Raw genomic sequence first — 55,408 nt, 5'->3', positions numbered from 1 at the left:
GTCCCGACCGACGAGGCGTGGGCGCGCATCCGGGCGACGGACCGGGGGCGGGTCGTGAGTCGCATCGGGTGCCTTCCTTCCGTGTCTCGTCTGGGGTTGGTCGGTCCAGCAGGGTGGGCGTGGTGCCCGCCGCAGGGGGGACTCGCGGGCACCACGCGTCTGGGGTCAGTGGGCGGTCGCTGCCCGCTGAGTACCGGCGAAGGAGAAGCTGATGGTGCTGGTCTTGCCCTGGAAGGTGTCGCCCGCGGCGCTGGGGAAGGTGAGCGTGACGCGGAGGCTGTCGCTGCCGCCAGATGCCAGGGCGCCCAGGGAACCCAACGGCAGGTTGCTGCCGATGACGGCGCGCTGCGCGACCACGCTGGTCACGGTGCCCGTGCAGCTGTAGGTGAACGCCGGGCTGGACCCCGCCTCCACCCAGCCGGTCGAGCACTTGTCCACCGCCATCTGGAGGCCGTTGGTGGCGTCGGTGTCCAGGAGGCTGGAGGTGGTCGCCGTGGTGGTCAGGGCGAGGGACGCCAGGGCCTGCGACCCGGTGTTCGACAGGGTGACGCTGCGCTGCACCGTGTCACCGGGCACCAGCCCGGTCGCGTTGATGTTCAGGCGGTTGGTCGAGCCGCCCGTTGCGCCCAGGGCGATGGTGACCGTGCCCGAGTCGGCCTGGGTGCTGGCGCTGGTCGTCGAGGTGAAGGAGCCGAACGTGCCGAGGCCGGCGATCGTGGCGGCCGCCCCGAGGACGACGGTGGAGGCGAGGACCTTCCCGCCGGTGCTGTTGAGGCTGAGTCGCATTGCTGTCTCCGACCTGGCTCGATGAGGGCGCTGCCCTCCGGGACCGTGTTGTCCCGACACCGAGAACACTGGCGACCGGATCTCAAGCGCCTAGCCGGCAAACCCGCAAGGACCCCCCAAGACCCGCCGTTATCCCTCAAGGAACCCTCAACGAAGCCGTATGCCGTGCGACGTCGCCGCGGGCGACGCCCCCGAACCGGGGAGCCCGGGACATGCGAAAGGCCCTCCTCGAAGGGCCTTTCGTGGGGTGTGAGCGGGGTTCAGCGCGACTGGGACCGGATCCGGTTGGTCAGCTCGGTGACCTGGTTGTAGATCGAGCGCCGCTCGGCCATCAGCTCGCGGATCTTCTTGTCCGCGTGCATCACCGTGGTGTGGTCCCGGCCGCCGAACTGCTGGCCGATCTTGGGCAGGGACAACTCGGTGAGCTCGCGGCACAGGTACATCGCGATCTGCCGGGCGTTGACCAGCACCCGGGAGCGCGAGGTGCTGCACAGATCCTCGATGGTCAGCCCGAAGTAGGCGGCCGTCTGGGCCATGATCGTGGCCGACGTGATCTGGCTTCCCTGGTCGTTGGGGATCAGGTCCTTGAGCACGATCTCGGCCAGCCCGAGGTCGACCATCTGCCGGTTGAGGCTGGCGAACGCGGTGACCCGGATGAGGGCGCCCTCGAGCTCGCGGATGTTGGTCGAGATCTTGCTGGCGATGAACTCGAGCACGTCGTCCGGGGCGTTCATCCGCTCCTGGATGGCCTTCTTGCGCAGGATGGCGATGCGGGTCTCGAGGTCGGGCGGCTGCACGTCGGTGAGCAGGCCCCACTCGAACCGGCTGCGCATGCGCTCCTCGAAGCCGGCGAGCAGCTTCGGGGGCAGGTCGCTGGTGATGACGACCTGCTTGTTGGCGTTGTGCAGGGTGTTGAACGTGTGGAAGAACTCCTCCTGGGTCTGGACCTTGCCCTGGAGGAACTGGATGTCGTCGATCAGCAGCACGTCGACCTCGCGGTAGCGGCTCTGGAACGCCGAGGCCTTGTCGTCGCGGATGCTGTTGATGAAGTCGTTGGTGAACTCCTCGGAGTTCACGTAGCGCACCCGCACGTGCGGGTAGAGGTTGCGGGCGTAGTGCCCGATGGCGTGCAGCAGGTGGGTCTTGCCCAGCCCGGACTCGCCATAGACGAACAGCGGGTTGTACGCCTTGGCCGGGGCCTCGGCCACCGCGACGGCGGCCGCGTGGGCGAATCGGTTGCTCGCACCGATGACGAAGGTGTCGAAGGTGTACTTCGGGTTCAGCCGGGCCGCGTCGATCTCGGCCTGCTCGCGCTCCTGGGCGGTGCGCTGGCGGCCCGGCCCGGACGCGCCACCGGGCGGGGCGAAGGGCAGGGCCACGCCTCCGGAGGGCAGCTCGTCGACCACGTCGTCGTCGTGCTCGTCCTCGAGCGAGGCGTCCGCGGGGACCTCCGCGAGCTGCGGGTCGACCGTGACCGCGATACGGATCTCACGACCGAGCTGGTCGGACAGTGCATGGGAGACCTGCTCGCGGGCCTTGGTCTCGACGATGTCCTTGGTGAAGTCGTTGGGCACGGCCAGCAGGGCGGTCTGGTCGAGCAGGCCGACGAACTTGGCCAGGCGCAGGAACGCACGCTGCTGGGCGGTGATCCCGGCGGCATCCAGGGCGATGAGGGTGTCCTGCCAGACGTGTCCGAAGTCGACATGCGCGTCGGTCACGTGAGCCCGTCCCTGTGGTGAGATGCCTGATTCGTCCCGGTTGGGAGTCCCCCGATGATAGTCCGTCCACACCTTTGTCCACAGTCTGTGAATATCGGTACGGGGCCGGCGCGAGGCGCGACGCTAACAAGGCGGCGGAGCCACCAGCAAGCCGAATGGGAAAATCGTAGTGCGATCTTCGCCTGCCTGTGGTTGTGTCCCGGCGTGTCGGCTTGTCGGGGCGGTGGGCATGCCGATCATGGCCGGTTCTTGTGCTGACTCGACCCAGGTGGCGTACGCTCTGCCGGTTTGACCCTCGGCGGACCGCTCCCGTACCGTGGACGCGGCCGTGTATGTCGGCCGTTTTCGCATGCCCGTGACCCTGATCAGGACCGCGCGGGCTTCCGATTGCGGCTGATCACCGCAGTCATCCACCCGATCAGACCATCGTCTGTGCAGCAACGGAGAGTCTCGTGAGCAAGCGCACCTTCCAGCCGAACAACCGCCGCCGGGCCAAGACCCACGGCTTCCGCCTGCGGATGCGCACCCGCGCGGGCCGCGCCATCCTGGCCGCCCGTCGCCGCAAGGGCCGTTCCGAGCTGTCCGCCTGAGGCCCGGGGCGTGCTGCCGGCGCGTCATCGGCTGCGTGAGAGCGCCGATTTCAGCGTCGCGGTGCGCGGGCCCCGAGCGGGCACCCGACTCATCGTGGTGCATGCCAACACAACCGACGCGCGAGCGGGTCTCCCGCCGCGGGTCGGTTTTGTTGTGTCCAAGGCGGTCGGTGGAGCGGTCGTGCGCAACCGCACCAAGCGCGTGCTGCGCCACCTCATGACCGCCCGTACCGCCCTGCTGCCGGAGGGTGCCGACGTCGTGGTCCGGGCCAACCCGGCAGCGGCCGGCGCCGACGCGGCCACGCTGGCCGCCGATCTGGACCGCGCGCTGCCCACGGTGCTGCGCCGACTGAAGGCACGGGCCTGAGATGGGCCCCGTGGGCCGTGCCGTCGCCCGCCCTGCGATCTGGCTGATCCGGGGATACCAGCTCGTGCTCTCCCCGATGCACCCGCCCAGCTGCCGCTTCTACCCCTCCTGCTCGGCGTACGCCGTGACCGCGATCGAGCGTTTCGGTCTCTTCCGCGGCGGCTGGCTCGCGGTGCGGCGGCTGCTGCGCTGCCACCCGTGGAACCCCGGCGGGGTCGACCACGTTCCGCAGGACGTGCGGTCCGGCACGCCCCGGCCGCGACACCCTTGACCACCTGCGCGTGGTGACCGGCCCGGATACGGCCGACTCCCACCGCCACCCGTGCGAGCCGAGGCTCGCTGCACACAGAGGAACTCATGGACACCTTGCTCGCCCCGCTCGAGATCGCCGTCGCATGGATCATGTACGGCTTCCACCAGGGACTGAGCGCCATCGGGCTGCCCCCTGACTCCGGGTGGACCTGGGCACTGTCGATCGTCGGGCTGACCGTCGTCATCCGCATCATCCTGATCCCGCTGTTCGTCAAGCAGATCCACGCCTCGCGCCGGATGCAGCTCATCCAGCCCGAGATGCAGAAGATCCAGAAGAAGTACAAGGGCAAGACCGACCCTGAGTCCCGCCAGGCGATGACCCAGGAGACGATGGAGCTCTACAAGCGCACGGGCACCAACCCGTTCAGCTCCTGCCTGCCGATCCTGCTGCAGTCGCCGATCTTCTTCGCCCTGTTCCGCGTGCTCAACAACCTCAGCGCCATCGCGCACGGCACCCACGCGCCGATCGGGCCGATCACCCGGCCGGTGGCCGCCCAGGCGGAGGCGTCCACGATCCTCGGCGCGTCGCTGTCGGACAAGTTCGTCGGCGCGCAGACCACCAGCACCCAGATCATCACCGTGGTGCTCATCGTGCTGATGTCCCTCACCACCTTCACCACGCAGCGCCAGCTGATGATGAAGAACATGCCGGCCACGGCGATGGACAACCCCTTCGCCAAGCAGCAGAAGGTCCTGCTCTACCTGATGCCGCTGTTCTTCGCGATCTCCGGCGTCAACTTCCCGATCGGTGTCCTGCTCTACTGGCTCACCACCAACCTGTGGTCGATGGGACAGCAGTTCTACGTCATCCGCCGCATGCCGGCGCCGGGCTCGCCCGCCGAGAAGGCGCTCGAGGAGCGTCGGCTCAAGAAGGGCCAGGAGCACAAGAGGTTCACCATCCCCGGCCTGCACTCCGAGACTCCTGCGGCCGAGCCCGCGGCGGAGCCGGAAAAGCCCCGGACCGGCCAGCGTCAGCAGCCCAAGCGCAAGAGCCGCCAGAAGCCGAGCACGGCGCCCCAGGGCGACGCCAAGGCTCCGGAGGCCTCGGTCGCTGAGCGGGACGCCTGACCTCCCGAGGCCCCGGGCCTCGACCCGCGAGGCCGGCTCCGAGCCGACCTCGTCGCCTTGATCTGACCCACCCGGGGCCATGACCCCCGATGCAGCGCAGGAGCACACACGATGACCGAGCAGCAGGAAGCCCAGGCGACCACCGACGTCGCTGCGCCCGCCACGGAGACCGACCGCGTCAAGCAGCTCGAGCGGGAGGGGGAGGTCGCGGCCGACTTCCTCGAGCGCCTGCTCGACATCGCCGACCTCGACGGTGACATCGACGTGGACGTCGATGGTGACCGCGCCGCGGTGGCGATCGTCGACTCGGACGAGGGGCGCGTCCCCCGCCGGCTCGTGGGCCAGGACGGCAAGGTCCTCGACGCCCTGCAGGAGCTGACCCGGCTCGCGGTTCAGGCCCAGACGGGGGAGCGCAGCCGGCTCATGCTCGACGTTGCCGGTTTCCGCGCCGACCGGCGGGCAGCTCTGGTGTCGCTCGCCCGCGAAGCCATCGACGAGGTCCGCGACTCCGGTGAGCGCAAGGCGCTCGAGGCCATGACCGCGTTCGAGCGCAAGGTCGTGCACGACGAGGTCGTGGCCGCCGGGCTGACCTCCGAGTCCGAGGGCGCAGAGCCCAACCGGCACGTCGTGATCCTGCCGGCCTGACCGGAGCGATGCGGCCCAGGCCGACCAGCCCCGGTGCCCCGTTTCACGTGAAACGGGGCACCATGCTTTCCAGAGAGGTTCGTTCGTGAGCACCGCGCCCCCGCCCGCGACCCCGGCCGTTGCAGCCCAGGTCTTCGGAGACCGGCTGCCGCAGGCGGAGGTATTCACCGCCCTCCTGTCCGACAGCGGGGTCTCGCACGGTCTGGTCGGGCCCCGCGAGGTGCCGCGGCTGTGGGAGCGGCACGTGCTCAACTGCGCCGTGGTCCAGGAGGCGATCCCCGCAGGGGTGCAACTGATCGACGTCGGGTCCGGCGCCGGGCTGCCCGGACTCGCCCTGGCCATCGCCCGGCCCGACCTGGACGTGCACCTCATCGAGCCGATGCTGCGCCGGACCACCTGGCTCACTGACGCGGTGCAGGCCATCGGCCTGGACAACGTCACCGTCCACCGCGGCAGGGCCGAGCAGTTCTGGGGTGACCTCGCGGCCCCCGTGGTGACGGCGCGTGCCGTGGCCCGGCTCGCGGAGCTTGCTCGCTGGTGTCTCCCCCTGCTGGAGCCCGAGGGCACCTTGCTGGCCCTCAAGGGCGAGAGCGCGCCCGAGGAGCTCGCCGAGGACGAGGCGGCCGTCCGTGCTGCCGGCGCCGTCTCGGAGGAGGTGCGCTACTACGGCGGGGGGGTGCTGGATCCCCTGACGACCGTGGTCCACGTCCGGATCGGCGCCACGGTGCCGCGAGGAGTATCTGGCGCCAACCCCAAGGCCGGTGGCCGGCGCAAGAACCGACGCCGCCGGTAACCGTGTCGCGGTGGCTGCGTGACGGCGGCATGCGGTTGGATGGGGTCAGCGGCTGCCACTGGGCGGCCGTTGACGAGGAAGCGGTGACAGGTGAGCACGTCGGAGATGACCCGGTCCGGTCTGGGGTGGCCCGACGGGGAGCGCAAGCCCGACGACAGCCACGGCTTGGGGTGGCCTTCCTCCCACCCCGTTTCACGTGAAACAGAACCTGAGAGCCCGGTGACCACTGCCATGCCTGCCCCTTCTGACGCGCGCGTCCCCGTTTCACGTGAAACGGACGCTGAGACTGACGAGCGCGCCGCCCTCGCTGAGGCCATCCCGATGGTCGACGAGGACACGCCGCTGGCCCATCAGGTCGCGATCGACGCGCGGCGGCGGATCTCGCTGGCGGGGAAGAAGTTCCCCAAGCCGTCCACCACGCGGGTGATGACGGTGTCCAACCAGAAGGGTGGCGTCGGCAAGACGACCACCACGGTCAACATCGCGGCCGCCCTGGCCCAGGCCGGGCTGCGGGTTCTGGTCATCGACATCGACCCGCAGGGCAACGCGAGCACGGCCCTGGGCATCGACCACCACGCTGAGGTCCTCAGCGTCTACGACGCCCTCGTCGACAGCACGCCGCTGGCGGAGGTCGTCCAGCCGTGCCCCGACGTCAAGAACCTTTTCTGTGCCCCGGCCACCATCGACCTCGCCGGTGCGGAGATCGAGCTCGTCTCCCTCGTCGCCCGTGAGACCCGGCTGCAGAAGTCGATCCGCGCCTACATCGACTCCGCCGAGGAGCGGGGGGAGGAGCGGCTCGACTACGTGCTCATCGACTGCCCGCCGAGCCTGGGCCTGCTGACCGTCAACGCGTTCGTCGCGGCGGACGAGGTCTTCATCCCCATCCAGTGCGAGTACTACGCGCTGGAGGGTCTGTCCCAGCTCCTGAAGAACATCGAGCTGATCAAGAGCCACCTCAACCCGGGCCTGCACGTGTCGACCATCCTGCTCACCATGTATGACGGCCGGACCCGGCTGTCCGCGCAGGTCGCCGACGAGGTGCGCGAGCACTTCCCGCTGCAGACCCTCAAGACCACGGTGCCCCGCTCGGTGCGCATCTCCGAGGCCCCCAGCCATGGAGAGACGGTCATGACCTATGACCCGACCAGCAGCGGAGCACTGTCCTACCTCGAGGCCGCCGGCGAGCTGGCAGACCGCGGGGTCGCCGCCGCCCACTAGGGTGTCCCGGCAGCGTCACCGGAGCGGCGCCGCCGCTTCGTCTATGTGTTGTGGAGAGAGGGCTTGGTTCGATGAGTGAGAAGAGGCGCGCGTTGGGCCGTGGGCTGGGCGCGTTGATTCCCAGCACGCCGGCCGGCGACGGCAACCGCCCGGTGGACGTGTTCTTCAAGGAGAACTCCGCCACGGCGACGATCACCATCGACGCCCCCCGGGACCCGGCCGCCGAGAGCGACGAAGGGTTCACGGGAGACACTGACGCCCCGGCTGCCGGCGAGGAGGCCGCTGCCACAGGTGAGGCGGCCACCGATGGTTTCACGGGAAACATCGAGCCCCAGCCCTCGGTGGCCGACGACCTCGCTCCCGTGCCCGGCGCCCGCTTTGCCGAGCTGCCGGTCCGCTCGATTCGCCCCAACCCCAAGCAGCCGCGCCAGGTCTTCGACGAGGAGGACATGGCCGAGCTGGTGCACAGCATCCGCGAGATCGGCGTGCTGCAGCCGGTGGTCGTGCGGGCCATCCCGGCGGAGGAGCAGGCGCTCGACGCCGAGACGGCGCCCGAGGGCAGCATCGCTCCGCAGTTCGAGCTCATCATGGGCGAGCGTCGCTGGAGGGCAACCCAGGAGGCCGGCCTCGAGACGATTCCGGCCATCGTCAAGGACACCAAGGATGACGACCTTCTCCGGGACGCGCTCCTGGAGAACCTGCACCGCAGCCAGCTGAACGCCCTGGAGGAGGCGGCGGCCTACCAGCAGCTGCTCGACGACTTCGGCTGCACGCACGACCAGCTGGCCGGTCGGATAGGCCGCTCCCGCCCGCAGATCTCGAACACGCTGCGCCTGCTCAAGCTCCCGCCCCTGGTAGCCCGTCGCGTTGCCGCGGGGGTGCTGAGCGCCGGTCACGCCAGGGCGCTCCTGGCCCTGTCGGACGCGGCGGCCATGGAGCGGCTGGCCCAGCGCATCGTGGCGGAGGGCCTGTCGGTCCGCAACGTCGAGGAGATCGTGGCCCTCGGTGGCGACGAGGCCCCGCGTCCGGCTCGCCGTCCCCGGGCCGGTAACCGACACCCCCAGCTCGACGACCTTGCGGCTCGGCTCTCCGACCGCTTCGACACCCGCGTGTCTATCGCGCTCGGCCAGCGCAAGGGCAAGCTGACCGTCGAGTTCGCGTCCATGGACGACCTCAACCGGATCATCGACCTGCTCGGGACGCCCGGGGAGGACGTCAGCGAGGGCTGACCCACGCTCAGTAACGCCGGAGGGCGGTCCCGATCAGCGGGACCGTCCTCCGGCGTTTCACGTGGAACCAGGTCTGGCCTCAGTCGGACTGGGCACGCCGCACCAGCGCGGCATAGGTGGCGGCCGCGTCGAGTCCGGCCGCCTCGAGCGCCATCGGCAGGAGCGAGGTCTCGGTCATCCCCGGCGAGCTGTTGGCCTCCAGGAACCACGGTCGGCCGGACTCGTCGACGATGAGGTCGACGCGGGAGAGGTGACGGTGGCCGAGCACCGCGTAGACGGTCAGCGCCGCCTCGGCGGCCGCAGCGGAGGCCTCGGGGGACAGGCGCGCCGGGGTGAAGAACTCGGTCTCGCCCGCGGTGTAGCGCGCGTCGTAGGAGTAGACACCGCTGTCCGGCACGATCTCCACGGCCGGAAGGGCCTGGGGCAGCCCGTCGTGGTCCTCCACGATCGACACCGCCACCTCGATCCCTGCCACGTAACGCTCGATGAGCGCGATATCACCGTAGGCATAGGCAGCCACCATTGCCGAGGGAAGCTCCGCCGCCGAGCGGACGATGGTCAGGCCCAGGGCCGACCCGCCGCGGGCGGGCTTCACGGCGAGCGGCAGCCCGAGCGACCCCACCACCGCGTCCAGCACGCCGGTGCTGCCCAGTTCGCGGAACGTGGCATGGGAGAGGGCGACGCCAGCCGGGGTGGCGACCCTGGCCTGTTCGACCAGCGCCTTGGCCACGGGCTTGTCCCACGTGAGCCGGCACGAGGCGGGACGTGCGCCGACGTAGCGAACGCCTAGCGTCTCCAGCACATCGCGCAGGGCACCATCCTCACCGGTCGCGCCGTGCAGGACAGGCCAGACAACGTCGGGCGCCTGGCTGCGCAGGGTCTCCAGCAGCCCGGAGTCCACGTCGCGGACCTGGGCCTCGCACCCGGCGCGACCGAGCGCCTCGGCCACCCGGCGGCCCGAGCGCAGGGAGACATCGCGTTCGTGGCTCAGGCCACCGGCCAGGACGAGCACGTGGCTCATGCAGGAGTCCTCACAGTCGACAGAGCGGGATGGGGCATCGACGGTTGGCGATGCCGAGACAGCGGACGTATATCACCGGGTGCATCAGGACAGGTCGGGCGAGGGGAACTGCACCCGGGCCGCGGAGGTGTCCGAGGTGACTGACGCGTCATACGGGCCGAAGGTCTCGAGGAGCTCGAGCTCGGCCTGGACGACCCCGGCGAAGCGGCGTACACCCTCCCGGATCCGATCCGGGTCGGGGTAGCAGTAGGAGAGCCGGACGTGCTGGTGCCCGGTGCCGTCAGCGAAGAACGCGGTGCCCGGGACGTAGGCGACCCGCTCGGTGACCGCACGCGGCAGCATCGCCTTGGCGTTGACCCCCTCGGGCAGGGTGAGCCAGACGTAGAACCCGCCGTCGGGGTGGGTCCAGTCGGCCTGGGGGAGCTGGGCGGTGAGGGCCTCGACCATCGCGTCACGACGCTCCCGGTAGAGCTCGCGGTAGACCTTGATCTGCGCGCGCCAGTCGCTGGTGGCCAGGTAGGTCGAGACCGTCATCTGCGCGTAGGCGGAGGGGCAGAGGATGGCCGACTCGCTGGCGAGGACGAGCTTCTCACGCACCGCGTGCGGGGCCAGCGCCCAGCCGACGCGCAGGCCGGGGGCGAAGGTCTTGGAGAAGGAGCCAAGGTAGACCACGCCCTCCTCGGACGCGGCCCGCATCGCCGGGTAGGGCTCCCGGTCGAACCCGAGCAGCCCATAGGGGTTGTCCTCGAGCACGAGGATGCCGTGGCGCTGGCAGATGTCGAGCACCTGCGGGCGGCGCTCCAGGGACAGAGTGACGCCCGCGGGGTTGTGGAAGTTCGGCACGGAGTAGAGGAACTTGATCCGCCGACCCTGCGCCTGCAGCGCCTGGATCGTCTCCTCGAGGGCGTGGGGGACCAGCCCGTCCTTGTCGCTGGCGACGTGGACCACGTCCGCCTGGTAGGCGGAGAACACGCCCAGGGCACCGACGTAGCTGGGGGCCTCGGCGAGGACGACGTCGCCGGGGTCGATGAAGATGCGCGTCACGAGGTCCAGGGCCTGCTGGGAGCCCGTCGTGACGACGATGTCGTCGGGGTGGGCGGAGATGCCCTCCAGGGCCATGACCTCCAGGATCTGCTCGCGCAGCCGGGGGTCGCCCTGGCCCGAGCCGTACTGCAGCGCGGTCAGGCCCTCGGTGGCCAGCATCCGTTGCACCGTCTCGGCGACGGTGTCCATCGGCAGCGCCGACAGGTACGGCATGCCACCGGCGAGGGAGACGACCTCGGGCCGGGACGCGACCGCAAACAGGGCGCGGATTTCGGAGGCGGTCATCCCGGCGGTGCGCTGGGCGTACGACTGCTTCCAGGGGTCAAGGCGCGAGCCCTGCTCGGTCACGTGCGGCCTCCTCACCGTGCGCGCGGAATGTGATCCTCGGGGAAGGACCAGACGGTATTCCGCGCCGTCCGGTCGCGTGGTAGGGAGTCTCCCATGCAGATCGCCGCAGGCGAGCGACCGTCTCGCGAACGGGACATGTTTCACATGAAACCCCTGGTGGGCCCATGCCCTCGCGTCCCACGGCCCGGCCGACCATGAGCGGCCGGGAGGTCCTCTCGCTCACCCTGGACCGGGTGGGTGACCTGCCGGAGCCGTGTGCGACGTGCATCTTCTGGGAGCTCGACCCCGTGCTGGCCGCGCGCGCGATGCGCGAAGGTGACCCCGAGTTGGACAAGGAGGCGTGGCTGTCGGCCGCACTGCTCGAGTGGGGCAGCGTCGGGCGGATCGCCTACGTCGATGACCAGCCGGCGGGCTACCTGACCTACGCCCCGCCCCGCCTGGTGCCCCGCGCCGCGGCGTTCCCCACCGCGCCCGTGGGCGCCGACGCGATCCTGCTGATGACGGCGCGGGTGCTCCCGGAGTTCCAGGGCCAGGGCCTGGGCCGGATGCTGGTCCAGGGGGCGGCCAAGGACGTGATGCGCCGGGGCATCCGCGCGATGGAGGCCTTCGGCCAGCGCCGGGTGGGCACCGAGGAGGGTGCCCAGATGCGGTCGTGCATCGTGCCCGCGGACTACCTGAGCGCGGTCGGGTTCAAGACCGTTCGGGACCACAAGCAGTTCCCCCGCATGCGCCTGGACCTGCGCACGGCGCTGTCGTGGCGCGAGGACATGGAGCAGGTGGTCGAACGGCTGATCGCGCAGGTGCGGGCGCCGGTGCTCACGACCGGGCAGCGCGCGTGAGGGTCCGCTAGTCGGTTCCGGCGCCGGAGGCCATGTACCGGCGCAGGTCGCCCAGCCGCAGCACGCCCGTGGCGTTGGTGTCGTCCTCGCCGAGGTACATGCGCTGCAGTGCCACCACCACGGCCTCGGCCAGGGTGTCGCGGAACGCCGGGTCCGCCAGCCGCGCCGCGTCCGAGGGGTGGGTCAGGTAGCCGGCCTCCAGGCGGATGCTCGGCATGCTGGAGCGTTGCAGGATCGTCCAGGAGCGGGCATGGGATCGGCAGTCGGCCAGTCCGGTCCGTGCCACGACCTCACGCTGGACCAGGTCGGCGAGGTGCTCGCCCACGGCTGACCAGGCGCCGAAGCGATCCTGGCCGTAGAAGAAGGTCGCGACTCCGCTGGCCTCCGGGTGGTCCGTGGAGTCGCAGTGCAGGCTCAGGAGCACGTCCGCCCCGGCCCGGTTGGCCACGTCGGCGCGCTCGAGCTCGTCGGGGCAGGTGCCGGCGGCACGGGTGAACACCACGGTGACCCCGATGGCACTGAGCCGGCCCTCGATGCGGCGGGCGAGGTCCAGGGTCACGTCAGCCTCGGACAGGCCGTTGGCGCGCGCCCCGTGCTCCTCGCCGCCGTGCCCGGGATCGAGCACGATGGTGCGGCCCGTGAGGCTGTGCCCGCTGCGGCGGACGAGCTCCCGCTCGCGCAGGGCGTGCGGGGACCCACCGGAGACGCTGCGGCTGAGGTCGGCGAACGCCCGCAGGGTCTCGGGACCGACGGTGCCATCGGCGGGGAGTCCGACGCCGCGCTGGAACTGGCGCACCGCGTGCTCGGTGTCCGCACCGAACACGCCGTCGACGCGGCCCGGGCTGAAGCCGAGCGCCAGCACCCGCTGCTGCAGCTCGGAGACGTCGTCACCCTGGAGCATGTGGCCGGGCGTGTGGGACAGCACCCGGTCACCCAGGCGCCACCGGGCCCCGTCGAGCGCCACCCACGTGTGGGGGCCGACCACGCCGTCGGCGATCAGGCCCCGTCGCTGCTGGAAGGAGCGGACCGCCGTGCGCACGGACTCGTCGTAGACATCGATGCCGGCGTCGTCGCGCAGGTCACCGGTCGCGAGCAGGCGCTCCCTGATGTCGCGTACACCGGCCCCCTCGTCCCCCAGGCGATACAACGCGAACGGTTGATCCGACATACCTGCCTCTCGGGGGGATGGGGGATGCGGCAGCGCCGCGAGGACGGGCAGGAGTCGAGACTAGCCCGTCATGCAAGCGGCGACGCACCCGCTGCTCATGCGGAACAGCAGGTGCGTCGCCGGGATGCGGTGGAGCTGGCTCAGCCGATGAAGTCGGCGAGCTCGCGCACCAGCTTGGGCTTGGGAAGGGCGCCCACCAGGGTCTTGACGACCTCACCCTTGACGTAGACGTTCATCGTCGGGATGCCCGTGATGCCGTAGCGCGAGGCGATCTCGGGGTTCTCGTCGGTGTTGAGCTTGACCACGCTGATCTTGTCGGCGTGCTCGGTCGCGATCTCCTCGATGATCGGGGCGACCGCACGGCACGGGCCGCACCAGGGCGCCCAGAAGTCGACGAGCACAGGCTTGTCGTTCATCAGGACATCGGCGTCGAAGGTCGCGTCCGTGGTCTCCTTGGTAGCTCCCACGTCGGGGGCTCCTTCCTTCGGTGTCTGCTGTGGTGACAGCGGTGGTCGTGCAGGGACGAGTGGTGCTGGTGCGGCGGGCCTCAGCCCACGGTAGCCGCGGACTCCGACAGCTCGGCCGCGCCACCCCGGGCGCGCTCCGCATCGTGATCCAGGTCTGCGAGGTAGCGCTCAGCGTCGAGGGCCGCGGCGCAGCCCGAGCCGGCGGCGGTGATGGCCTGGCGGTAGGTGTGGTCGACCAGGTCACCCGCGGCGAAGACGCCGGGCACGTTGGTCAGCGTGGTGCGGCCCTGGACGAGGACGTAGCCCTCGTCGTCGAGCTCGACGACGCCCTTGACCAGCTCGTTGCGCGGGTCGTGGCCGATCGCGACGAACAGGCCGGTGGCCTCGATCTCGCGGGTCTCGCCGGTGACCGTGTCGCGCAGGGTCAGGCCGGTGACCTTGTCCTCGCCGTGGATGGCGGCGACCTCGGAGTTCCAGGCAAAGCGGATCTTGTCGTTGCTGAGGGCCCGCTCGGCCATGATCTTGCTGGCGCGCAGCTCGTCGCGGCGGTGCACGATGGTCACCGACCGGGCGAACTTGGTCAGGAAGGTGGCCTCCTCGACTGCGGAGTCGCCGCCGCCGACGACCACGATGTCCTGGTCGCGGAAGAAGAAGCCGTCGCAGGTGGCGCACCAGGAGACGCCGTGACCGGAGAGACGCTTCTCGTCCGGCAGGCCGAGCTCGCGGTAGGCCGAGCCCATGGACAGGATCACCGCGTGGGCCGAGTAGGTGTTGCCCTCGCCGTCGGTGACCGTCTTGACCGGGCCGGTCAGGTCGACCGCGGTGACGTCGTCGGTGATGATCTCGGCACCGAAGCGGTCGGCCTGCGCCCGCATGTTCTCCATGAGCTCGGGGCCCATGATGCCGTCGCGGAAGCCGGGGAAGTTCTCGACCTCGGTGGTGTTCATCAGCGCGCCGCCGGCGGTGACGGCGCCCTCGAACAGCAGCGGCTTGAGGTTGGCCCGCGCAGCGTAGACGGCGGCGGTGTATCCGGCGGGGCCGGAACCGATGATGATGACGTTGCGGACGTCAGTGCTCACGCGGGAGACCTCTCGATGTGTCGGGGTGGTACGGCGGCACGGCCGCGGTGGCAGGCGTGCCACCTGCTCCAACAGATCCTACGGTGAGGTTGTTCCACGGCCGCAGACGCGGCGGTGGCAGGTCGTCAAGGCAGCGGGGTGGCGCCGTGGAGCACGTGCGGGTCGGTGGCCGAGCAGTTGCGGCCGACGGCGTATGCCGTGCGCGCACCCCGCGCGAGGACGACCAGGATCACGGCGGGCTGGGCGTCGTAGAAGGCGATGTCCGCCGTGACCGACGTGACCGGCCCGACACCGAGGCCAGCGAGGCAGTCGGCCAGGCCGCGAGGCGTGGCGATCGGGCCGACCGCGGGAGCCTCGCCGGTCAGCGGGGCCACCCCGGGGGCCGGCACCGTGTCGAGGTGCCCAGCCTGGGTTGCGAACTCCCGGGCGGTGTAGCGCATGCTCGACACCTGGATGTGCTGCCCGGCGCCTGCCCCGGACGCCGCCTTACGGCTCGGGTCGTCGGTGGCTGCGAGCTGGGCGCCGGCGGAGGCCGCCGAGCCGGAGCTGGTGCTGGAACCAGAAGCCAGGTGCAGGACGCCGGTTCCCGCCAGGGCGACCGCGGCGATACCAGCGGCCGCGGCGGCAACGGGGAACAGCACCCGGCGGGCGCGACGGCGTGTGGGCAGCAACGGCGTCACGGAGACGTCTGCGGGCGGGCGGGCCGACTGCTCGGCGGCGAGGCTCGCGCTGATACGGCGTACGAGGTCCTCGGGCATGGGCTCAGGCTCGGGCAGCGCGGACAGCAGGGCCCGCACGCCGGTCGGGTCGTCATCCTGGTCGCCTGAGGGGTGGCGGGGCAGGATCACGGCGGGTCACCTCCAGGGCGGGTCGGTGCGGGTGCGGGGGGTCACTCGGTGGGGCCGACGAGGGTAGGACGTCAGGGCGAGGCCGAAGGTTCCGGGCGGGCGCGCGGGGGGCCGGTTGCCGGGGGTGGCGTCCGTTTGAGGCCGAGCAGCTCGGCCATGGCCGCCCTGCCCCGGGCGCAGCGGGACTTGATCGTGCCCTCGGCCACGTCGAGGACGGCGGCAGCCTCGGCGACGCTCAGCCCCTGCATGTCGACCAGCACCAGCGCGAGGCGCTGACCCTCGGGCAGCTGTTCGAGGGCCTTGCGCACGTCCAGGCGGGTCTCCACGCTGGCATGCTCGTCCCGCGAGTCCGGCAGGTCGTGCTCCGGGAGCTCGGAGGTGGGCCGCCGGCGGCGCAACCGGTCGAGGCACGCGTTGACCACGATCCGGTGCAACCAGGTGGTCACGGCGGCGTCGCCGCGGAAGGAGTCGGCGCGGCGGAAGGCCGAGATGAAGGCGTCCTGCACGGCGTCGGCAGCCAGCTCCCGGTCGCTCGTCGTGCGCAGCGCCACCGCCCACATCCGGTCGCGGTGACGGCGGAACAGCTCACCGAAGGCCTCCGGGTCGCCGGCGCAGTGCGCGGCGAGCAGCTCGGCGTCGGGCAGGGACGCGAGCTCCTCCGGGCCAAGGCGGCGCGGGACCGGGTGCGACGGCGGGGTCATGGTCAGCTCAGCTTGATGTCGGCCAGGGAAGCGCGGTAGCGACCACCGTCCTGGGGGATGAGGGTGAACCAGACGATGACGAACCGGGCAGGCGGCAGGTCCGTCGGGGCGGTGACGGTCGCGGTGTCGCTCGCCCCCTGGACCTCGCCGATGGTCGAGGCCCCGTCCAGGGACCGCGACGGCGCCGCGTAGACGGTGACGTCGGCCGGCCCGTTGCCCAGGGTGAGCCGGGCCGAGTGGACGGTCCTGGGGCTGCCGAGGTCGAGGATGACCCCGACGCCCTTCTTCAGGCCGCCGAACGAGGGGGAGTTGTAGCCCTCGGACTGCCAGACCGTGCTGGGGTCGCCGTCCAGGACCCGGCTCGCGGCGGAGTCCTTCTCGCTCTGGTCGCCCTCGGGGTCGAAGCCAGAGGCGTCGACGACCGCGATGGGCGCCGAGCTCGTGGGGGCGCTCGACCTGGGAGGAGCGCTGCTCGGGCTGGTCGCCGGCGGTGTCGTGGCACTGGAGGTGTGGCGCGGCGCGCTCCCGCCCAGGGGCAGGCTGCTGCCGGAGCCGATGCTCGAGATACCGCAGTAGCCCAACAGGAGCACGACGACGAGGAAGCCGACCAGGATCGTGACCACGATCCTGGTCTGGTTGCCCGACGGGGGCTCCGAACCGGTGTGCAGCAGGGGCAGCGGCGGTTCCTCGGGCTCCTCTGCGGTCTGGAACACCTCCGGCAGGCTGATCGTCTCGGTGTCGTCCGCGCCGTGCATGCCGGTGGCGTGGGCGGCGCGGTCGGCGGCGGCCCGGGCGAAGGAGCCGACCTTGGCGACCTTCGGGGCCTTCGCCGCTGTCGTGGGCGTGGCTTGCACGGCCCCAGCCGCCGTCTGCGAGGCGCCCGCGGCCGGGGCCATGGCTGCGGTTGACCCTCCGCGTGCGGGGGCTGGGGCCACCCCGGGCTGCGACGTCGCGGGGGCCGGTTGCGCGGGCGCGCTGCCGGCCCGACCGGCAGCGACAGCGGCGGCCGGGGCGGCGGTCGACGGGACCGGCGCGGACTGGGCGGGCAGCTCGGTGGTCTGCTCCGCGATGGCCTCGGGGTTGACCTGTTCCCTCGACCAGGGGGCGATCTGCGCAGCGAGGTCGCCCGGGTCCAGCGGCCCGGCTCCCTCGTTGAGGGTCAGGCGGCAGATGGCGTCGAGGTCACCGGGCACGCCGGCGGCGATCTCGGACGGGGCGGGGACGCCGTTGGCGAGGCGCGGGGCCGCTTCGAGGCCTTCCACCGGGGTGTCGACCGGCCAGCGGCTGGTGAGCGCGGCGTAGGCCAGGGCCACCAGCGCGACGGCGTCGGCCCGTGAGGCCTCCACGGGGTCGACCTCGTCGACGCCGTCGAGCGCGGCCGCGATGGCCAGCCCGGACACCTTGACCGTGCCGTCGGAGGCGCGCATGACCTCGTGCGGGGTGAGGCGCTGGTGGTGCAGGCCGCGCGAGCGACCCGTCTCCAGCCCGGCGGCGGCTTCGCCTGTGACCCGGCGAACCTCCTCGGCAGGCAGTCCTCCCTGCCCCAGCAGGGAGGCGACGGAGCGGGCCCCGGGCAAAGACTCCTCGACGATCCACGCGAACTCGTCCTGGACCCCGACGTCGAGGACGCGCACGAGCCGGGAGTCCTCGACGCCGGCCGCCCGGCGCGCCGCGTCCATGGCCGCGTCGGCGTTGGGGTGGTCGCTCGGGAAGACGGTCAGGTTGACGTCACGCTCGAGCGTGGTGTCGTGGGCGGTCCACCGGGCACGGTCCCGCGACCGGGACAGCCGTCGCTGCACGGTGTAGCGGTCCCCCACGATCGTCCCCGGGCCCAGGCCGTGCACTCGGCAGCTCCCCTCGTCGTGTCCATCGGTCTGGCCACATCCTAGGTGGGCGTCAGGCTCCAGGGACGAGGCGACGCACCTTCGACACGACCGGTCCGAGCAGCTCCTCCACCTCGCGCACGCGCAGCGCCCGCGCGAGCACCAGGTAGACGACACCGAACACCAGGCCGGCCAGGACGAGGGTGACGAGGTTCTCGACCCGCCCGGAGACCACGGACTCCACCCCGAGGCGGACCAGGTATGCCGCGCCGCCGGCCACGACGGCGGCGACACCCAGACGCGTGTAGGTGCGCGCGACGGGGCGCAGGGGCAGCCCGTCCAGGCGCCGACGGGCCCAGACCAGGCCCAGCGAAGCCCCGGCGAGGTTGCTCACCGTCTGGCCGAGGCCCACCGCGATGCCCATCCAGGCGACGGGCAGCGTCAGTGCGACGAGGCTGATCGCGGTGCCGACGCCGCTGGAGACGAGCTGCAGGACGAACGGGGTCCGGGCGTCCTCGAACGCGTAGTAGACGCGCTGCAGCAGGTAGAGCGTGCCGAACGGCACGAGGCCGGCCATCATCGCCACCATCACCACGGTGGTGGCGTGCACATCGGCGGCGGAGTTCTTGAAGAACAGGGTGCCGACGAGCGCGGTGCCGAGCACGAAGCTGGCCACGGTCGCCGGGACGGTGGCCACCGCCGTGAGCCGCATGCCCCGGCTGACGTCCCCGCGCACCTCGGCGAGGTCACCGGTGTTGGCGGCCTTGCTCATCCGGGTGAACAGGGCGGTCACCAGGGAGACGGTGACCAGGGAGTGGGGCAGCATGAACAGCAGGAAGGCGTTGCTGTAGGCGGTCAGCCCCGGCTCGTGCAGGTGCTGCTCCGAGCTGAGGCTCGTCGCCCGAGTGAGCACCTTGGAGGTGACGATGAACGACGCCTGGGAGACTCCGAGCGCGGCGAAGGTCCAGCCGGCCACCGTGGACGACGAACGCAGGCCGACGCCGCGGAAGCCCCAACGCGGACGGAAGCGGAAGCCGCCACGGCGCAACGGGACCAGCAGGACCAGCGCTTGGGCGATGATGCCCAGAGTCGTGGTGCCGGCGAGCAGCCAGATCATCCCGGGGGTCCAGGCCGAGACGTCGGGCTGGCGGGGGTAGCGCGTCAGGAAGATCGCCATGCCGGCGATCGACACCACGTTGGCCACGACAGGGGCCCACATGTATGCCGCGAACTGGGACCGCGCGTTCAGCACCTGCCCGAGCAGCGTGTAGAGGCCGTAGAAGAAGACCTGCGGCAGGCAGATCAGGGCGAACGAGATGCTCAGGCTCATGGTCTCGGGGGAGAAGCCCTGGCTGAAGAGGCGGACCAGCAGGCCGGCGGCCGCGGTCACGACCAGGGTCAGCACGCCCATGGCCACGATGGACAGGGTCAGGAGCCGGTCCACGAAGTCCTGGCCGCCATCGGCGTGCTGGGCCGCCTTGGTCAGCTGTGGCACCAGGACCGCGTTGAGGACGCCACCCGCGAGCAGCAGGAACAGCAGGTTGGGCAGCGTGTTCGCCACCTGGAACGCATCGGCGGACAGCCCGGTCATGCCGATCACGGCCCCGAGCATGGTGGCCCGGACCATGCCCAGGACGCGGGACACGATGGTGCCGGCTGCCATGACCGCGCTGGAGCGCGCGAGGCTGGCGGTGGAGTCGCTCATGGCAGGACATTCTCCTGTGGGGGAAGTGCGGGCCGGGTGCGGCCCCGGCGCAGGGACCGCAGGACGCCCAGGACGAGCACGAGGCCGGCCGCCACGCCGAGGACCCAGTAGACCCAGCCTGAGGTCGGGCTGACCCTGACGTCGACCCTCGCTCCCTGGCCGATCGGGGTCCCGTTGGCCGAGCTCAGGCTCGCCTGGATCGGGACCAGCCCGGCCGCGACGGCGGTGACGTGCACCTTGACCGTGACGCGGCTGCCCCGGTTGATCCGCAGTGGCTCCGGCTGGTCGTCGATGCGCAGCCGCGGGCTGCCCGGCTCGAGGTGCAGGCGCACGTCGTGCACCGACGTCTCGAGGGTGTTGACCACGGTAATCTGCAGGACCCCCTGGTCTGCCAGGAAGTTGACGGTCGCGGGGTTCACCCGAATGCCCGAGCTCACGCCGGACACGGCCCCGTCGACGGCGTCGCGGAGCGTGGCGAACGAGCGGGGCTGCCCGCGCCACCGCGAGGAGAGCTGCTGGGCGTTGGCGTCCTGCCAGAGCGCGGCCGGGAACTGGCTGGGGTCCACCACGCTGGCGACACCCTCGATGCTGGAACGCGTCTGAGGCAGCTCGGCCAGCGTCGACCGGGTCAGCGGGGAACGCCCCGGCGCCAGGGCGTCGGCGTACCGGCGGGGAGCCACGGCCGCGCCGGCCTCGGCCTCGGCGTCCACGGCCTCGTGGACCAGGTCGGTGGTGCTGACCGTGGTCAGCCAGGGTGCCGCGGCGCTCGCCTTGAGCAGCGCGGCCACGCTCGCCGGGTCTCCGGCGAAGGACCGCGACGCCGCCACCAGCGCCGAACGCCGCACCGAGGGCCGCTCCTGCAGCATCGTGATCGTCTCGGCGAGAAAGCGCTCGATGACGGCCGTCGTCTCCTGCGGAGACCGGGTGGCGGCGAGCAACGAGCTGAGCTGGTCGTCGTAGGCCAACAGCGGCAGGCCGTCGGGGGTGCGTCGCCCCGCACTCGGCGTGACGCCGTCGTCGGTGACCGGCAGCGAGGACGCCGACACCACTCCGGCGGTGAGCCCGTTGCCCCGGAACAGGTTGCGCAGCCCGGACTCCCGGGCCGGCGTCATCCGGCCGTCGACCGGCCAGGCGATGTCGTCACGGACGCTGTGGCCCACTGCGGCGCCTAGCTGGTCCGGGGTGGCCATCACAGTGGCAACGCTCGGGTCACCGGGGGAGAGGCCCAGCGTGGCCGCCAGGTCGGGGTCCGAGTAGGGCAGCGCCCACAGGGGATGGGCCGAGCCGGCCGCGGCGAGGCGGTTTCCCAGCGAGGTCGTCAACGTGGTGACGGCATCGGCCGGCGGGGTGACCGGACCGGTCCCGCCCGTGCTCGGCGTCGGCGTGGGGGTGGAGGTGGACGTGGGGGTGGGCGGCGGGGTGGTCGCGCTCGCGCCGGCCGGAGGCCCGAGCACGGCCGGGTCCACGAACCAGGTGACGCGACCGGCCCGGGTACCGGTGATCAGCCGGTCGATCCGCGAGCCGGGGCCGATCGCTTGCTGCCAGGCCCGCGTCCGCGCGCGGCTGGGCGCCCCGAACAGGGCGGGGTCGGGGTCCAGGGTCAGCGGGACCAGCCAGGCGAGGGAGAGGGGGGTGAACTCCTTGCGCTGGTACCACGGCAGGAACGTGTGCGAGGTGCCCGCGGGGGTCTCGGCCCCGGCAGGGGCGGCCTCGATGGCCAGGGGCAGGGCCGCGAAGGCCGAGGGGTTGGACACCGCCCGGGCCGGGATGGTGAGGGAGAACGCCGCCGTCTGGCCGGTGGTCAGGGAACCCTTGAGTGCCTGGTGGGCGACCACCGGACCGGGGGTGACCTCGCGTGAGCCCTGCGCCCACGAGGCCACCTGCTCGCGGTTGCCGAGGCCGTCGGCGCGCAACCGGGCCACCACGGTGGGGTTGGCCAAGGGGGCGGCACCGGTGTTGCGGATCGTGCCGCGCACCGTCACGGCCTGGCCGGGGCGGGCGATCTGGGGGCTGAAGGCGTCCAGCTGCACCGTCACCCTGGGCCCGGTCGCGGCGGGAGCCGTGAGGGGTGCGGTGGCCTGCGGGACCGCGGCCGCGGTGGCCGCAGCCGGGGCCACCACGGCGGTGGCCACGAGGGCAGCGGTGAGCACCCGACGTACCTGCGTCCACATGTGCGTGTCCTGCCGTCGCGTCACGCGGAGCCCGCCAGCCGCTCCCAGGCGGCCTGGGCGATGCGGCGTTCGTTGGGGAAGGTGAGGTGCTCATGGACCTCGTCCAGGGCGACCCAGGCGACGTCGATGGCCTCGGCGTCGGGGTCCCCGTCGATACTCAGCTCGCCTCCGGTGGCCTCGAGCAGGAAGTGGTGGACCACCTTGTGGATGCGCCGGTCCGGGGTGGAGAACCAGTAGTCGATGGTGCCCAGCGACTCGATCACGCGGCCGATGATGCCTGTCTCCTCCGCGACCTCACGGGCCGCCGTCTCGGGCAGTGACTCACCCGGCTCCATGTGTCCCTTGGGCAGGCACCACTCCACGCGACCGGCCCGGTTGCGCCGCGCGATCACGGCGATGCGGGCCGCGCCGTCCTGGACGTCGATGACCACCCCGCCGGCGGAGGTCTCCTCCACGGCCGGCAACCGGCGTGGCAGCCGGGTCGGCCGAGGGTCCGGGGAAGTCACCCCGTCACTGTAGCCAGCGCCGCGATGACCCTACCTGTCAGCGCAGGCGGTCGCCCGTCACGCGCCGTCACCTACCCTTGAGTCTCGTGTCCTCCACCGCCCGACCCAGCTCCCTCCTGCAGGAGGCCGTGCGCCGCCTCGCCCCCGTCCTGCCGCTGCTCACCGAGCTCGGGGAGCGTTTCGTCGCAGCCGGGCACGAGGTGGCCCTGGTCGGTGGCCCGGTCCGGGACGCGTTCCTCGGCCGCACCTCGCCCGACCTCGACTTCACCACCGACGCCACGCCGGAACAGACCGAGAAGGTCCTGCGGGGCTGGGTCGACGCCCACTGGGACGTCGGGCGGGCGTTCGGCACGATCGGGGCGCGCAAGGGCACCACCACGATCGAGGTGACGACCTACCGCGCCGACGCCTACGACCGCACCACCCGCAAGCCCGAGGTCGCCTTCGGCGACAACCTCGCCGACGACCTGGTGCGCCGCGACTTCACCGTCAACGCCATGGCGCTGCGGCTGCCGACGCTGGAGTTCGTCGACCCGCACGACGGCCTCGCCGACCTGGCCGCGCGGGTCCTGCGCACGCCGGGGACGCCGCAGGAGTCCTTCGCCGACGATCCGCTGCGCATGATGCGGGCGGCCCGGTTCGTGGCCCAGCTCGGCTTCACCCTGGCGCCGGAGGTCGACGCGGCGGTCCGGGACATGGCCGGGCGGCTGGAAATCATCTCGGCCGAGCGGATCAGGGTGGAGCTGGAGAAGCTGCTGCTCTCGCCGGACCCCAAGGCGGGCCTGCGGGTGCTGGTCGACACGGGGCTGGCCGACCAGATGCTCCCCGAGCTGCCCGCCCTGAAGCTCGAGCTCGACGAGCACCACCGGCACAAGGACGTCTACGAGCACTCCCTCATCGTGCTGGAGCAGGCGATCGCGCTCGAGGGGCCGCCGGACGGCCCGGAGGAGTCGGTGCCCGGTCCGGACCTGGTGCTGCGCCTGGCCGCGCTGCTGCACGACATCGGCAAGCCGGCGACCCGCCGGTTCGAGCCCGGCGGCGGCGTCAGCTTCCACCACCACGAGGTCGTCGGGGCCAAGATGACGGCCAAGCGGCTGCGCGCCCTGCGTTTCGACAAGGACACGGTCAAGGCCGTCTCGCGCCTGGTCGAGCTGCACCTGCGCTTCCACGGCTACGGCGAGGGCCAGTGGACCGACTCCGCGGTGCGCCGCTACGTCACCGACGCTGGGCCGCTGCTGCCGCGCCTGCACCGGCTGACTCGCTCCGACTGCACCACCCGCAACGTGCGCAAGGCCCAGCGCCTGTCCCGCACCTACGACGAGCTCGAGGCCCGCATCGCCCGCCTGCTGGAGCAGGAGGAGCTCGCCGCCGTGCGCCCCGAGCTGGACGGCAACCAGATCGCCGAGGTGCTCGGCATCCGGCCGGGGCCGCTGCTGGGACGGGCGTACAAGCACCTGCTGGCCGTGCGGCTGGACCGCGGGCTGATCGGGGAGGACGCCGCCCGGGAGGAGCTGCTCGCCTGGTGGGCGCAGCAGCCGGAGACCGCCGGCTGAGGACGGGTCAGGCGCGCTGGCGCAGGCTGGCCTGCCGGTACGCCCAGGACAGGGCCAGGTAGGCCACTGCCAGCACGGCAAACACCACGGGCGCGTCACCGTCGGTCGGGACGACCACCGCGGCCACGGCGATCGCGACGACGAACGCGGCGTTGAACAGCACGTCGTAGACGCTGAAGACCCGGCCCCGGAAGGCGTCGTCGACGTCGCGCTGCACCAGGGTGTCCACGCAGATCTTCAGGCTCTGCCCGGCCCACCCGATGACCGCGGCTGCGACCAGCAGCACGGGCAGCGCGAGCACCGGGACGAGGGCGGCGGTGGCCAGCCCCGCCCCGGTCAGGGCCAGCGCGACGACGGTCGTCGGGTCGTGGCGGCGCCGCACCCACCAGGGCGTGACGAAGGCGGCGACCAGGAACCCGCCGGCCCCGGCGCCGAGCACCCACCCGAGCACGGTCAGCCCGCGCTGGCTCGAGCCGTCGCCGAAGTGGTTGCGCGCGAGCAGGATCAGGGCCAGCGTCGAGACCCCGAAGAGCAGCCGGTGGCCGGTCATCGCGCCCAGGGCGTTCGCAGCGGTATGCCGTGAGCGCAGGTGCCGCAGGCCGCGCACCAGGTCGCGAGCCACTTCGGCGATGCCGGCGGCGGTGCCCGGGGTGAACGGCTCACGGTCGGGCCCGAGCTGGGTGGGCCGCAGACGCAGGGCCAGTGCCGCCGCACCCGCGAGCAGCACGGCGACGATGAGCACCAGCCCCGGGTGGCCCGCGCCGGTCAGCCGGGCGGCGTAGGCGATCCCGCCGCCCACGAGGTAGGCGGCGGTGCCCAGCGTTGGGGTCACCGCGTTGGCAGCCACCAGGTGGGCGGGGTCGACCACGTGGGGCAGGCCGGCGGACAGCGCTGCGAGCAGGAACCGGTTGATGCTCAGGAAGGTGAGCACCACGGCATACAGGACGGGGTCAGGGGCGGGCAGGGCGAGCAGGACGGCCACGACCACGGCCAGGGCGGCCCGCACCAGGTTGCCGAGCATCAGGGTGTTGCGCCTCGACCAGCGGTCCAGGGGCACCCCGGCCCAAGGCCCGATCACCGTGAACGGCAGCGTGAGCACCGCGAACGCGGCGGCGATCCCCCCGGGCGTCGTGGCCCGCTCCGGGGAGAAGAAGAACAGCGAGGCGAGGGCGACCTCGAAGACCCCGTCGCCGAGCTGGCTGGTGAGGCGGACGGCAAGCAGCCGACGGAACGATGGCCCGAAGGCCCACAACCGGGGCGCGGGCGCGGGGCTCGCCGCGGCGGTCACGTCGCCATCGTGTCATGTGGAGGCGGCGTGGGCGGTTGGCACAGCCGTGTTGCCGCAGGAGGATCGAGGCATGGGGCGGGACGAGCGGTGGGGGCAGGCCGGCGGAACGGTCTTCGGCGGGAGGCCGACCGTCCTGGGGCATCGGGGGCTGGGCCGGGGACCGGGGGAAAACACCCGCGAGACGCTGCGCCAGGCCCTAGCCGTCGGGTTGCGCTGGGTCGAGACCGATGTGCGGCGCACGGCCGACGACAAGCTGGTCGTCGGGCACTTCCCCACGTGGCAGGACGGCTCGTTCGTGGCACAGCTGTCGCTGGACCAGGCGCGGGAGCTGGGGGCGTGCACGCTGGCGGAGTACGTCGGCGACCTGCCCGCGGGGATCGGGGTCAACCTCGACGTCAAGAGCTGTCTGGAGGACGCCCTGAGGCCCGCGGGAGCGACCACCGCAGGTCTGCTGGCTCCGGTGGCGGAGGACCTGGCCAGGCAGCGGCCCGTGCTGGCGACCTCCTTCGACCCCGCGGCGCTGCTCGGGCTCCGGGCCGGCGCGCCCGCTCTGTCTCTGGGCCTGCTCACGTGGGTGGGCTTCCCCCTGCGCAAGGCGGTGCCGGCCGCGGTGCACCTCGGCGTGGACGTCCTGGCCGCGCACTGGACCTCGTTCGGACCCAACGAGGTCGACCGGGCCCCGGTGCACGCCCCGCCGAAGGAGTCGATCGCCGTGGCGCACGAAGCGGGGCTGGAGGTCGTCGTCTGGTGCCCCGACGTGGAGCAGGCGCGTCAGCTGCTCCAGGACGGGGCGGACGCGGTGGTGGTCGACGACGTGCCGCGCGTGCTGCCGTCCCTGCGCGGCCTGGCGGACTGAGGACGGGGGCGGGCAGGCCGGCCCAGCTGTGGGCCGGGTCAGTCGAGGACGACGAGGACGTCGCCCTCCTGCACCACGTCGCCCTCCTGGACCCGCACGTCGGTGACGGTGCCGTCCTCCTCCGCGAGGACCGGGATCTCCATCTTCATCGACTCCAGGAGCGCGAGCTCGTCACCGGCGGAGACCGTGTCGCCGACCGAGACGAGGACCTTGGCGACGTTGGCGACGAGATCGGAGGCGACTTCGGTGCTCATGGGCTCACCCTAGTGGCCCAGACCACAGCCGCCTCCTGCAGAGGCCTGCTACAGCGGGTTGGGGCAGCCGACGTTGCCCCAGCCGTCGCACCCGAGCCGGATGTCCTCGGCGGTGCGCAGCAACACCCTGCCGCCGGAGTCCACCAGCAGGTGGGAAGAGCGTCCCCAGTAGTAGTCGGTCGAGGTGTTGTGGCCGGTGCCGGTGTGCACGCGCACCGAGGCGCCGGGGTCCAGCCGGGTGCGCGGCAGCTCGTAGGTGCTGCCCCCCACGGACACCACGAGGAACGACAGGTCGGTCCGGGTGGCCGCGGTGTTGGTGAGCGTGATGACCTCGCGGACCGGGTCGGCGGTGACCCGCACGTTCCCCTTGCGGGCGTCGGTGCAGGCGACGAGACAGGGGTAGATCGCGTGCGCGCGCAGGTCGCCCTGCGGGTCGAACAGGTAGGCGCCGTTGCCAGGCGCTCCGACGTCGACGTTGCCGAACTTGGGCCAGGTCGAGCCCCAGTAGAAGTTCGTGCCCGTGGGGATGCCCTTACCCACGTGAAGAGTGATGTAGCTGCCTGGGGCGATCGAGCTGTGCTCCGGAAAACGATAGGAATCGGGGGCGCCTGTTCGCACCCACCAGCCCCCGATGGCGAGCCGCGTCGTCCCGCCGTTGAGGATGCGGACGTATTCCGCGTTGGGGTTGGTGGACTCATCACCGTCGCCGTCGTAGTTGACCCAGAGACGGATGGGATTGCCTTGTTGGGGGCCGGAACCGCAGTACACGGGGTTCCAGAGCGCCTGTCCCTTCTTCGCTGCTTCCTGGGCGGCCGCCGAGTAGGGCTTCCAGCGACCCGTCTCGGGCGGGATGTTCAGCGGGATTGCCTGGCCGGCCTGCAGCATCACCAAGGCGGTGTCGACGACGCCGGTTCTGGTGACGGTGTCGACATACCGGACCGGCCGGCCCGCACTGACGGCGCGTGCGTTGGCAGCGGTGAGCCGAACGCGCTTGCCATAGGTCAACGAGCTCATCAGTGCCGTGGCGGGCGCCGAATGGCACTGGCCGACCTCCATGGCCTGGATGCCGGAGTTGCGGATGCTCTGCGGGGTGGTGATGCCGTCACCCCAGACATCCACGTTGATCGTGTCACCGTCGACAGTGCGCATCGAGCGGCCCTCGGTTACCGCACGTTGCTGCACCCAGGTCGCGGCCGCCGGGGTCGCGGTGAGCAGGACCGTCAGGCCGGCGAGGGTCGCGGTGACGATCGTGGCGCGCGGGCGGTGTCCTCGGGCTCGACGGGTCCACACAGCGTCGCCTCCGTTCCCCCCGCGGCAACGGATCCACGGGACCCAGCACGCTAGGGCGCCCGGGACCAAGGACATGGAGACTTGACCAAACCCGGACGAACTGCTGACTCAGGGACGAAACGGCCCGGCTGTCCGTGGTGGACAGCCGGGCCGTTCCGGTGTGCGTGCGGCAGGTCAGCGCGCGGTCAGCGCTCCTCGGTTCCGGCGATGAAGGCCTCGAGCCTGGTGCGGCCCTCGGTGTCCTCGCGCTGCACCGGCGGGGACTTCATCAGGTAGGACGAGGCGGAGATCAGCGCGCCGCCGATGCCGCGGTCCTTGGCGATCTTGGCCGCGCGGATGGCGTCGATGATGATGCCGGCGGAGTTGGGGGAGTCCCAGACCTCGAGCTTGTACTCGAGGTTGAGCGGGACGTCACCGAACGCACGGCCCTCGAGGCGCACGTAGGCCCACTTGCGGTCGTCGAGCCACTGCACGTAGTCCGACGGGCCGATGTGGACGTTCTTGTCCTCGATCTTGCCGGCGAGCGGGCCGGTGAGGTTGGAGGTGACGGCCTGGGTCTTGGAGACCTTCTTGGACTCGAGGCGGTCGCGCTCCAGCATGTTCTTGAAGTCCATGTTGCCGCCGACGTTGAGCTGGTAGGTGCGGTCCAGCACCACGCCGCGGTCCTCGAACAGCTTGGCCATCACGCGGTGGGTGATGGTGGCGCCGACCTGGGACTTGATGTCGTCACCGATGATCGGCACGCCGGCCTTCTCGAACTTCTCGGCCCACTCCGGGTCGGAGGCGATGAAGACGGGCAGGGCGTTGACGAAGGCGACGCCGGCGTCGATGGCGCACTGCGCGTAGTACTTGTCGGCCTCCTCGGAGCCCACCGGCAGGTAGGACACGAGCACGTCGACCTTGGCGTCCTTGAGGGCCTGGACGACGTCCACCGGCTCGGCGTCCGACTCCTCGATGGTCAGGCGGTAGTACTTGCCCAGGCCGTCGTTGGTCACACCACGCTGCACGATGACGCCGGTCGGCGGCACGTCGGCGATCTTGATGGTGTTGTTCTCGGAGGCGTTGATGGCCTCGGAGAGGTCGAAGCCGACCTTCTTGGCGTCCACGTCGAACGCGGCGACGAACTCGACGTCCTTGACGTGGTAGTCACCGAACTGCACGTGCATCAGGCCGGGCACAGTGCCGTTCGGGTCGGCGTCCTTGTAGTACTCGACACCCTGAACCAGCGAGCTGGCGCAGTTGCCGACGCCAACGATGGCGACGCGCACGGATCCCATGGGGGTTCTCCTTGTTGTGGGTGGTGGAACTGCTCGGGGGGAAGTGGTGGGTATGACCGTCGGTCAGGTCTGCGGGACCGGCCCGCCACCGGGTGGCAGCGGGGGGCCGGTGCGTTCGGCGCTGATCAGCTCGGAGAGCCAGCGCACCTCCCGCTCCGCGGACTCCAGGCCGTGCCGCTGCAGCTCAGCGGTGTAGGCGTCGGCCCGCTCCCGGTTCTTGACCGCGGCGGAGCGGAACGCGTCCAGGCGCTCCTCCAGCCGGCTGCGCCGGCCCTCGAGGATGCGCAGGCGCACGTCGGCCTCGGTGCGGGCGAAGAAGGCGAAGTGCACGTCGAAGGTCTCGTCCTCCCAGGCCGCGGGACCGGCGTCGGTCAGCAGCTCCTGGAAGCGCTCCTTGCCCTCGGCGGTCAGCTCGTAGACGATCCGCGCGCGCCGGCTGCTCGGGGCGGGAGCCGCCCTGGCCGGGTCGGGGGAGGTCTCGGCGATCCAGCCGCGCTCGACCAGGTCGCGCAGGCAGGGGTAGAGCGTGCCGTAGGAGAGCGCACGGAAGGCGCCGAGGATGGTGTTGAGGCGCTTGCGCAGCTCGTAGCCGTGCATGGGCGCGTCGTGCAGCAGGCCGAGGACGGCGAGCTCGAGCAGAGCGGCGCGACGGCTCATGGGGCTCACCTCCGGGATGGTGCGTTCGGTCACAGCTGCTGCTGGTGCGCGCCACCATACCCCACAGATATATCGCAGCGATATATCTGCATTTCGACGTACCGCGCTCGCCCCGTTACGCTCGGGCGGCGTGGGCCGCCCCCACGACCGGTTTCGACGAGGCACGCACAAGACCCGTCGGCATACTGACCGGCAGCCACGCCCGCTCGTTCAACGGAAGAAGACACGTGAACGCACAGACCCGAGCAAGTACCGCCGGCCGACGCCGTGCCCAGCCGCCCCAGAAGCAGCAGGGCTGGCGCCGGTTCTTCACGTGGAAGCGGGTGCTGCTCACGCTGGCGGCGCTCGGTGTGCTCGGCGTGGCAGGCTTCGCCGTCGCCTACGCGACCACCCCGATCCCCAACCCCAACCAGCTGGCCACCTCGCAGGCCTCGGTCATCTACTACGCCGACGGCAAGACCGAGCTGGCCCGGATCAGCCAGATCAACCGCGAGTCGGTGTCGCTGAGCAAGGTGCCGCTGCACGTGCAGCGGGCTCTCCTCGCAGCGGAGGACCGCAACTTCTACAACGAGAGCGGGGTCTCCCCGACCGGTATCGGCCGGGCCGTGCTCGTGGCCATGCGGGGCGGGCCCACCCAGGGTGGCTCGACGATCACGCAGCAGTACGTCAAGAACTACTTCCTCACCCAGGATCAGACGATCACGCGGAAGTACAAGGAGCTGATGATCTCGATCAAGGTCGATCAGTCCCAGAGCAAGAACCAGATCCTGGAGAGCTACCTCAACACCATCTACTTCGGCCGGGGTGCCTACGGCATCCAGGCCGCGGCGAAGACCTACTTCGGCAAGGACGTCTCGCAGCTGACCGTGGCCCAGGGCGCCCTGCTCGCCTCGGTCATCAACGGCCCCTCGCTGTACGACCCGGCGAACGGCCCGCAGGCGCTCCAGGCCGCGAAGAACCGCGTGCAGTACGTCCTGGACGGCATGAAGAAGGAGGGGTGGATCACCCAGGAGCAGTTCGACCAGGCGAAGTTCCCCAAGGTCGACGACCCGAAGAACCGCCAGAAGTCCAGGAACGGCGCCCTGGGCTACATCACCAACGCGGTCAAGGACGAGCTCAAGAGCCGGCTCAAGCTGACCGACGCCGACATCGACCGGGGTGGCTACAAGGTCGTCACCACGATCGACAAGAACGCGGAGGACTCGGCCATCCAGGCCGTGAACGACAACCTGCCCGGTTCGGGGTCGAGCCAGGCCTCCAAGCAGCTGCACGCAGGCCTGGTCGCGATCAAGCCCGGTGACGGCGCGATCGTGGCGATGTACGGCGGCCGGGACTACAACAAGGTGCAGTTCAACTCGGCCACCGACGCCCACCTGCAGGCGGGTTCGACGTTCAAGGCCTTCGGCTTGCTCGCCGCGCTGCAGAAGGGCATCAGCACCAAGACCCGCTTCGACGGCCACAGCCCGCAGGACTTCCCCGAGTTCAAGGGCCAGAACGGCTCGACGGGCAGCGAGGTCGACGCCAACGGCACCATCCGCAACTTCGGCGACGAGCAGTTCGGTGACATCGACCTGCGCACGGCCACGGCCCACTCGGTCAACACCGTCTTCGCGGCGCTGAACATCAAGGTCACGCCCCAGTCGACGATGGAGGCGGCCATCGCCGCCGGCGTCCCGGAGTCCACACCGGGCCTGAGCCCCAACTACGCCAACATCCTCGGCTCCGCCTCGCCGAGGGTCATCGACATGGCCAACGCCTACGCCACCATCGCGGCGCAGGGCACCCGGGCCAAGCCGTACCTCATCAAGTCGGTCACCTCGGGCAGCGGCAGCATCGACTACAAGGCCAACAAGGACGTGCGCCCGGCCTTCGACAAGGACGTCACCGCCGACGCCACCGACGCCATGACCCGTGTGGTCAAGGAGGGCACCGCCCAGCACGCCCAGGAGCTGGGCCGCCCGGCCGCCGGCAAGACCGGTACGACCACCAAGAACAAGGCGGTCTGGTTCGACGGGTTCACCCCGCAGCTCGCCGCCGCGGTGGGCATCTACCAGGGCGACGGCACCGGCAGCATCAAGGTCGACGGCTTCGGTGAGGTCACCGGTGGCACGTACCCGGTGAAGATCTGGACGGCCTTCATGGAGGGCGCCCTCAAGGGCAAGCCGGTCCAGGACTTCCCGCCGCGCGCCGGCATCGGCGACGACCAGGTCGCCCCGCCCACGCCGACCACGACGGCGACCAGCTCAACGAGCACCACCTCCACGACGAGCACGACGACGGCGCCGCCGACGTCCGCGACGACGACCAGGACCAAGGGTCCGAAGCCGACGTTCACCGTGCCGTTCCCGGGTGGCGGTGGCCAGACCTCCACGGGCGGAGGGACCCCGACCACCGGTTCGACCTCGGGCGGAGCCGGCAGACGCGGCCAGCCGACGCCGACGCCATAGCGGCACCCACGCCCACGGGGCGCCTCCTGCACCATGCGGGGGCGCCCCGTCGCCGTCTCCCCGGTCGATGCGGGGCACGGCATACCGCAGGGACGTCGGCCACGGGCCAGCCAGAGCCCGTAGTCTGCGCGACATGCGCCCGAGCACCTCGCCCGACCAGACCGTGGCGCCGACGCTGGAGGACCCCGTGGCGGCGGCGGCCAGCCAGGTCGCCGGAGGCCCGTTGGGCCGGTATGCCGCGATCGGGCGCCGCTCGCGCGACGGCTGGCAGGCGGCCGCGGCCGTGCTCAGCGGACTCGTCGCGCTGATGGTCGCCCTCTCCGTGGCCCAGCGGGCGCACTGCCTGCGGACCGGGTGGAGCACCCCCGACCAGTTCTGGCACGCGTGCTACTCCGACCTGCCGCTGGTCTTCCAGACCTCCGGACTGGCCACCGGCACGCTGCCCTACCTCCACAACGGTGCCGGGTCGCTGGACCAACCGGTCGGGAGCGGCCTCGCCATGTGGGTCATGGCGCTGCTCGTGCCCGGCGGGCCGGTGACCACCCGGCAGCAGTGGTACTTCGGGCTGTGGGCGGTCCTCGTCACCGTGCTGCTCGTGCTGCTCGTCATCGTGACCGCCGCGTCGGTGCGCCGGCACCCGTGGAAGGCCGCCCACGTCGCGCTCTCGCCGGTCATCGTCACCGCCTCGCTGGTCTCGGTCGACCTGTTGGGCGTGGTGCTGACCTCCGTGGGGCTGTGGGCCTGGGGTCGGCGTCGGGTGCCGCTGGCCGGGCTGGTGCTCGGCCTCGCGGTCGCGACCCGCACCTACCCCCTCGTCATCGTGGCCGCCATCGGCCTGGTCGCGGTGCGGGGTGGCCGGCTGCGGCAGTGGGCCGCGCTCGCCGGCGCGACCCTGGCGACCTGGCTTCTGGTGTCGCTGCCCTGGCTCGTCGTCAACGCCGACGGGTTCCTGTCCACCTACCGGCGCTGGTGGGGCGCAGGGGCCGGCTACGGCTCGCTGTGGCTGGTGCCGCAGCTGTTCGACCACGACCTGCCTGTCGGGGCGGTGACGGTCCTGGCCGTGATGGGCTGGGTCGCCGCGCTGGTCGCCGGTGCTGTCCTCGCCCTCGCCACCCAGCGCCGGCCCGCCGTTGCCGAGGTTGCCCTGCTGATGCTGGCGATCGTCCTGGTGACCGGCAAGTCCGTGCCCGTCCAGGCGTGCCTGTGGCTGCTGCCGCTGATCGCGCTGGTAGGCGTGCGCTGGCGCGACCACCTCATCTGGGCCGGTAGCGAGGTCGTCTACTCCGTCGCGGTCTGGCTCTACCTCGCCGGGCTCAGCGTCAAGGACCGCGGCCTGCCCTCCGGTCCGTATGCCGGGCTGCTGCTCGCGCGGCTGCTGGCCCTGGGGTGGCTGGTCGCCCAGGTGGTGCGCGTGGCGCGGGCCCGGTGGGCCCTGCCCGAGGACGAGCTGGAGGAGACCGAGGTCGCCGAGCAGGAGCGGCTGGAGGGTGAGGTCGACGAGCTCGCCGGCCCGATCGCCGGCGCGGAGGACCGGGTCCTGGTGCGCTTCGGGTGACCCGGGCCGGACACGCGGTCGCTGATTTCTTCCCGGCCGCGACGTGCGGGTACCCTCGTGAAGTTCGCCGCGGCATACCCACTGTCAGTGACCACTGGCAGAGTGCGCCGCGGTGGGACGCTGCAACCCTCCTGTCACGGAAAGACCGTGACCGCTCTAGACCAAAGGAGGTGGGTTAACAGCATGCGTCAGTACGAGCTCATGATCATCCTCGACCCCGAACTCGAGGAGCGCACGATCCAGCCGAGCCTCGACAAGTTCCTCACCGTCGTCACCAAGGACGGCGGCACCGTGGACAACGTCGACATCTGGGGTCGTCGCCGGATGGCCTACGACATCAAGAAGGAGTCCGAGGGCATCTACGCGGTCGTCAACATGACCACCGAGCCGGCCACCGCCAAGGAGCTGGACCGCCAGCTCAACCTGAACGAGTCTGTCCTGCGGACCAAGCTCCTGCGCCCCGGCGCCTGAGAACAGGGGATCACACCATGGCTGGCGACACCGTCATCACGATCATCGGCAACATCACCAACGACCCGGAGCTGCGGTTCACGCCGTCCGGGGCTGCGGTGGCCAACTTCACCGTTGCGTCGACGCCGCGCGCGTTCGACCGTCAGAGCAACGAGTGGAAGGACGGCGAGACGCTGTTCATGCGCTGCTCGGTGTGGCGTGACGCGGCGGAGAACGTCGCCGAGTCGCTCCAGCGTGGCACCCGCGTGATCGTGTCCGGCCGACTGAAGTCTCGTTCCTACGAGACCAAGGAAGGCGAGAAGCGCACGGTCGTGGAGATGGAGGTCGACGAGGTCGGCCCCTCGCTGCGCTACGCGACGGCCAAGGTCAACCGCACCCAGCGCGGTGGCGGCGGCGGCTTCGGCGGCAACCAGGGCGGGGGCAACTCCGGCTTCGGTGGCGGCCAGAGCGCGCCGAGCGACGACCCCTGGGCCACCGGCCCGTCCGCGGGTGCTCCCCAGGGCGCTCCGCAAGGTGGCGGCTGGGGCGCCGGCCCGTCCTACGACGAGCCGCCCTTCTAACAGAAAAGGGAACAGGGAACACGCCCGACAAGGTGAGCCCTGTGACCGTGGTGAGACGGCTTCCTTGTGCCTGTGAAGCCGGCCGCACCAACAGGTGAGACGCGAGTCCCACCGGAACCACACGCTATCCCGGAGCACACACTCCGGGCTCTCACAGAATGGAGAGCACCACGATGGCCAAGCCCGTAGTGCGCAAGCCCAAGAAGAAGGCCAACCCGCTCAAGGCGGCGAAGGTCGAGAACATCGACTACAAGGACACCGCGCTGCTGCGCAAGTTCATCTCCGACCGCGGCAAGATCCGCGCTCGTCGGGTGACCGGCGTGTCCGTCCAGGAGCAGCGCCTCATCGCCACGGCCGTGAAGAACGCCCGTGAGATGGCCCTGCTGCCCTACTCCAGCTCGGCTCGCTGAGCTAGCTCACTGAGTCGTCGCGAAGGAGACAACCCATGAAGCTCATCCTCACCCAGGAGGTGTCGGGTCTCGGCACCGCCGGTGACGTCGTCGAGGTCAAGGACGGCTACGCCCGCAACTTCCTGTTCCCCCGCGGTCTGGCCACGGCCTGGACCAAGGGCGGCCAGAAGCAGGTCGACTCGATCCGCAAGGGTCGCGAGACCCGCGAGGTGAAGTCGCTCGACGAGGCCAAGGCCATCAAGGGCCAGCTCGAGGCCAAGGCCGTCAAGGTCGAGGCCAAGACCGGTGCGTCGGGCCGCCTCTTCGGCGCCGTCACCCCGGCCGAGATCGCCGCGGCCGTCACGGCTGCCGGTGGTCCGGCGCTGGACCGCCGCAAGATCGAGATCGCCACGCCGATCAAGTCCACCGGGTCGCACCAGGCGCTCGTGCGCCTGCACCCGGAGGTCCAGGCCACGGTCGCGCTGACCGTCGTCGCCGGCTGACGCACGCTCCCGCTGCCTCGGCAGCAGCCGAAGGGGCCTGGTTCCACGTGGAACCAGGCCCCTTCGTCATGCCCGGGCGCCGAGGGTCGGCGACGACGCCCCGACCGAACGCGACCCCGCCGCCTCAGGGGTGCGCTGGCACCTGGACCCCACGGATGAGCAGGTCGCGCAGGGCCGGCAGCGGCACCGGCCGGGAGAAGAGGTAGCCCTGCGCGAACAGCGCGCCGAGCTCACGCACCGCGTGCAGCTGCTCGGCGGTCTCGACCCCCTCGACGACGCAGGCCAGGCCCAGGTCCCGCGCCAGGGTGTTGACGGAGCGCACGATGACGGCGTCGCGCTCGGAGCCGGGCAGGCCGCGGACGAAGGCCTGGTCGACCTTGACGAAGCTGACCGGGAACCGGCGCAGGTAGGTCAGGGAGGAGTAGCCGGTGCCGAAGTCGTCGATGCCGATGCCGACGCCGTGGTCGCGCAGGGTGTTGAGCTGGGTCAGGGTGGCGTCGTTGAACTCCAGCAGCGCGGACTCGGTCAGCTCCAGGGACAGGCCGTCCGGCTCCAGCCCGGTCTCCTCGAGCACGCCGAGCACCTCGGCGGCCAGGCCCGGCAGGCCGGCCTGACGAGCGGACAGGTTCACGGTCACCGCCATCGCCCAGCCGGTCTCCCGGCGCAGCTGTGCCACCTCGGTGCAGGCCTGGCGCAGCACCCAGGAGCCGAGCGCCGTGATCAGGCCGGTCTCCTCGGCCACGTCGACGAGCTCGGCGGTGCGGATCAGCCCACCGTCCCGGTCGACCATCTTGACCAAGGCCTCTGCGCACACCACCTCGCCCAGGGTGAGGTCGACGATCGGCTGGAAGTGGACCTGCAGGCCCTCACCGGCCAGCCCGCGGCGCAACGCGGCGGCGGTCCGCGTGCGGGACTGGTTCGTGGCGTGCAGGGACTCGTCGTAGACGTCGGCGCGGTCCTTGCCGCGCCGTTTGGCGAGGTACATCGCCGCGTCGGCACGCCGGACCAGCTCCTCGGCGTCGAGGAACCGGGCACCCCCGGGAGGTGAGCTGAGCGCGATACCGATGCTGGCGGTGACGTCGAGCTCACCACCGGAGAAGGGGATCGGTGTGGCGAGGGCGTGCTCGACCCCGGCCGCGAGCTCCATTGCCTCCGCGTGGGTGGACACCCCGCAGCAGACGACGACGAACTCGTCCCCGCCGAACCGGGCGACCAGGTCCCCGGGACGGACGGCCAGGGGGAGGCGGCGCGCGACCTCCTGCAGGACGGCGTCGCCGGTGGAGTGGCCGTGGGTGTCGTTGACCAGCTTGAAGCTGTCGAGGTCGACGAACAGCACCGCCAGCTCGTCGGTGGAGTCGACCAGGGCGCTGAGGCTGCGGCCGAGGCTGCCCCGGTTGGCCAGTCCGGTGAGCGCGTCGTGCTGCGCCTGGCGGTGCAGGTCGGCCTCGGCCTGACGCCGGTCGGTGATGTCCTCGACCTGGGCCAGGGTGTAGTTCCGCCCGTCGGGGAAGGTCACCCGGGTCACCGAGAGCAGGCCCCAGACCACCCGTCCGCTGGAGTGCAGGTAGCGCTTCTCCACCCGGTAGACCTGACCGGTGGTGTGGTCGAGGGTGGCGCTGATCCGGGCGTTGCCGGCCACGTCGTCGGGGTGGGTGAAGACGTCCGAGGACCGGCCGATGATCTCCTCCTCCGGCAGCCCGAGCATCGCCGAGAACGCGGGGTTGACCGAGACGAAGTGCCCGAGGCTGTCGGACAGGGCCATCGCCACCGGCGAGCTGAGGAACATCGTGCGGAACCGCGCCTCGTGGGCGGCGCGCTCCTCCAGGGCCCGCTGCCGCTCGAGCACCCGGGACAGCTCGTGGGCGACGATGCGCAGCGTGCCGCGGTGGTCTGTGGCCGCGGCAGCCTCGCCGGTGTCGAAGAACTCGCAGACGCTCGTGACCCTGTCGCGCAAGGTCACCGGCACGACGTGCGTGGTCCGCACCCCGGCGTGCCCGAGCGCGGCCTCGAACGCGTCGTCCGAGGTCGGGTCGACGTCGAACACGCCGGCGCCGTCACTGTCGGTGACCCGCCCGTTGGCGCCACTCGCGTCGAACCCGGTCAGCACCACGGTGGGCGCCTGGTCGAGGGCGAGCGGGAGGACGTCCGAGGCGGGGCCGGCCGCCACGTGTCGCACGGGCGCAGCGGGGACGGGGCGGTCGTCCCCGGTCGCGCACGGCCGAAGCAGGGCCGCGGCGAAGCCGAAGTGCTCGCACGTCGCCCGGAGCGCCTCGGCCGCCGCCTCCTCGATGGTCAGCGCGTCGTGGGCAGCGGTGGCCACGGTGTGCAGCAGCCGCAGCCGGGCCGCGGCCTCCACCGACTCCTGGTGGGCGCGGGCGAGCAGCTCACGGGACCGGGTCTCCTCGGTGACGTCGCGGACCTCCATCTGCACCGCGGTCTGGCCCTCCCAGGGCACGGCGCTGGCCGTGATCTCGACGATGATCCGTCCGCCGTCGAGCCGCACCGCCTCACGGCGCCCGGCGATCTCGCTGCGCCCCGCGAGGATGTTGGCGATCATCGAGGCCGCCTCGGAGCGGTCGGACTCGGGGATGACGTCGAGCACCGCCCGGCCGAGCAGGTCCTCCTCGGTGGCCGCCCCGAGCAGCCGCAGCGCGGCGGCGTTGGCGAAGCGGAACCGCCCCTGGACGTGCACGACGATCGCGAACGGGGAGTGCTCGACCAGGGCGCGGTAGCGCTGCTCGGTCTCCGCGAGGGAGCTGCGGGTCCGCTCCAGCTCGGTGACGTCGGTGGCGATGCTCGCCACGGCGTAGGTGCGCCCGGAGACGTCCATGAGCGGGAAGCGCTGGGTGACCCAGGACTGCGGTCGTCCGCGGTCGTCCAGGAAGGTCTCGTGGCTGGTCCGCGCCTCCCCGGTCTGCAGCACCAGGGCGTCGTGGGCGCGGACCCCGGCGGCGGAGGCGGCGGGAAGGACGTCCTCGACGAGCCGCCCCACGAGGGCCTCCACCGGACGCTGCAGGAGCGCGGCGAAGGCGTCGTTGACCAGCAGCAGCCGGCCCTCGTCGGCGCTGCGGACGCTGATCACGGCGTCGGAGTGACGCAGCAGGCCCTCCAGGTATGCCGTGACGTCGGCGAGGCCGGCCTCGGCAGGGAGGGGGACGTTCACGAGCACCCTCCTGTCGCCGGCGCAGGGGAGCTGGGCCGTCCCCTGTTGGCCGCCAAGGCTAGCCAGCGGCGCGGTCGTCACGGTCGTTGTTTGCCCAAAGATGTCCCTTCCGCTGGTGTCCTGTGCCCCTCCCCGGGCCGGGGGGACCCGGCATACGCTGGCCGCACCCGCGCCCCTGAGCGAGAAGGACACCAGCCGTGAGCATCCCTGCCCCCCGCATCACCCACCTCGTCGGCGGCGCCCCCTGGACGGGGGTCGCCGAGCGGACCAGCCCGGTCTACAACCCCGCCAGCGGTGAGGTCACCGGCCAGCTCGACCTCGCCTCGGCGGCCACCGTCGACGAGGTCGTCAAGGTCGCCCACGACGCCAGCCGCGAGTGGGGACAAGCCTCGCTGACCCGGCGGGCCCAGGTCCTCTTCGCGTTCCGGGAGCTGCTCAACGCCCGCAAGGAGGAGATCGCCGCGCTCATCACCGCCGAGCACGGCAAGGTCCTCTCCGACGCCCTCGGCGAGGTCACCCGCGGGCTCGAGGTCGTCGAGTTCGCCTGCGGCATCCCGCACCTGCTCAAGGGCGGCTTCAGCGAGAACGTCTCCACCAAGGTCGACGTCTACTCCATCCGCCAGGCGCTCGGCGTCGTCGCCGTCGTCTCGCCGTTCAACTTCCCGGCGATGGTGCCGATGTGGTTCGTCCCGATCGCCGTGGCCTGCGGCAACGCCGTGGTCATCAAACCCTCCGAGAAGGACCCCTCGGCGGTCAACGCGGTCGCGCAGCTGTGGAAGGAGGCCGGCCTCCCCGACGGGGTGGTCAATGTCGTCCACGGGGACAAGGAGGCGGTGGACCGGCTGCTGGAGCACCCCGACGTCAAGGCCGTCTCCTTCGTCGGGTCCACCCCGATCGCGAAGTACGTCTACGAGAAGGGCACCGCCGCGGGCAAGCGCGTGCAGGCCCTGGGCGGGGCGAAGAACCACATGGTGGTGCTGCCCGACGCCGACCTGGACCTCGCCGCCGACGCCGCGGTCAACGCGGGCTTCGGCTCGGCCGGGGAGCGGTGCATGGCCATCTCGGCGCTGGTCGCGGTCGAGCCGGTCGCGGACGACCTGGTCGCGCGGATCCGCGAGCGGATGGCCACCCTGCGCACCGGTGACGGGACCCGGGGCTGCGACATGGGCCCGCTGGTCACCGGCGCGCACCGGGACAAGGTCGTCGGCTACGTCGAGGCGGGGGTCGAGTCGGGCGCCACGCTCGTGGTCGACGGGCGGGAGGGTGATGTCGACGGCGACGAGGGCGGCTTCTGGCTGCGCCCGACCCTGTTCGACCACGTCACCCCGGACATGTCGATCTACACCGACGAGATCTTCGGCCCGGTGCTGTCGGTGGTGCGGGTGCCGAGCTACGACGCGGCGCTGGAGCTGGTCAACGCCAACCCCTACGGCAACGGCACGGCGATCTTCACCAACGACGGTGGTGCCGCCCGGCGCTACCAGAACGAGGTCGAGGTCGGCATGGTCGGCGTCAACGTGCCGATCCCCGTGCCCATGGCCTACTACTCCTTCGGTGGCTGGAAGAGCTCGCTGTTCGGTGACAGCCACGCCCACGGCACCGAGGGCGTGCACTTCTTCACCCGCGGCAAGGTGGTCACCTCACGCTGGCTCGACCCGAGCCACGGCGGGCTCAACCTGGGCTTCCCCACCCACGACTGACCGCGCAAAGGCGCGTGACGGTCAGGTGCGGGAGGCCCCGGTGACCAGCCAGGCGTCGCTGCGGGAGCGCCAGCCCAGCGCCACCCCGCGCAGCACCATGAACCCGACGAACACCCACCAGAGCACGGTGAGGGCGTGCGCCTGGGCGGTGGCGGGGTCGGGCCCGGCGAGCAGGTCGGCCGCAGCCCGGCGGACCGCGAGCACCGCCGGCAGGTAGTGCGCGAGCAGCACGACCTGCGCACCGGCGAGCCACCGGCCGTCGCCGGCCCCGATGAGCACCCCGTCGAGGACGAACACCACGCCGGAGACGGGCTGGGACAGTGCCACGACCACCAGCGCTGCGGCGAGGGCCGCGCGCACCGCCGGGTCCGTGCTGAACAGGTCGGGAAGGAGGTTGTGCAGGGCGAGGACGAGCGCGCCGAGCACCACTCCCGCGCCAGCGCCCCAGCGCAGCATCGTCGTCGTCGCCGAGCGGGCGGCGGCCACGTCGGCCGCGCCGAGCGCCTTGCCGGTCAGGGCCTGCGCCGCGATGGCCAGGGCGTCCAGGGCGAAGGTCAGGAAGCTCCACACGGTCGCCGACACCTGGTAGCCGGCCAGAGGGACGTCGCCGAGCCCCGCCGCCACCCACGTGGTGAGCAGCAGCACGGCGCGCAGCGCCATGGTGCGCACCAGCAGCGGCACGCCCTGCCCCGCCGCGTGCAGCACCCGCGCCGGGTGCGGCCGCAGCCCGGCCCCCAGCCCGCGCGCCCGGTGGGTCACGACGAGGACCAGGCCGACCGCCATACCGGTCTGGGCGAGGACCGTGCCCAGCGCGGACCCGGCGATGCCCAGGTGCAGGCCCAGGACGAGCACCAGGTTGAGGGCGAGGTTGGCGCTGAAGCCCGCCACCGAGGCCACGAGCGGGGTGCGGGTGTCCTGCAGCCCGCGCAGGACGCCGGTCACCGCGAGGACGAGGAGCATGCCCGGTATGCCGAGCGCGGACACCCGCAGGTAGGTCACCGCCTGCGCGTGCGCGGCCGGGGAGGCGCCGAAGACGGCGGCGACCGGGTCGGCGGCGAGCCCGACGGCGGTGGCGGTGACCACGCCGAGGGCCAGCGCGAGCCACAGCCCGGCGAGGCCGGCCTCGATGGCCATCCGCTGCGACCCGGCGCCGACCTGACGGGCCACGGTGCTCGTGGTGCCGTAGGCCAGGAAGACGAAGACGTTCGCCGCGGTGACCAGTGCTGCGCTGGCCACGCCGAGACCCGCCAGCGGGGCGGTGCCGAGGTGGCCGACGATGGCCGAGTCGGCCAGCAGGAACAGCGGCTCGGCGATGAGCGCGAGGAACGCCGGCACCGCCAACCGCAGGATCTCCCGCTGCTGGCGGCTGGTCGTGGTGCTGCTCCGGGCCGTCACGGCGGGCAGCCTAGGCCGGTGCCGCCCCGGGCGTCGGTAGGGTCCGCCTCGTGACCGGACGTGAGGCGGTGCTGGCGTGGGTGGCCGACCAGGTGGTGGGCCTGCCCGCCGACCGGGTGCGCCGGGTCGGGGTGGACGGGGTCGACGGGGCGGGCAAGACGGTCTTCGCCGACGAGCTGGCGGTGGTGCTCTCCGGCCGCGGGGAGGGCGTGGTCCGGGCCTCGGTGGACGGGTTCCACCACCCCGCACCGGTGCGCCACCGCCGCGGCCGGAGCTCGCCGGAGGGCTTCTTCCGCGACTCCTACGACTACGCCCGGATGCGGGAGGCGCTGCTCGACCCGGCGGCGCCCGGCGGCTCCGGGATGGTGCGCACGGCGGTGCACGACGTGGCGGCGGACGCGCCGGTCGAGACGCCACCCGTGCCCGTCGGCGCCGGGGACGTGCTGCTCGTGGACGGGATCTTCCTGCACCGCCCCGAGCTGCGCGGGCACTGGGACTGGTCGGTGTTCCTGCAGGTCGACTTCGCGGTGTCGGTGCCGCGCGGGGCCGGCCGGGACGGCACCGACCCGGACCCGGCGGCGGACTCCCAGCAGCGCTACGTGCAGGGGCAGCGGCTCTACCTCGCCGAGTGTGAGCCGCGCCGGCACGCCAGCGCGGTCATCGACAACACCGACCTGGCCGCGCCGCGGGTGCTCACAGGTTCTTGAGCGCTTCGCGGCGCGACAGCGGCGCCATCCGGTCGCCCCACGCGGCCACGACCTCGCGCACCCAGTCCCCGGCCTCCGGGCCCAGGTGGGCGTGCTGGCGCAACGCCCAGCCGATCGCCTTGCGGATGAAGAACTCCCGGTCGGCCAGGTTGGGCTCGATGACGTCGACGAGCAGCTGCCGGTCGAGCTGGTCCTTGCTGGAGAGCTGGCTCAGGATCGCGGTCCGCCGCACCCACAGGTCGGGGTCCCGCGCCCACTGCCGCATCCGGTCGGCCTCGGTGTCGGGGTGCGCCCGCAGGACGTCCCCGATGCGATGCGAGGCGATCTCGTCGACGACATCCCACCACGCCCCGGTCACCACCAGGTGCCGGAAGAGCGGCACGCTGGCCACCTCCCGCGCCCAGGCGCGGTAGGTGCGGTGCCCCGCGAGGGCCAGGGCGGCATACCGCTCCTCCCGGTATGCCGCGTCGTCCCACAGGCAGCGCACCGCCGCCTCCCACTCCGCCCGGTCGGCGAGCCGGTGGGCGGGGTCGGCCAGCAGCGGGCGCAGGGTGGCCCGCTGCACCGGGGAGGTCAGCCCGCGGAACGGCATCGCGGACTTCATGTAGGCCTGCTGCCCCGTGGCGCGGGCGGGGTCGGCGGCCTCGGCCAGGGCCGCCCGGACGGCGCGGACCAGGGCGGCGCCAGGGGCCGCCGGGGTGGTATCGGGCATGGGCGCACCGTAGCGGCGATCTTTTTTCTGTCCACAGCCGGTGGACGGCTGTTTGTGCACGCCAGCGTGCGTGGCGCCGCAGGTTGTCCCCGGCAATTCACAGGGTTGTCCACACCGTGTGCACACTCGTCCACGGCGTGGTGCACAGGTTGTCCCCACCTTGTCCACAGGCCTGTGTTGAGGGGCTGCCACCCGCGGACCTACCGTTCTCCGCACGGGCGTTCCTGGCCGACACGACGGCCACCTTCCGGGGGAGTGTCAGACCACAGTGGTTGTCTGGTGTCACAGCCGGAGCACCCGGTGCGGCCGTGTTCATCGAAGGGGACCAGGTGTCGATCGCGGAGCTGGATGTCAGCGCCTACGGCGGTTCGTCGTCCCCCGACGGCCCAGACATGGACCGCCTGCCCCCGCAGGACGTCCACGCCGAGCAGAGCGTGCTCGGCGGCATGCTGCTGTCCAAGGACGCCATCGCCGACTGCGTCGAGACGCTCAAGGGCGTCGACTTCTACCGCCCGGCCCACGAGCTGATCTACGACGCGATCCTCGACCTCTACGGCCGCGGCGAGCCGGCCGACGCGATCACGGTCTCCGACGAGCTGAGCAAGCGCGGTGACCTGCAGCGGGTCGGCGGCCAGGCCTACCTGCACCAGCTGATCCAGTCGGTGCCGACGGCGGCCAACGCCGGCTACTACGGCCAGATCGTGGCCGAGCGGGCGGTGCTGCGCCGCCTCGTCGAAGCGGGCACCCGGATCGTCCAGCTCGGCTACGCCCAGGGTGGCGGCGACGTCGAGGACATCGTCAACGCCGCGCAGGCCGAGGTCTACGCCGTCGCGGACAAGCGCGGCGGCGAGGACTACCACGTGCTGGGCGACATCCTCGAGGCCGCGGTCGACGAGATCGAGCACGCTTCCGGCAGCAGCGGCGAGATGACCGGCGTGCCCACCGGGTTCACTGACTTCGACGCGCTGACCAACGGCCTGCACCCCGGCCAGATGATCGTCGTCGCCGCGCGTCCCGCGGTCGGCAAGTCGACCTGGGCGCTGGACATCGCCCGGTCCGCGGCGATCAAGCACAAGCAGGCCACCGTCGTCTTCAGCCTGGAGATGAGCCGCACCGAGATCACCATGCGCCTGCTGTCGGCCGAGGCCGGTATCCAGCTGCAGCACATGCGCAAGGGCACCATGCGCGACGAGGACTGGACCCGCCTCGCGCGCACCATGGGCGAGGTCTCCGACGCGCCGTTGTTCATCGACGACAGCCCCAACATGTCGCTGATGGAGATCCGGGCCAAGTGCCGCCGGCTCAAGCAGCGCAACAACCTGCGCCTGGTGATCATCGACTACCTGCAGCTGATGAGCTCGGGCAAGCGCGTCGAGTCCCGCCAGCAGGAGGTCTCGGAGTTCTCCCGTGCGCTCAAGCTGCTCGCCAAGGAGCTCGAGGTGCCGGTCATCGCGCTCTCGCAGCTCAACCGTGGTCCCGAGCAGCGCACCGACAAGAAGCCGCAGATGAGCGACCTGCGTGAGTCGGGATCGATCGAGCAGGACGCCGACATGGTGATCCTGCTGCACCGCGAGTCCCTCTACGAACGCGAGTCGCCGCGCGAGGGCGAGGCCGACCTGATCGTGGCCAAGCACCGTAACGGCCCCACCGACACCATCGTCGTAGCGTTCCAGGGCCACTACTCGCGCTTCACCAACATGGCCTCCAGCTTCTGATGTCGTCGATCACCAACGGGGTCGCCACGGCGGCCTCCTGGGAGGCGGAGTACGCCCACGGCCGCTACCTCGAGGCGGCGCCGCTCAGCTTCGTGCGCGACATCCTCGACGCCGCCGCCGACGCGCACCTGCCCGGTGAGGCGCTCTACGTCGGGTGCGGCAACGGTCGCAACGTGGAGCCGCTGGTCGACGCCGGCCTGGACGTGCTCGGCCTCGACATCGCGCCCACCGCGATCGCCCAGGCCCGGCGCCGGCTGCCCGAGCGCGCCGACCGGTTCCGGGTCGGCAGCCTCGACGACCTGCCCTCCGGGGCGACCTGGCCTGTGGTCATCGGCATCCAGGTGTTCCAGCACGGCACCCGCGCGGAGGCGCACCGTCACCTCGCCGCCGCGGCGGAGCGGGTGGCGCCCGGGGGCCTGCTCTGCGTCCGGGTCAACGCCTCGGCCACCGACGTCTGGCCGGCACACCGGGTCATCGAGCTCGGTGACGACGCCGGGTTCACGGTCCGCTACACCGACGGGCCCAAGGCCGGGCTGGCGGTCCACTTCTTCGCCGCGGACGAGATCCGTGAGCTGCTCGGTCCCGCGTTCATCCCCGTGCGCGACCTCAGCCTCGACGTCACCCAGCGCGAGGCGCCGGGCGTGGGCCAGTGGTCCCAGTGGGAAGGCATCTGGCGCCGCGACGGCGCCTGAGGGCCCCCCGGACCGCGGCTGAGAGGACTGCACCGGTCGGGCAGGTCACGGGCAGGGGCAGCGCCGCTCCTGCGGAAGGAGCCCCGGCCCACCAGAGACGTCGACCGTCGCAGGAGCGCTGTCAGCCGGCGTGGCCACCACGCTGATGGCCGGCGACTCGAGCGCCGGGACGGCCGACGCGTTCGTGGCCGTCACGAAGGGGCTCTGCACCTCGCCGACCGAGGTCAGGGCCGAGACCATGGCCACGGTCAAGGCAGCCACGATCAGCAGCGACGCACCGATCGCTCCGGCCATCTGCCGACGCGTCCACCCCACGGAATCCCACCCCTTCGCCGGCCACGGGATGTCCGGGCCATGCGCCAGTATGCCGCGGAACATCATGAAAGGGACCCCATGAGTGAGCCACTGACGACGGTCCGGCGTCTGGTCCAGGACATCCAGCCCTTCGACCAGCACGAGGAGGCCGACCAGGATGCCGTGCTGCGCTGGCTTGGCGAGACCGACGACGTCTTCCGGCGCGCGGAGCCCCGCACCCCGCCGCAGCACCTCGTCTCCTACTTCCTGCTCGTCGACCCGAGCGGTCCCCAGGTCCTGCTCGCGGACCATCGCAAGTCGGGCCTGTGGTTGCCCGCTGGCGGCCACGTCGAACCGGGGGAGAGCCCGGTGGACACCGTTCGCCGCGAGGTCGTCGAGGAGCTGGGCATCGCCGCGACCTTCCCGGCCTGGCTTGGCGAGAAGGCGTTCTTCCTGACCGTGACCGAGACGGTGGGTGAGCCCAGTGCGCGGCACGTGGACGTCAGCCTCTGGTTCGTCCTGCAGGGTGCCCGGCGGCAGGCGCTGGCGCCGGACCCGCGCGAGTTCCGGGCGGTGCGGTGGTGGACGCCGCAAGAGGTGGCCGCGGCCGATCCCGCGATCTTCGACCCCCACCTGGGACGCATGCTGGCCAAGCTCGCCGGGGTCATCCCGGGCCAGCTCGGTCGGGAGACTTCGACGACCCGCTCGTGATGCCGGAACGGCCATGACGAAGCAGGCTGGCCGCACGAGCGGACGCCTCGAGAAGACCGTCATCGACTGCCCTGACCCCCGCCGGCTCGGGGACTTCTACTGCGAGGCCCTTGGCATGCAGGTCACCGAGGACCAGGAGGACTGGGTGGTGATCGGGTCCGCACCGGACCGGCGCGAGGTGGCCTTCCAGCGGGTCAGCACCTGGCGGCCCCCACGGTGGCCGGACTCCGAGCACCCCCAACAGCTGCACCTCGACATCCGCGTGACCGACCCGGACGAGGCCGAGCGCCAGCTCCTCGCCGCCGGCGCCACGCGGACCCCCGGCGCCCGCGAGACCGGCTTCCGCGTGTTCGCGGACCCGGTGGGCCACCCGTTCTGCATCGTCTTCGGCTCCATCGGCGGCTGAGCCGCGCCCCGCCGCCCGTCAAACCGCGCAGGGGCGAGGCGAGAGCCCCGTGCATTCACCGGTGGTGCGGGTGCCCGTGGGTCGCGACCGTGGCCGGCAGGGACGTCCGAGCCGAAGGAGGCCGCCGTGGACATCTCCGGCTACTGGCCGCTCCTGCTCGCCGGGCTCGTCGGCTCCTTCGCCCACGAGGGGATGCGGGCACTCTCCGCGTTCGTCGACGGGGTGCGTCCCGGCGCGACCGAGCTGGCCTGGTCCGTCCTGCTCATCGTGCTGGGAGCCGCCGCCCCGCTGCTCTACGGCACCGGCACCCGATCCTTCTTCGAGGCGGTGCAGCTCGGGGTGAGCATCCCGGCGATCGTCTCCCTGGGCTTCCGCGCAGCCACCCCCCAGAGTGTGCGCGCCGAGCCACGCGGCGCGGGGTACCCGCGCTGGGCCAACTACCTGTCCTGGCGGTTCTGAGCCGTCCCGGTCCGGTATGCCGGGCCGCCACCACCGCGCCGGAAATGGCTCCGGCTGCGGCGGCGTCCGTGGCAGGGTCGGGGCATGACCGATGTCCCGATCGAGCCGGCGGCCGCGGCCGACCTTCCCCACCTGGTGCGCCTGGAGGTGGATGCCGGACAGCTGTTCCACACCGTCGGCCTGCACGAGGTGGCCGAGCACGAGGCCACGGTCGAGGAGCTGCAGGAGCCGTTGGCACAGCAGCGGATCTGGGTCGCCCGACGCGATGGTGAGGTCGCGGGATACGTCATGGCCGAGGTGCTGGACGGCAACGCGCACGTCGCCCAGGTCTCGGTCCCGCCCAGGCACGGGCGGCAGGGGATCGGGCGGGCGCTGGTCCGGCACGTCGAGGCGTGGGGGCAGGCCGCGGGTTGCCCGGCCACGACCCTGACGACCTTCCGTGACGTCTCGTGGAACGGGCCGTACTACGCCCGACTGGGCTACACCGAGCTCCCCGCAGCCGCCATCGGACCGGAGCTCGCCGCGACCATGGCCCGCGAGGCGTCGATGCCCGGCATCGACGCCGACCAGCGCTGCGCCATGGTCAAGCCGAACGCAGCGAGCACCGAGCCCCTCCAGCACTGAGCCTCGCCAACACCTTTGCCGCGCCCGGACCGGCGGCGCGACACTCGGGGCATGCTGACGCCCACGCACCTGATGGCCTTCGCCGCCGTTGCGGCGGTGGTGGTCGCCGTCCCCGGCCCCAGCCTGCTGTTCACCATCGGCCGGGCGCTGTCGGTCGGCCGAGGGCCGGCCCTGTTCACCGTGCTCGGCAACGGGATCGGCCTGCTCGCCCAGGTCGCCCTGGTCGCCGGAGGCCTCGGGGCGCTGCTCGCCGCGTCCGCCACGGCATACACGCTGGTCAAGCTGGCCGGGGCGGCCTACCTGGTGTGGCTGGGCGTCGACGCCATCCGGCACCGGCGGCGGCTGGGAGCAGCGCTCGGGTCCGGCCGCCGGGGCGCCACCGGCGCCTGGGCGAGCCTGCGCACCGGCGTGCTCGTCGGCGTCACGAACGCCAAGACCGTGGTGTTCCTGTCCTCGCTGCTGCCGCAGTTCGTCGACCCGTCAGGCCCGGCCGCGGCCCAGATGCTCGTGCTGGGCACGGTGTTCACCGCGATGGCCGTGGTCGGTGACAGCGTCTGGGCCCTGGCCGCGGGCCGCGCGCGGGACTGGTTCGCCGGGCGGCCGCGCCGGCTGGACGCCGTCGGCGGCGCCGGGGGCGTGATGATGGTCGGCCTCGGTGTCACCGTCGCCCTGACCGGCCGCCCGGACTGACCGCCGGGACGGGGGGGACCGAGGTCCGGCACCGGCTGCGCTCCCGGGGCCACCATCGTGACGTCGACACGAGGGATGAGGCACGGCATGCAGGGACGAGCACGAGCGCCGTGGTGGCGGGGACGGTTCGTGCGCTGGGTGCTGCTGCCCGTCGTGGCGGCCCTCGCCTTCTTCGTCGCAGCGATGAGGAGCGGGTCCCGACCGCTGGTCGACGTCGTCCGGCAGGGCAACAAGCGCGTGCTCAACCCGGTGATGCTGAAGATGGCGGGCCGCCGGCACTGGTACGCCGCCCGGGTCGAGCACGTCGGGCGGCGGTCCGGGCGGCCGTATGCCACCCCGGTCGTCGCGGTGCCTGTCGAGGGTGGCTTCGCCATCCCCTTGCCCTACGGCGACGAGGTCGACTGGCTGCGCAACGTCCTGGCCGCGGGCGAGGCGACCCTTGTGCTCGACGGCGTCCGACACCGGGTCAGGCAGCCGGTGGTCGTGCCGTCCGAGGCCGTCCTCGCCAAGGTGCCTCCGGACTGGGGCACCCGCACCCGGATCTACCGGATCCAGCACTGGCTGCGGGTGACCGAGGCCTCCCCCGGGTGAGCCGCCGTCACACCCAGTGGTTGTCGTGGCGCAGGAAGAACTCGGTGCGCTCCTGGTCGGTCATCGCCTCACGCCGGGCCGCGTCGAAGAGCGTCTCGAAGTAGTCCTCCCGCGGCGCGCCGGGGGCGAACAGCAGCAGCATCGACGCGGGCTCGCCGGACTCGTTGCGGAACCCGTGGATCCCGCCGACCGGGACGTAGAGGAAGTCCCCGGCCGTGGCGTCGACCCAGTCGGTGCCGTCGAAGAGGCGCACGGTGCCGGACAGGATGAAGAACGACTCCGAGAGCGTGCGGTGGAAGTGGGCGTCCGGGCCGCTGACGTGCGGGCCGAAGTCCCAGCGGTAGAGGCCGAACTCGCCGCCGGTCTGCGCCGTCGTGGCCAGGTAGTGGACCTGGTTGCCACCCGGCTGGCCGAGCTCGGGCTCCTGCGTGGCCGGGCGCATCCAGGCGCTGACCTCGCCGGACTCCCCGTGGTAGCGCTCCGGTGGGTACGACATGGGTGGTTCCTTCCTGTGGCGTCGCCGGCAGTCTGCAGCTCAAACCCAGATGGCGCAGGGGATTTCGTCGCTGAACCGCTCCGGTGGTGCGGGCAACGAGCTCGCCAGCCCCGCGGCATACCGCCTCGCGGACCAGGCGGCCGCGGCCGCGTCGAGCACGTCGTCGACCGCGGCCAGCGCGCCGGCCGGGCCGAGGTCCTCCGGCACCGGTATGCCGTGCCGCGCCAGCAGCGCGCGCCGCTCCTGGGTGCCAGCCCAGGTCTTCTTGCCCGCCGCGAGCGGTGCGCCGCCCATGGCTGCGAAGCTCAGCTCGGGGTGGACCTCGACGACGACCGGGTCCGCGGCGTCGCGGACGAGCGCGTCGACCTCGAGGACCTTGGTGCGCAGGGCGAACGCCTGACGGGAGAGGCCCTCGCCGGCCAGCTCGCGGTTCACCGCGACCGCCCCGGCGAAGTCGGCGGTGAGCAGGGCCGGTCGCACGGGCGTGAGGAAGATGGACTGCCACCGCGGGCCGAGGGCCTTGCGCGCCAACACATCCGCCTGGCGCCGGCCGGTATCGGGCAGGCCGATCGGCATGTCGACGGCGACACAGGCCAGCCCTCTGCCGCGCCCCGCCGCGTCAAGCACCTCGGTGATCGTCACGCCGTGCACCGCCGTGACGCGCCGACCCTCGAGGACGATGCCGACCCAGCCGGTGCGGCATCCGTCGACGCCGAGGACACGAACGCTCACCCGGCCTGTCTACCAGCCGCCGACGGCCCGCGGAGGTGACGGCACGGCATACCCGGGAACCGAACGGCCCAAGCGTGCACCGCCGGTCCGGACCCGTTCCACGACGGGTCCGGACCGGGGTACTGTCGGCAGGGACGGGACCGTGCAGGTCCCACAACGGAGCCGACGATGTCCGACAAGTCCCCGCGTCACACCATGTCGAAGAAGTCCGGCAAGTCCATCAAGGAGAAGCGGGCCGAGAAGAAGGCCAAGGCCTCCACCGAGGCGAGCCACGAGTTCATCGCGGGGGCCCGGAAGCGCTGAGCGCCTCCGCCACCGCGGCGATGTCGGCGGGCCCCACCCGGCAGCACCCGCCGACTGCCGACACGCCCGCACCCAGCCAGCCGGCCACCTGTCCGACGGCGAAGGCGGACCCGCCGGTCCACGACCGGGTCCGGGCGTCCCACCCCTCCCCGCTGTTGGGGTAGGCGAGGACCGGCTTGCCCGAGGCGGCAGCCGCGACCGGGACCAGCTCGGCCACCTCGTCCGGCGCGGTGCAGTTGGCGCCGACTGCGACGACGGTGTCGACGTCGGCGGCCATGGCGAAGGCCTCGGCCGGGTCCTCCCCGCGCCGGGTTCGGCCGCCGGCGCAGGTGAGTGACAGCCAGGCCGGTATGCCGTCCAGCCGGGCCAGCTCCTCCAGCAGCGCCTCGACCTCGGCCAGGCACGGCACCGTCTCGACCGCGAGGACGTCGGCGCCGGCCTCGGCCAGCACCTCCAGCCGGGGCCGGTGGAAGGCCCGCAGCCCCCGGACGTCCAGGTCGTAGGCGCCGGTGTACTCCGAGCCGTCGGCGAGGGACGCGCCATACGGGCCGATGGAGGCGGCGATGAAGAGGGAGCCCGGCGCGGGCATGCCGGCACGCGCCTGGTCGGCGAGCCGCACGCTGCGGCGCATCAGCGCCGCGGCCTCCTCCAGGGACAGGCCCGCCGCGGCGAACCCGGCGAAGCTGGCCTGGTAGCTCGCCGTCGTGGCCACTCGCGCCCCGGCGGCGTAAAAGGCCCGGTGGGCCTTGACCACGGCGTGCGGGTCGTCGGCGAGCAGCCGGGCCGACCACAGCGCGTCGGAGAGGTCGTGGCCCTGCGCCTCGAGCTCGGTGGCCAGGCCGCCGTCGAGGACCAGCCCACCCTCGGCCAGGGCAACCGCGAAGTCCGCCATGGCACCATCCTCACCCCTGCCGGGACCGTTGGCCGTTGCGGGAGGCGCCGGGCGCGCGCCACGCTCGGAGGCACGTGACCACGACGGAGGTGTCCTGACATGGCGGTGTGCGAGGTCTGCGGCAACGACTACTACATGTCCTTCGAGGTGCGCACGGTCAGCGGCCAGGTGCACATCTTCGACTCGATCGAGTGCGCGGCGCACCGGCTCGCCCCCGTGTGCGAGCACTGCCGTTGCCGGATCCTCGGCCACGGCGTCGAGGTCGAGGGCCAGCTGTTCTGCTGCGCCCACTGCGCCCGGGACAGCGGGGCGCCCGAGGGCACCGCGATCCGGGACAGCGTCGGGGCGCACCCGGTCGGCTGACGGGGCCCGGCGTCCTCACAGGTCGAGGGCGTAGACCTCGCCCTCGCGGCGGAACCCGATGCTCTCGAAGTACGGCTCGACCATTCCCGGCGGGGTGAGCACCCGGCGGAACCCGTGGTCGCGGAACAGCCCGCTGCGGCGGTAGACGAACTCGCCCGGCGCGAAGTCGCGGAACCGCGGGGTGACGTAGTCGAGGTCGACCTGCGCCGTGCCGGCCCCGGCGTCGCGCACCAGCACCACGCCGACCGTCTCGTCGCCGCGCAGGACGAGGAACGCCGCGCGCCCCGGCACGTCGGGGTCGTAGACCATGTCCGGGTTGAAGTGCCGGATGTCGCCCTCGTGGATGCGCAGGAAGTGGCGCAGGTACTCGTCGCGTGGGGACACCTCGAGCACGGTGTAGGTGCCCTCGTCATGCCGCCCCGCGAGCAGCCGGCGCAGGTGGTAGACGTTGATCACCGCGAGGGTGACGTTGAGCCCGACCATCGGCCAGACCCCGAGGACGCCGTTGTAGGCAATGAGGATGACGGAGCCGACGAGGTTGAGCAGCCTCAGCCGCAGGATGCGGGTCTGGAGCAGCGACCAGACGAGGATGGCCGACCCAACCCAGCCCAGCACCTCCAACCACGCCATGTGCCGGAGGGTATCGCGCACCCTCAGCGCGCGGCTCGGCCCACCGACCGCACGCCCCCCTTGCGCAAGATGTGGTCGCTGAAACGCCCGGAAACCGGTCCTCCGGCGGCCCTAACTTGCGCAAGGTCAGGAGGACAGGGACTCGGCGAGCTGGTCGACCATCCAGTCGAGGTCGTCCTGCCCGATGACGATCGGCGGGGCCAGCCGGATGGTCGAGCCGTGGGTGTCCTTGGCCAGCACACCGCGGGCCAGCAGCCGCTCGCACAGCTCACGCCCGCTCATCAGGGCGGGGTCGACGTCCACGCCGGCCCACAGCCCGCGGGTGCGTACCGCCGTCACCCGGTCGCCGACCAGGTCCAGCAGCCGCTCGCGCATCCGGGCGCCGAGCTCGGCCGCCCGGGCCTGGTACTCCCCGGTCTGCAGCAGCCCGACCACCGCCTGCCCGACGGCGCAGGCGAGCGGGTTGCCACCGAAGGTCGAGCCGTGGCTGCCCGGGGTGAGGACCTCGAGCACCTCCCGGCGGGCCACGACGGCCGAGACCGGCACGATGCCACCGCCGAGCGCCTTGCCGAGCACGTAGGCGTCGGGCACCACGCCCTCGAGCTCGCACGCGAAGGTCGAGCCGGTGCGCCCGAGACCGGACTGGATCTCGTCGGCGACGAGCAGCACGTTGGCGGCGGTGCACATCTCGCGGACCTCGGCGAGGTAGCCCGGCGGCGGGACCTGCACCCCGGCCTCGCCCTGCACCGGCTCGATGAGGACGGCCACCGTGGTCTCGTCGATCGCGGCACCCAGGGCGGCGGCATCGCCATACGGGACGATCCGGAAGCCCGGGGTGAACGGGCCGAAGCCGGCCCGGGCCACCGGGTCGGTGGAGAAGCTGATGATCGTCGTGGTGCGGCCGTGGAAGTTGCCCTCGGCGACGATGATCGTCGCCTGGTCGGCCGGCACGCCCTTGACGTCGTAGCCCCACTTGCGGCTGACCTTGATCGCCGTCTCGACCGCCTCGGCGCCGGTGTTCATCGGCAGCACCAGGTCCATGCCGGCCAGGTCGGCCAGGTCGCGGCAGAACGGGCCCATGCGGTCGTTGTGGAAGGCCCGGCTGGTCAGGGTGATCCGCTCGAGCTGCTCCCGGGCGGCGTCGAGCAGCACCGGGTGGCCGTGCCCGAAGTTCAGTGCCGAGTAGCCGGCCAGACAGTCGAGGTAGCGCCGGCCGTCCACGTCGGTGACCCACGCCCCGGACGCGCTGGCGATGACCACCGGCAGCGGGTGGTAGTTGTGGGCGGTCACCGCGTCGTCGAGCGCGATGTCGCGTGCGGTCAGCGAGACGGGGTCAACCGTAGGTCGCGAGGTCATCTGGCCCTCCGTAGTCGCCGCCGGGCGTCACGATCGTCCCAGCATCCCCGGCGATGATCGCCTGCGCATCCTCCAGCCGTCCGATGGCGGCCATGTCCCCGGTGAGCTCGACGAACCGGCACACCGCGTCGACCTTGGGTCCCATCGAGCCCGCCGCGAACGTCTCCCGCCGCAGCGCCGATGGCGTGACCCGCAGGATCGGCGTCGCCGAGGGCGTGCCGTAACCGCGCTCGACGTGCGGGACGTCGGTGAGGATGAGCAGCACGTCGGCCTCGAGCGCCTCGGCGAGGACGGCGGCGGTGAGGTCCTTGTCGACCACCGCCTCGACGCCGGCGAGCTTGCCCTTCTCGTTGCGGATCACCGGGACGCCACCGCCGCCGGCGCAGACGACGACCGCGCCGCTGGACAGCAGCAGCCGGATCAGCCGGGTCTCGATCACCCGCTGCGGCGTGGGTGAGCCCACCACGCGCCGCCAGGAGTCCTCACCGCCGTCCTGGTGCACCGTCCACCCGCGCGCGGCGGCCAGCCGCTCGGCCTCGGCCCGGGTGTAGACCTCGCCGACGAACTTGGTCGGGTTGGCGAACGCCGGGTCGTGGGCCAGGACCAGGGTCTGGTTGATGATGCTGGCGACCTGCCGCCCGGGCAGGGCGTTCTGCAGGGCCTGCAGCAGCCAGTAGCCGATCATCCCTTGGGTCTGGGCGCCCAGGACGTCGAAGGGGTACGTCGATGCCTCGTCGTAGGCCGACGCCTGCAACGACAGCAGCCCGACCTGCGGACCGTTGCCGTGCGAGATCACCAGCTCGTGCTCGAGGGCGACGGGAGCGAGCCCACGGCAGGCGACCCGGGCGTTCGCCCGCTGGTTCTCGGCCGTGAGCGGCTCCCCGGGCTGGAGCAACGCGTTGCCGCCGAGAGCGACTACGACCCGCACTCCCGGTCAGCTCCCGATCGTCGCGACCATGACGGCCGTGATCGTATGCGGTGGCGCTACCGGCTATTGCGCGCCCGGCTTCAGACTCTTCCAGTCCTCCGGTGCGATCCGGTCGAGGACCGCGAACCGACCGCCTCCGAGCGGCCTGAGCACGAGCCCCTCTCCCTCCGCGACGTCCTCGCCGGTCGCCGCGGAGACGACCTCGCTGTGCGTGACGACGACTCTGTCGGTTCCCGGACGGGGCTTCAGGCCCAGCAGCCGGCGCACGTCGCGGACCTTGCGGCGCCAGGTCGCCGTGCCATC

At 72.0% G+C, this 55,408-nt stretch carries 59 protein-coding genes (1 of these 59 cut by a window edge); 29 read left to right on the top strand and 30 right to left on the bottom strand.

Translation table 11 applies throughout. From position 1 onward, the window contains the following. The 3 genes from ACXVGS_RS03820 to dnaA all read right to left on the bottom strand — a co-directional run. Positions 1–65, bottom strand: partial view of a signal peptidase I gene (locus tag ACXVGS_RS03820; RefSeq protein ID WP_458528604.1) — the beginning only. The gene continues 934 nt to the left of window position 1, outside the view; the window shows 65 of its 999 coding nt (coding positions 1–65); the start codon lies at positions 63–65; the stop codon falls past the left edge of the window. Positions 66–165: 100 nt separating this feature from the next. After that, on the bottom strand, positions 166–786 hold the full coding sequence (locus tag ACXVGS_RS03815) for a TasA family protein (RefSeq protein WP_458532956.1): 621 nt from the start codon (positions 784–786) through the stop codon (positions 166–168). A gap of 260 nt (positions 787–1,046) precedes the next feature. After that, entirely contained in the window at positions 1,047–2,504 is a 1,458-nt protein-coding gene (gene dnaA, locus ACXVGS_RS03810; protein ID WP_458528602.1) for a chromosomal replication initiator protein DnaA, read from the bottom strand. 452 nt (positions 2,505–2,956) lie between these two features. Here dnaA and rpmH point away from each other — a divergent pair, with 452 nt between their 5' ends. The 8 genes from rpmH (at position 2,957) to ACXVGS_RS03770 (ending at position 8,726) form a co-directional block, all read left to right on the top strand. Beyond that, positions 2,957–3,094, top strand: a complete 138-nt coding sequence (rpmH, locus tag ACXVGS_RS03805; protein WP_013885212.1) for a 50S ribosomal protein L34 — start codon at positions 2,957–2,959, stop codon at positions 3,092–3,094. Between the two features lie 10 nt (positions 3,095–3,104). Further along, positions 3,105–3,461, top strand: a complete 357-nt coding sequence (rnpA, locus tag ACXVGS_RS03800) for a ribonuclease P protein component (RefSeq protein ID WP_458528600.1) — start codon at positions 3,105–3,107, stop codon at positions 3,459–3,461. A 1-nt stretch (position 3,462) separates the two neighbouring features. Continuing rightward, positions 3,463–3,732 carry a membrane protein insertion efficiency factor YidD gene (gene yidD / locus ACXVGS_RS03795; protein WP_458528599.1) on the top strand — a complete coding sequence of 90 codons (270 nt, stop codon included), beginning with the start codon at positions 3,463–3,465 and terminating at the stop codon, positions 3,730–3,732. Positions 3,733–3,818: 86 nt separating this feature from the next. Beyond that, the gene (gene yidC, locus ACXVGS_RS03790; RefSeq protein WP_458531797.1) at positions 3,819–4,841 is read left to right on the top strand and encodes a membrane protein insertase YidC; all 1,023 of its coding nucleotides are present in this window, start codon (positions 3,819–3,821) and stop codon (positions 4,839–4,841) included. Between the two features lie 111 nt (positions 4,842–4,952). Then, on the top strand, positions 4,953–5,486 hold the full coding sequence (locus ACXVGS_RS03785) for a Jag family protein (protein ID WP_458528597.1): 534 nt from the start codon (positions 4,953–4,955) through the stop codon (positions 5,484–5,486). Between the two features lie 85 nt (positions 5,487–5,571). After that, entirely contained in the window at positions 5,572–6,279 is a 708-nt protein-coding gene (gene rsmG / locus ACXVGS_RS03780) for a 16S rRNA (guanine(527)-N(7))-methyltransferase RsmG (RefSeq protein WP_458536638.1), read from the top strand. Between the two features lie 231 nt (positions 6,280–6,510). After that, a complete protein-coding gene (locus ACXVGS_RS03775) occupies positions 6,511–7,497 on the top strand; it encodes an AAA family ATPase (protein ID WP_458528595.1) in 987 nt (328 codons plus the stop codon). A 71-nt stretch (positions 7,498–7,568) separates the two neighbouring features. Continuing rightward, a complete protein-coding gene (locus ACXVGS_RS03770) occupies positions 7,569–8,726 on the top strand; it encodes a ParB/RepB/Spo0J family partition protein (protein WP_458528594.1) in 1,158 nt (385 codons plus the stop codon). Positions 8,727–8,805: 79 nt separating this feature from the next. On the opposite strand, the gene ACXVGS_RS03765 is transcribed toward ACXVGS_RS03770, so the two are convergent. Further along, the gene (locus tag ACXVGS_RS03765) at positions 8,806–9,747 is read right to left on the bottom strand and encodes a D-alanine--D-alanine ligase family protein (RefSeq protein WP_458528593.1); all 942 of its coding nucleotides are present in this window, start codon (positions 9,745–9,747) and stop codon (positions 8,806–8,808) included. Positions 9,748–9,831: 84 nt separating this feature from the next. Continuing rightward, the gene (locus tag ACXVGS_RS03760) at positions 9,832–11,076 is read right to left on the bottom strand and encodes an aminotransferase-like domain-containing protein (RefSeq protein WP_458528646.1); all 1,245 of its coding nucleotides are present in this window, start codon (positions 11,074–11,076) and stop codon (positions 9,832–9,834) included. 227 nt (positions 11,077–11,303) lie between these two features. Between ACXVGS_RS03760 and ACXVGS_RS03755 the strand changes: the two genes are divergently transcribed. Further along, complete coding sequence (locus ACXVGS_RS03755; RefSeq protein WP_458528592.1) at positions 11,304–11,978, top strand: N-acetyltransferase family protein; 675 nt, start codon at positions 11,304–11,306, stop codon at positions 11,976–11,978. 7 nt (positions 11,979–11,985) lie between these two features. Here the strand turns inward: ACXVGS_RS03755 and ACXVGS_RS03750 are convergent, their stop codons facing one another. From ACXVGS_RS03750 to ACXVGS_RS03710, 9 genes are all read right to left on the bottom strand, one after another. Then, on the bottom strand, positions 11,986–13,146 hold the full coding sequence (locus ACXVGS_RS03750) for an N-acetylmuramoyl-L-alanine amidase (RefSeq protein WP_458536637.1): 1,161 nt from the start codon (positions 13,144–13,146) through the stop codon (positions 11,986–11,988). A gap of 140 nt (positions 13,147–13,286) precedes the next feature. Beyond that, on the bottom strand, positions 13,287–13,613 hold the full coding sequence (gene trxA, locus ACXVGS_RS03745; RefSeq protein ID WP_141790552.1) for a thioredoxin: 327 nt from the start codon (positions 13,611–13,613) through the stop codon (positions 13,287–13,289). 80 nt (positions 13,614–13,693) lie between these two features. Beyond that, on the bottom strand, positions 13,694–14,692 hold the full coding sequence (gene trxB / locus ACXVGS_RS03740; RefSeq protein WP_458531802.1) for a thioredoxin-disulfide reductase: 999 nt from the start codon (positions 14,690–14,692) through the stop codon (positions 13,694–13,696). Positions 14,693–14,817: 125 nt separating this feature from the next. Continuing rightward, a complete protein-coding gene (locus ACXVGS_RS03735; protein ID WP_458536636.1) occupies positions 14,818–15,540 on the bottom strand; it encodes a hypothetical protein in 723 nt (240 codons plus the stop codon). Positions 15,541–15,611: 71 nt separating this feature from the next. Next, positions 15,612–16,241, bottom strand: coding sequence for an RNA polymerase sigma factor SigM (gene sigM / locus ACXVGS_RS03730; protein WP_458528532.1), 630 nt, complete (start codon positions 16,239–16,241; stop codon positions 15,612–15,614). Between the two features lie 2 nt (positions 16,242–16,243). After that, positions 16,244–18,085: a hypothetical protein gene (locus ACXVGS_RS03725; RefSeq protein ID WP_458528533.1), complete on the bottom strand. Its 1,842-nt coding sequence runs from the start codon at positions 18,083–18,085 to the stop codon at positions 16,244–16,246. Between the two features lie 52 nt (positions 18,086–18,137). Further along, complete coding sequence (gene murJ / locus ACXVGS_RS03720) at positions 18,138–19,769, bottom strand: murein biosynthesis integral membrane protein MurJ (RefSeq protein WP_458528534.1); 1,632 nt, start codon at positions 19,767–19,769, stop codon at positions 18,138–18,140. After that, positions 19,766–21,940: a DUF6049 family protein gene (locus ACXVGS_RS03715; protein WP_458528535.1), complete on the bottom strand. Its 2,175-nt coding sequence runs from the start codon at positions 21,938–21,940 to the stop codon at positions 19,766–19,768. Before ACXVGS_RS03715 ends, murJ begins: the two co-directional genes overlap by 4 nt. A gap of 20 nt (positions 21,941–21,960) precedes the next feature. Further along, complete coding sequence (locus ACXVGS_RS03710; RefSeq protein ID WP_458528536.1) at positions 21,961–22,446, bottom strand: NUDIX hydrolase; 486 nt, start codon at positions 22,444–22,446, stop codon at positions 21,961–21,963. An 86-nt stretch (positions 22,447–22,532) separates the two neighbouring features. Here ACXVGS_RS03710 and ACXVGS_RS03705 point away from each other — a divergent pair, with 86 nt between their 5' ends. Further along, positions 22,533–23,999, top strand: a complete 1,467-nt coding sequence (locus ACXVGS_RS03705) for a CCA tRNA nucleotidyltransferase (protein WP_458528537.1) — start codon at positions 22,533–22,535, stop codon at positions 23,997–23,999. Positions 24,000–24,006: 7 nt separating this feature from the next. Here ACXVGS_RS03705 and ACXVGS_RS03700 read toward each other — a convergent pair whose 3' ends face one another. Further along, on the bottom strand, positions 24,007–25,287 hold the full coding sequence (locus tag ACXVGS_RS03700) for an MFS transporter (protein ID WP_458528538.1): 1,281 nt from the start codon (positions 25,285–25,287) through the stop codon (positions 24,007–24,009). A gap of 70 nt (positions 25,288–25,357) precedes the next feature. Here ACXVGS_RS03700 and ACXVGS_RS03695 point away from each other — a divergent pair, with 70 nt between their 5' ends. Beyond that, positions 25,358–26,143 carry a glycerophosphodiester phosphodiesterase gene (locus ACXVGS_RS03695; RefSeq protein ID WP_458528539.1) on the top strand — a complete coding sequence of 262 codons (786 nt, stop codon included), beginning with the start codon at positions 25,358–25,360 and terminating at the stop codon, positions 26,141–26,143. A gap of 38 nt (positions 26,144–26,181) precedes the next feature. On the opposite strand, the gene ACXVGS_RS03690 is transcribed toward ACXVGS_RS03695, so the two are convergent. The 4 genes from ACXVGS_RS03690 to ACXVGS_RS03675 form a co-directional block, all read right to left on the bottom strand. Further along, positions 26,182–26,397: a biotin/lipoyl-binding carrier protein gene (locus tag ACXVGS_RS03690; protein WP_141790562.1), complete on the bottom strand. Its 216-nt coding sequence runs from the start codon at positions 26,395–26,397 to the stop codon at positions 26,182–26,184. Between the two features lie 48 nt (positions 26,398–26,445). Further along, on the bottom strand, positions 26,446–27,687 hold the full coding sequence (locus ACXVGS_RS03685; protein ID WP_458528540.1) for a lamin tail domain-containing protein: 1,242 nt from the start codon (positions 27,685–27,687) through the stop codon (positions 26,446–26,448). Positions 27,688–27,872: 185 nt separating this feature from the next. Then, positions 27,873–28,964 carry an inositol-3-phosphate synthase gene (locus tag ACXVGS_RS03680; protein WP_458528541.1) on the bottom strand — a complete coding sequence of 364 codons (1,092 nt, stop codon included), beginning with the start codon at positions 28,962–28,964 and terminating at the stop codon, positions 27,873–27,875. A 63-nt stretch (positions 28,965–29,027) separates the two neighbouring features. Beyond that, on the bottom strand, positions 29,028–29,621 hold the full coding sequence (locus tag ACXVGS_RS03675) for a helix-turn-helix transcriptional regulator (RefSeq protein WP_458528542.1): 594 nt from the start codon (positions 29,619–29,621) through the stop codon (positions 29,028–29,030). Between the two features lie 227 nt (positions 29,622–29,848). On the opposite strand from ACXVGS_RS03675, the gene ACXVGS_RS03670 reads away from it, so the two are divergent. The 6 genes from ACXVGS_RS03670 to rplI all read left to right on the top strand — a co-directional run bounded on the left by ACXVGS_RS03670 (position 29,849) and on the right by rplI (position 35,546). Further along, entirely contained in the window at positions 29,849–32,068 is a 2,220-nt protein-coding gene (locus ACXVGS_RS03670; protein WP_458528543.1) for a transglycosylase domain-containing protein, read from the top strand. A gap of 133 nt (positions 32,069–32,201) precedes the next feature. Continuing rightward, positions 32,202–33,623: a glycosyltransferase 87 family protein gene (locus ACXVGS_RS03665; protein ID WP_458536635.1), complete on the top strand. Its 1,422-nt coding sequence runs from the start codon at positions 32,202–32,204 to the stop codon at positions 33,621–33,623. A gap of 183 nt (positions 33,624–33,806) precedes the next feature. Continuing rightward, complete coding sequence (rpsF, locus tag ACXVGS_RS03660) at positions 33,807–34,094, top strand: 30S ribosomal protein S6 (RefSeq protein WP_458536634.1); 288 nt, start codon at positions 33,807–33,809, stop codon at positions 34,092–34,094. Between the two features lie 17 nt (positions 34,095–34,111). Continuing rightward, the gene (locus ACXVGS_RS03655; RefSeq protein WP_458536633.1) at positions 34,112–34,654 is read left to right on the top strand and encodes a single-stranded DNA-binding protein; all 543 of its coding nucleotides are present in this window, start codon (positions 34,112–34,114) and stop codon (positions 34,652–34,654) included. A 173-nt stretch (positions 34,655–34,827) separates the two neighbouring features. Next, a complete protein-coding gene (gene rpsR / locus ACXVGS_RS03650) occupies positions 34,828–35,064 on the top strand; it encodes a 30S ribosomal protein S18 (RefSeq protein WP_013494395.1) in 237 nt (78 codons plus the stop codon). 35 nt (positions 35,065–35,099) lie between these two features. Beyond that, the gene (rplI, locus tag ACXVGS_RS03645; RefSeq protein ID WP_458528546.1) at positions 35,100–35,546 is read left to right on the top strand and encodes a 50S ribosomal protein L9; all 447 of its coding nucleotides are present in this window, start codon (positions 35,100–35,102) and stop codon (positions 35,544–35,546) included. A gap of 124 nt (positions 35,547–35,670) precedes the next feature. Here the strand turns inward: rplI and ACXVGS_RS03640 are convergent, their stop codons facing one another. After that, positions 35,671–38,709, bottom strand: coding sequence for a sensor domain-containing protein (locus ACXVGS_RS03640; RefSeq protein ID WP_458531448.1), 3,039 nt, complete (start codon positions 38,707–38,709; stop codon positions 35,671–35,673). Between the two features lie 203 nt (positions 38,710–38,912). On the opposite strand from ACXVGS_RS03640, the gene ACXVGS_RS03635 reads away from it, so the two are divergent. Continuing rightward, on the top strand, positions 38,913–40,409 hold the full coding sequence (locus ACXVGS_RS03635) for a CoA-acylating methylmalonate-semialdehyde dehydrogenase (RefSeq protein ID WP_458536642.1): 1,497 nt from the start codon (positions 38,913–38,915) through the stop codon (positions 40,407–40,409). A 21-nt stretch (positions 40,410–40,430) separates the two neighbouring features. On the opposite strand, the gene ACXVGS_RS03630 is transcribed toward ACXVGS_RS03635, so the two are convergent. Beyond that, positions 40,431–41,804: an MATE family efflux transporter gene (locus ACXVGS_RS03630; RefSeq protein ID WP_458536632.1), complete on the bottom strand. Its 1,374-nt coding sequence runs from the start codon at positions 41,802–41,804 to the stop codon at positions 40,431–40,433. A 50-nt stretch (positions 41,805–41,854) separates the two neighbouring features. Here ACXVGS_RS03630 and ACXVGS_RS03625 point away from each other — a divergent pair, with 50 nt between their 5' ends. Then, positions 41,855–42,511 carry a uridine kinase gene (locus ACXVGS_RS03625; RefSeq protein ID WP_458528549.1) on the top strand — a complete coding sequence of 219 codons (657 nt, stop codon included), beginning with the start codon at positions 41,855–41,857 and terminating at the stop codon, positions 42,509–42,511. On the opposite strand, the gene ACXVGS_RS03620 is transcribed toward ACXVGS_RS03625, so the two are convergent. Continuing rightward, positions 42,498–43,223 carry a DNA alkylation repair protein gene (locus ACXVGS_RS03620; protein WP_458528550.1) on the bottom strand — a complete coding sequence of 242 codons (726 nt, stop codon included), beginning with the start codon at positions 43,221–43,223 and terminating at the stop codon, positions 42,498–42,500. The genes ACXVGS_RS03625 and ACXVGS_RS03620 overlap by 14 nt on opposite strands. 329 nt (positions 43,224–43,552) lie before the next feature. Here ACXVGS_RS03620 and dnaB point away from each other — a divergent pair, with 329 nt between their 5' ends. Continuing rightward, positions 43,553–44,938, top strand: a complete 1,386-nt coding sequence (gene dnaB, locus ACXVGS_RS03615) for a replicative DNA helicase (protein ID WP_425465327.1) — start codon at positions 43,553–43,555, stop codon at positions 44,936–44,938. Continuing rightward, positions 44,938–45,630: a class I SAM-dependent methyltransferase gene (locus ACXVGS_RS03610; protein ID WP_458536631.1), complete on the top strand. Its 693-nt coding sequence runs from the start codon at positions 44,938–44,940 to the stop codon at positions 45,628–45,630. The genes dnaB and ACXVGS_RS03610 overlap by 1 nt, the downstream gene beginning before the upstream one ends. 45 nt (positions 45,631–45,675) lie before the next feature. Here ACXVGS_RS03610 and ACXVGS_RS03605 read toward each other — a convergent pair whose 3' ends face one another. Then, a complete protein-coding gene (locus ACXVGS_RS03605) occupies positions 45,676–45,945 on the bottom strand; it encodes a hypothetical protein (RefSeq protein WP_458531444.1) in 270 nt (89 codons plus the stop codon). Positions 45,946–46,023: 78 nt separating this feature from the next. On the opposite strand from ACXVGS_RS03605, the gene ACXVGS_RS03600 reads away from it, so the two are divergent. The 6 genes from ACXVGS_RS03600 to ACXVGS_RS03575 all read left to right on the top strand — a co-directional run bounded on the left by ACXVGS_RS03600 (position 46,024) and on the right by ACXVGS_RS03575 (position 49,405). Beyond that, positions 46,024–46,635 (top strand): NUDIX hydrolase, encoded by a 612-nt coding sequence (locus ACXVGS_RS03600; protein ID WP_458531443.1) that lies wholly within the window; start codon positions 46,024–46,026, stop codon positions 46,633–46,635. Positions 46,636–46,648: 13 nt separating this feature from the next. Then, entirely contained in the window at positions 46,649–47,041 is a 393-nt protein-coding gene (locus ACXVGS_RS03595; protein WP_458528554.1) for a VOC family protein, read from the top strand. Positions 47,042–47,167: 126 nt separating this feature from the next. After that, positions 47,168–47,500 (top strand): hypothetical protein, encoded by a 333-nt coding sequence (locus ACXVGS_RS03590; RefSeq protein WP_458528555.1) that lies wholly within the window; start codon positions 47,168–47,170, stop codon positions 47,498–47,500. Between the two features lie 84 nt (positions 47,501–47,584). After that, complete coding sequence (locus ACXVGS_RS03585; RefSeq protein WP_458528556.1) at positions 47,585–48,124, top strand: GNAT family N-acetyltransferase; 540 nt, start codon at positions 47,585–47,587, stop codon at positions 48,122–48,124. Positions 48,125–48,175: 51 nt separating this feature from the next. Then, complete coding sequence (locus ACXVGS_RS03580; protein ID WP_458536630.1) at positions 48,176–48,814, top strand: LysE family translocator; 639 nt, start codon at positions 48,176–48,178, stop codon at positions 48,812–48,814. Between the two features lie 87 nt (positions 48,815–48,901). Beyond that, positions 48,902–49,405: a hypothetical protein gene (locus ACXVGS_RS03575; RefSeq protein ID WP_458531440.1), complete on the top strand. Its 504-nt coding sequence runs from the start codon at positions 48,902–48,904 to the stop codon at positions 49,403–49,405. A gap of 7 nt (positions 49,406–49,412) precedes the next feature. Here ACXVGS_RS03575 and ACXVGS_RS03570 read toward each other — a convergent pair whose 3' ends face one another. Both ACXVGS_RS03570 and ACXVGS_RS03565 read right to left on the bottom strand, forming a co-directional pair. Beyond that, positions 49,413–49,901 (bottom strand): cupin domain-containing protein, encoded by a 489-nt coding sequence (locus ACXVGS_RS03570; RefSeq protein ID WP_458528559.1) that lies wholly within the window; start codon positions 49,899–49,901, stop codon positions 49,413–49,415. A gap of 39 nt (positions 49,902–49,940) precedes the next feature. Then, a complete protein-coding gene (locus ACXVGS_RS03565; RefSeq protein ID WP_458528560.1) occupies positions 49,941–50,633 on the bottom strand; it encodes a DUF429 domain-containing protein in 693 nt (230 codons plus the stop codon). Between the two features lie 168 nt (positions 50,634–50,801). Between ACXVGS_RS03565 and ACXVGS_RS03560 the strand changes: the two genes are divergently transcribed. Continuing rightward, positions 50,802–50,936 carry a hypothetical protein gene (locus ACXVGS_RS03560; RefSeq protein WP_458531438.1) on the top strand — a complete coding sequence of 45 codons (135 nt, stop codon included), beginning with the start codon at positions 50,802–50,804 and terminating at the stop codon, positions 50,934–50,936. Here the strand turns inward: ACXVGS_RS03560 and mmuM are convergent. Next, positions 50,911–51,828 carry a homocysteine S-methyltransferase gene (gene mmuM, locus ACXVGS_RS03555; RefSeq protein WP_458536629.1) on the bottom strand — a complete coding sequence of 306 codons (918 nt, stop codon included), beginning with the start codon at positions 51,826–51,828 and terminating at the stop codon, positions 50,911–50,913. The genes ACXVGS_RS03560 and mmuM overlap by 26 nt on opposite strands. Before the next feature lie 99 nt (positions 51,829–51,927). On the opposite strand from mmuM, the gene ACXVGS_RS03550 reads away from it, so the two are divergent. Continuing rightward, a complete protein-coding gene (locus tag ACXVGS_RS03550; RefSeq protein ID WP_458531436.1) occupies positions 51,928–52,191 on the top strand; it encodes a hypothetical protein in 264 nt (87 codons plus the stop codon). 15 nt (positions 52,192–52,206) lie between these two features. On the opposite strand, the gene ACXVGS_RS03545 is transcribed toward ACXVGS_RS03550, so the two are convergent. The 4 genes from ACXVGS_RS03545 to ACXVGS_RS03530 form a co-directional block, all read right to left on the bottom strand. Further along, positions 52,207–52,821, bottom strand: coding sequence for a hypothetical protein (locus tag ACXVGS_RS03545; protein ID WP_458528564.1), 615 nt, complete (start codon positions 52,819–52,821; stop codon positions 52,207–52,209). A gap of 126 nt (positions 52,822–52,947) precedes the next feature. Further along, positions 52,948–54,177: an ornithine--oxo-acid transaminase gene (rocD, locus tag ACXVGS_RS03540; RefSeq protein ID WP_458528565.1), complete on the bottom strand. Its 1,230-nt coding sequence runs from the start codon at positions 54,175–54,177 to the stop codon at positions 52,948–52,950. Next, positions 54,155–55,105 carry a carbamate kinase gene (locus ACXVGS_RS03535; RefSeq protein ID WP_458536628.1) on the bottom strand — a complete coding sequence of 317 codons (951 nt, stop codon included), beginning with the start codon at positions 55,103–55,105 and terminating at the stop codon, positions 54,155–54,157. Before ACXVGS_RS03535 ends, rocD begins: the two co-directional genes overlap by 23 nt. Positions 55,106–55,168: 63 nt before the next feature. Continuing rightward, positions 55,169–55,408 (bottom strand): hypothetical protein (locus ACXVGS_RS03530; protein ID WP_458536627.1); only part of this gene is annotated, 240 nt, incomplete at its 5' end.

The sequence above is a fragment of the Oryzihumus sp. genome (assembly GCF_054325275.1).
Note: the sequence above shows the minus strand (reverse complement) of the source record. Positions and strands in the feature narration are given on the sequence as shown.

Coding starts and splice junctions, on each gene's coding strand:
- ACXVGS_RS03610 (WP_458536631.1), top strand. CDS start 44,938: ATGTCGTCGATCACCAACGGGGTCGCCACGGCGGCCTCCTGGGAGGCG.
- rpsR (WP_013494395.1), top strand. CDS start 34,828: ATGGCCAAGCCCGTAGTGCGCAAGCCCAAGAAGAAGGCCAACCCGCTC.
- ACXVGS_RS03580 (WP_458536630.1), top strand. CDS start 48,176: ATGCTGACGCCCACGCACCTGATGGCCTTCGCCGCCGTTGCGGCGGTG.
- ACXVGS_RS03570 (WP_458528559.1), bottom strand. CDS start 49,901: ATGTCGTACCCACCGGAGCGCTACCACGGGGAGTCCGGCGAGGTCAGC.
- ACXVGS_RS03600 (WP_458531443.1), top strand. CDS start 46,024: ATGAGTGAGCCACTGACGACGGTCCGGCGTCTGGTCCAGGACATCCAG.
- sigM (WP_458528532.1), bottom strand. CDS start 16,241: ATGACCCCGCCGTCGCACCCGGTCCCGCGCCGCCTTGGCCCGGAGGAG.
- ACXVGS_RS03680 (WP_458528541.1), bottom strand. CDS start 28,964: ATGGGATCCGTGCGCGTCGCCATCGTTGGCGTCGGCAACTGCGCCAGC.
- murJ (WP_458528534.1), bottom strand. CDS start 19,769: ATGAGCGACTCCACCGCCAGCCTCGCGCGCTCCAGCGCGGTCATGGCA.
- ACXVGS_RS03560 (WP_458531438.1), top strand. CDS start 50,802: ATGTCCGACAAGTCCCCGCGTCACACCATGTCGAAGAAGTCCGGCAAG.
- mmuM (WP_458536629.1), bottom strand. CDS start 51,828: ATGGCGGACTTCGCGGTTGCCCTGGCCGAGGGTGGGCTGGTCCTCGAC.
- ACXVGS_RS03675 (WP_458528542.1), bottom strand. CDS start 29,621: ATGAGCCGTCGCGCCGCTCTGCTCGAGCTCGCCGTCCTCGGCCTGCTG.
- ACXVGS_RS03765 (WP_458528593.1), bottom strand. CDS start 9,747: ATGAGCCACGTGCTCGTCCTGGCCGGTGGCCTGAGCCACGAACGCGAT.
- rpsF (WP_458536634.1), top strand. CDS start 33,807: ATGCGTCAGTACGAGCTCATGATCATCCTCGACCCCGAACTCGAGGAG.
- ACXVGS_RS03545 (WP_458528564.1), bottom strand. CDS start 52,821: ATGGCGTGGTTGGAGGTGCTGGGCTGGGTTGGGTCGGCCATCCTCGTC.
- ACXVGS_RS03550 (WP_458531436.1), top strand. CDS start 51,928: ATGGCGGTGTGCGAGGTCTGCGGCAACGACTACTACATGTCCTTCGAG.
- ACXVGS_RS03750 (WP_458536637.1), bottom strand. CDS start 13,146: ATGTCGGATCAACCGTTCGCGTTGTATCGCCTGGGGGACGAGGGGGCC.
- ACXVGS_RS03595 (WP_458528554.1), top strand. CDS start 46,649: ATGACGAAGCAGGCTGGCCGCACGAGCGGACGCCTCGAGAAGACCGTC.
- ACXVGS_RS03785 (WP_458528597.1), top strand. CDS start 4,953: ATGACCGAGCAGCAGGAAGCCCAGGCGACCACCGACGTCGCTGCGCCC.
- ACXVGS_RS03575 (WP_458531440.1), top strand. CDS start 48,902: ATGCAGGGACGAGCACGAGCGCCGTGGTGGCGGGGACGGTTCGTGCGC.
- ACXVGS_RS03815 (WP_458532956.1), bottom strand. CDS start 786: ATGCGACTCAGCCTCAACAGCACCGGCGGGAAGGTCCTCGCCTCCACC.
- ACXVGS_RS03715 (WP_458528535.1), bottom strand. CDS start 21,940: ATGTGGACGCAGGTACGTCGGGTGCTCACCGCTGCCCTCGTGGCCACC.
- ACXVGS_RS03585 (WP_458528556.1), top strand. CDS start 47,585: ATGACCGATGTCCCGATCGAGCCGGCGGCCGCGGCCGACCTTCCCCAC.
- ACXVGS_RS03775 (WP_458528595.1), top strand. CDS start 6,511: ATGCCTGCCCCTTCTGACGCGCGCGTCCCCGTTTCACGTGAAACGGAC.
- ACXVGS_RS03690 (WP_141790562.1), bottom strand. CDS start 26,397: ATGAGCACCGAAGTCGCCTCCGATCTCGTCGCCAACGTCGCCAAGGTC.
- ACXVGS_RS03655 (WP_458536633.1), top strand. CDS start 34,112: ATGGCTGGCGACACCGTCATCACGATCATCGGCAACATCACCAACGAC.
- rplI (WP_458528546.1), top strand. CDS start 35,100: ATGAAGCTCATCCTCACCCAGGAGGTGTCGGGTCTCGGCACCGCCGGT.
- yidC (WP_458531797.1), top strand. CDS start 3,819: ATGGACACCTTGCTCGCCCCGCTCGAGATCGCCGTCGCATGGATCATG.
- ACXVGS_RS03760 (WP_458528646.1), bottom strand. CDS start 11,076: ATGACCGCCTCCGAAATCCGCGCCCTGTTTGCGGTCGCGTCCCGGCCC.
- rocD (WP_458528565.1), bottom strand. CDS start 54,177: ATGACCTCGCGACCTACGGTTGACCCCGTCTCGCTGACCGCACGCGAC.
- ACXVGS_RS03665 (WP_458536635.1), top strand. CDS start 32,202: ATGCGCCCGAGCACCTCGCCCGACCAGACCGTGGCGCCGACGCTGGAG.
- yidD (WP_458528599.1), top strand. CDS start 3,463: ATGGGCCCCGTGGGCCGTGCCGTCGCCCGCCCTGCGATCTGGCTGATC.
- ACXVGS_RS03695 (WP_458528539.1), top strand. CDS start 25,358: ATGGGGCGGGACGAGCGGTGGGGGCAGGCCGGCGGAACGGTCTTCGGC.
- ACXVGS_RS03620 (WP_458528550.1), bottom strand. CDS start 43,223: ATGCCCGATACCACCCCGGCGGCCCCTGGCGCCGCCCTGGTCCGCGCC.
- ACXVGS_RS03755 (WP_458528592.1), top strand. CDS start 11,304: ATGCCCTCGCGTCCCACGGCCCGGCCGACCATGAGCGGCCGGGAGGTC.
- ACXVGS_RS03770 (WP_458528594.1), top strand. CDS start 7,569: ATGAGTGAGAAGAGGCGCGCGTTGGGCCGTGGGCTGGGCGCGTTGATT.